At 41.3% G+C, this 57671-nt stretch carries 56 protein-coding genes and 4 pseudogenes (2 of these 60 running past the window's edge); 46 read left to right on the forward strand and 14 right to left on the reverse strand.

Annotation, left to right across the window (positions count from 1 at the left end; genetic code table 11):
* Window positions 1-316, forward strand: the 3' end of a protein-coding gene (gene secD / locus EKN16_RS28230) for a protein translocase subunit SecD (protein ID WP_125664472.1). The gene continues 1823 nt to the left of window position 1, outside the view; only the last 316 of its 2139 coding nucleotides appear in the window; its start codon lies beyond the left edge, outside the window; it ends in the stop codon at window positions 314-316.
* A gap of 212 nt (window positions 317-528) precedes the next feature.
* Here secD and EKN16_RS28235 read toward each other — a convergent pair whose 3' ends face one another.
* Window positions 529-1851: an IS4 family transposase gene (locus EKN16_RS28235; protein WP_125654374.1), complete on the reverse strand. Its 1323-nt coding sequence runs from the start codon at window positions 1849-1851 to the stop codon at window positions 529-531.
* Between the two features lie 283 nt (window positions 1852-2134).
* On the opposite strand from EKN16_RS28235, the gene EKN16_RS28240 reads away from it, so the two are divergent.
* The 4 genes and pseudogenes from EKN16_RS28240 to EKN16_RS28255 all read left to right on the forward strand — a co-directional run bounded on the left by EKN16_RS28240 (window position 2135) and on the right by EKN16_RS28255 (window position 4365).
* Window positions 2135-2503, forward strand: coding sequence for a GNAT family N-acetyltransferase (locus tag EKN16_RS28240; protein WP_232016058.1), 369 nt, complete (start codon window positions 2135-2137; stop codon window positions 2501-2503).
* Window positions 2504-2909: 406 nt separating this feature from the next.
* A pseudogene (locus EKN16_RS28245) lies at window positions 2910-3385 on the forward strand (AAA family ATPase).
* A 16-nt stretch (window positions 3386-3401) separates the two neighbouring features.
* Window positions 3402-3611 (forward strand): hypothetical protein, encoded by a 210-nt coding sequence (locus EKN16_RS28250; protein ID WP_125664474.1) that lies wholly within the window; start codon window positions 3402-3404, stop codon window positions 3609-3611.
* Window positions 3612-3648: 37 nt separating this feature from the next.
* On the forward strand, window positions 3649-4365 hold the full coding sequence (locus EKN16_RS28255) for an HAD family hydrolase (RefSeq protein ID WP_125664476.1): 717 nt from the start codon (window positions 3649-3651) through the stop codon (window positions 4363-4365).
* Window positions 4366-4473: 108 nt separating this feature from the next.
* Here EKN16_RS28255 and EKN16_RS28260 read toward each other — a convergent pair whose 3' ends face one another.
* Window positions 4474-5385, reverse strand: a complete 912-nt coding sequence (locus EKN16_RS28260; protein ID WP_164523028.1) for an amidoligase family protein — start codon at window positions 5383-5385, stop codon at window positions 4474-4476.
* 216 nt (window positions 5386-5601) lie between these two features.
* Between EKN16_RS28260 and EKN16_RS28265 the strand changes: the two genes are divergently transcribed.
* Both EKN16_RS28265 and EKN16_RS33840 read left to right on the forward strand, forming a co-directional pair.
* Window positions 5602-6009, forward strand: a complete 408-nt coding sequence (locus EKN16_RS28265) for a VOC family protein (RefSeq protein ID WP_164523029.1) — start codon at window positions 5602-5604, stop codon at window positions 6007-6009.
* 272 nt (window positions 6010-6281) lie between these two features.
* Window positions 6282-6509: a hypothetical protein gene (locus EKN16_RS33840; RefSeq protein ID WP_408636410.1), complete on the forward strand. Its 228-nt coding sequence runs from the start codon at window positions 6282-6284 to the stop codon at window positions 6507-6509.
* A gap of 150 nt (window positions 6510-6659) precedes the next feature.
* Here EKN16_RS33840 and EKN16_RS28275 read toward each other — a convergent pair whose 3' ends face one another.
* Complete coding sequence (locus EKN16_RS28275; RefSeq protein ID WP_125664482.1) at window positions 6660-8234, reverse strand: ATP-binding protein; 1575 nt, start codon at window positions 8232-8234, stop codon at window positions 6660-6662.
* A gap of 277 nt (window positions 8235-8511) precedes the next feature.
* Window positions 8512-9843 carry a serine hydrolase domain-containing protein gene (locus EKN16_RS28280; protein ID WP_125664484.1) on the reverse strand — a complete coding sequence of 444 codons (1332 nt, stop codon included), beginning with the start codon at window positions 9841-9843 and terminating at the stop codon, window positions 8512-8514.
* 170 nt (window positions 9844-10013) lie between these two features.
* On the opposite strand from EKN16_RS28280, the gene EKN16_RS28285 reads away from it, so the two are divergent.
* The 3 genes from EKN16_RS28285 (at window position 10014) to EKN16_RS28295 (ending at window position 12683) form a co-directional block, all read left to right on the forward strand.
* Entirely contained in the window at window positions 10014-11066 is a 1053-nt protein-coding gene (locus EKN16_RS28285; protein WP_125664486.1) for a hypothetical protein, read from the forward strand.
* A 53-nt stretch (window positions 11067-11119) separates the two neighbouring features.
* The gene (locus tag EKN16_RS28290; protein ID WP_125664488.1) at window positions 11120-11866 is read left to right on the forward strand and encodes a hypothetical protein; all 747 of its coding nucleotides are present in this window, start codon (window positions 11120-11122) and stop codon (window positions 11864-11866) included.
* A gap of 103 nt (window positions 11867-11969) precedes the next feature.
* A complete protein-coding gene (locus tag EKN16_RS28295; protein WP_232016060.1) occupies window positions 11970-12683 on the forward strand; it encodes a PH domain-containing protein in 714 nt (237 codons plus the stop codon).
* A 483-nt stretch (window positions 12684-13166) separates the two neighbouring features.
* Here the strand turns inward: EKN16_RS28295 and EKN16_RS28300 are convergent, their stop codons facing one another.
* The gene (locus EKN16_RS28300; protein WP_125664492.1) at window positions 13167-14390 is read right to left on the reverse strand and encodes a hypothetical protein; all 1224 of its coding nucleotides are present in this window, start codon (window positions 14388-14390) and stop codon (window positions 13167-13169) included.
* A gap of 199 nt (window positions 14391-14589) precedes the next feature.
* Between EKN16_RS28300 and EKN16_RS28305 the strand changes: the two genes are divergently transcribed.
* The 3 genes from EKN16_RS28305 (at window position 14590) to EKN16_RS28315 (ending at window position 17214) form a co-directional block, all read left to right on the forward strand.
* Complete coding sequence (locus EKN16_RS28305) at window positions 14590-15054, forward strand: HAD family hydrolase (protein WP_125664494.1); 465 nt, start codon at window positions 14590-14592, stop codon at window positions 15052-15054.
* Window positions 15055-15394: 340 nt separating this feature from the next.
* Window positions 15395-16510 (forward strand): hypothetical protein, encoded by a 1116-nt coding sequence (locus tag EKN16_RS28310; protein ID WP_125664497.1) that lies wholly within the window; start codon window positions 15395-15397, stop codon window positions 16508-16510.
* A 368-nt stretch (window positions 16511-16878) separates the two neighbouring features.
* Window positions 16879-17214: a hypothetical protein gene (locus EKN16_RS28315; protein WP_125664499.1), complete on the forward strand. Its 336-nt coding sequence runs from the start codon at window positions 16879-16881 to the stop codon at window positions 17212-17214.
* Here EKN16_RS28315 and EKN16_RS28320 read toward each other — a convergent pair.
* Window positions 17163-18137 (reverse strand): AraC family transcriptional regulator, encoded by a 975-nt coding sequence (locus EKN16_RS28320; protein ID WP_125664501.1) that lies wholly within the window; start codon window positions 18135-18137, stop codon window positions 17163-17165. The genes EKN16_RS28315 and EKN16_RS28320 overlap by 52 nt on opposite strands.
* A 129-nt stretch (window positions 18138-18266) precedes the next feature.
* Here EKN16_RS28320 and EKN16_RS28325 point away from each other — a divergent pair, with 129 nt between their 5' ends.
* The 10 genes and pseudogenes from EKN16_RS28325 to EKN16_RS28370 all read left to right on the forward strand — a co-directional run bounded on the left by EKN16_RS28325 (window position 18267) and on the right by EKN16_RS28370 (window position 29384).
* The gene (locus tag EKN16_RS28325; RefSeq protein ID WP_125664503.1) at window positions 18267-20036 is read left to right on the forward strand and encodes an ABC transporter ATP-binding protein; all 1770 of its coding nucleotides are present in this window, start codon (window positions 18267-18269) and stop codon (window positions 20034-20036) included.
* A complete protein-coding gene (locus EKN16_RS28330) occupies window positions 20033-21766 on the forward strand; it encodes an ABC transporter ATP-binding protein (protein ID WP_164523030.1) in 1734 nt (577 codons plus the stop codon). Before EKN16_RS28325 ends, EKN16_RS28330 begins: the two co-directional genes overlap by 4 nt.
* A 313-nt stretch (window positions 21767-22079) precedes the next feature.
* Window positions 22080-22726, forward strand: a pseudogene (locus tag EKN16_RS28335) (multidrug resistance efflux transporter family protein).
* 114 nt (window positions 22727-22840) lie between these two features.
* Entirely contained in the window at window positions 22841-23581 is a 741-nt protein-coding gene (locus EKN16_RS28340) for a WecB/TagA/CpsF family glycosyltransferase (protein WP_125664507.1), read from the forward strand.
* Between the two features lie 260 nt (window positions 23582-23841).
* Entirely contained in the window at window positions 23842-24705 is an 864-nt protein-coding gene (locus EKN16_RS28345; protein ID WP_164523031.1) for an aldo/keto reductase, read from the forward strand.
* 130 nt (window positions 24706-24835) lie between these two features.
* Window positions 24836-25276 carry a hypothetical protein gene (locus EKN16_RS28350; protein ID WP_125664511.1) on the forward strand — a complete coding sequence of 147 codons (441 nt, stop codon included), beginning with the start codon at window positions 24836-24838 and terminating at the stop codon, window positions 25274-25276.
* A gap of 148 nt (window positions 25277-25424) precedes the next feature.
* Window positions 25425-26228: a phosphotransferase family protein gene (locus EKN16_RS28355; protein WP_125664513.1), complete on the forward strand. Its 804-nt coding sequence runs from the start codon at window positions 25425-25427 to the stop codon at window positions 26226-26228.
* Window positions 26229-26394: 166 nt separating this feature from the next.
* Window positions 26395-27234, forward strand: coding sequence for a hypothetical protein (locus EKN16_RS28360; protein WP_125664515.1), 840 nt, complete (start codon window positions 26395-26397; stop codon window positions 27232-27234).
* Window positions 27231-27833 (forward strand): hypothetical protein, encoded by a 603-nt coding sequence (locus tag EKN16_RS28365; protein WP_125664517.1) that lies wholly within the window; start codon window positions 27231-27233, stop codon window positions 27831-27833. The genes EKN16_RS28360 and EKN16_RS28365 overlap by 4 nt, the downstream gene beginning before the upstream one ends.
* Window positions 27834-28388: 555 nt before the next feature.
* The gene (locus EKN16_RS28370) at window positions 28389-29384 is read left to right on the forward strand and encodes a phosphotransferase (RefSeq protein ID WP_125664519.1); all 996 of its coding nucleotides are present in this window, start codon (window positions 28389-28391) and stop codon (window positions 29382-29384) included.
* Between the two features lie 129 nt (window positions 29385-29513).
* On the opposite strand, the gene EKN16_RS28375 is transcribed toward EKN16_RS28370, so the two are convergent.
* Complete coding sequence (locus tag EKN16_RS28375; protein WP_125655743.1) at window positions 29514-30731, reverse strand: IS110 family RNA-guided transposase; 1218 nt, start codon at window positions 30729-30731, stop codon at window positions 29514-29516.
* Between the two features lie 437 nt (window positions 30732-31168).
* On the opposite strand from EKN16_RS28375, the gene EKN16_RS28380 reads away from it, so the two are divergent.
* From EKN16_RS28380 to EKN16_RS32530, 3 genes are all read left to right on the forward strand, one after another.
* Complete coding sequence (locus EKN16_RS28380) at window positions 31169-31738, forward strand: hypothetical protein (protein WP_125664521.1); 570 nt, start codon at window positions 31169-31171, stop codon at window positions 31736-31738.
* A gap of 379 nt (window positions 31739-32117) precedes the next feature.
* Complete coding sequence (locus EKN16_RS28385) at window positions 32118-32384, forward strand: HAD family hydrolase (protein ID WP_125664523.1); 267 nt, start codon at window positions 32118-32120, stop codon at window positions 32382-32384.
* Between the two features lie 127 nt (window positions 32385-32511).
* On the forward strand, window positions 32512-32781 hold the full coding sequence (locus tag EKN16_RS32530) for a hypothetical protein (protein WP_164522602.1): 270 nt from the start codon (window positions 32512-32514) through the stop codon (window positions 32779-32781).
* Window positions 32782-32953: 172 nt separating this feature from the next.
* Here the strand turns inward: EKN16_RS32530 and EKN16_RS28390 are convergent, their stop codons facing one another.
* Complete coding sequence (locus EKN16_RS28390; RefSeq protein ID WP_125664524.1) at window positions 32954-33541, reverse strand: MepB family protein; 588 nt, start codon at window positions 33539-33541, stop codon at window positions 32954-32956.
* 272 nt (window positions 33542-33813) lie between these two features.
* Here EKN16_RS28390 and csaA point away from each other — a divergent pair, with 272 nt between their 5' ends.
* The 6 genes and pseudogenes from csaA to EKN16_RS28420 all read left to right on the forward strand — a co-directional run bounded on the left by csaA (window position 33814) and on the right by EKN16_RS28420 (window position 39131).
* A complete protein-coding gene (gene csaA, locus EKN16_RS28395; RefSeq protein WP_125664526.1) occupies window positions 33814-34143 on the forward strand; it encodes a chaperone CsaA in 330 nt (109 codons plus the stop codon).
* 98 nt (window positions 34144-34241) lie between these two features.
* Window positions 34242-34340: pseudogene (locus tag EKN16_RS33300) on the forward strand (MarR family transcriptional regulator); the annotation flags it as partial.
* Window positions 34303-34544 (forward strand): annotated as a pseudogene (locus EKN16_RS28405) (hypothetical protein); the annotation flags it as partial. The pseudogenes EKN16_RS33300 and EKN16_RS28405, both read left to right, overlap by 38 nt.
* A gap of 402 nt (window positions 34545-34946) precedes the next feature.
* Window positions 34947-36173 carry a sensor histidine kinase gene (locus EKN16_RS28410; protein WP_125664528.1) on the forward strand — a complete coding sequence of 409 codons (1227 nt, stop codon included), beginning with the start codon at window positions 34947-34949 and terminating at the stop codon, window positions 36171-36173.
* Window positions 36170-36817, forward strand: coding sequence for a response regulator (locus EKN16_RS28415; RefSeq protein WP_125664530.1), 648 nt, complete (start codon window positions 36170-36172; stop codon window positions 36815-36817). The genes EKN16_RS28410 and EKN16_RS28415 overlap by 4 nt, the downstream gene beginning before the upstream one ends.
* A gap of 133 nt (window positions 36818-36950) precedes the next feature.
* Window positions 36951-39131, forward strand: a complete 2181-nt coding sequence (locus EKN16_RS28420) for an MMPL family transporter (protein WP_164523032.1) — start codon at window positions 36951-36953, stop codon at window positions 39129-39131.
* An 81-nt stretch (window positions 39132-39212) separates the two neighbouring features.
* Here EKN16_RS28420 and EKN16_RS28425 read toward each other — a convergent pair whose 3' ends face one another.
* Complete coding sequence (locus EKN16_RS28425) at window positions 39213-39593, reverse strand: S-Ena type endospore appendage (RefSeq protein ID WP_125664534.1); 381 nt, start codon at window positions 39591-39593, stop codon at window positions 39213-39215.
* 152 nt (window positions 39594-39745) lie between these two features.
* Here EKN16_RS28425 and EKN16_RS33845 point away from each other — a divergent pair, with 152 nt between their 5' ends.
* Window positions 39746-40198 carry an S-Ena type endospore appendage gene (locus EKN16_RS33845; protein ID WP_375782101.1) on the forward strand — a complete coding sequence of 151 codons (453 nt, stop codon included), beginning with the start codon at window positions 39746-39748 and terminating at the stop codon, window positions 40196-40198.
* A gap of 529 nt (window positions 40199-40727) precedes the next feature.
* On the opposite strand, the gene EKN16_RS28430 is transcribed toward EKN16_RS33845, so the two are convergent.
* The gene (locus EKN16_RS28430; RefSeq protein WP_408636411.1) at window positions 40728-43394 is read right to left on the reverse strand and encodes a family 78 glycoside hydrolase catalytic domain; all 2667 of its coding nucleotides are present in this window, start codon (window positions 43392-43394) and stop codon (window positions 40728-40730) included.
* Between the two features lie 122 nt (window positions 43395-43516).
* On the opposite strand from EKN16_RS28430, the gene EKN16_RS28435 reads away from it, so the two are divergent.
* The 8 genes from EKN16_RS28435 to EKN16_RS28470 all read left to right on the forward strand — a co-directional run bounded on the left by EKN16_RS28435 (window position 43517) and on the right by EKN16_RS28470 (window position 49176).
* Window positions 43517-44386: a helix-turn-helix domain-containing protein gene (locus tag EKN16_RS28435; protein ID WP_125664538.1), complete on the forward strand. Its 870-nt coding sequence runs from the start codon at window positions 43517-43519 to the stop codon at window positions 44384-44386.
* 25 nt (window positions 44387-44411) lie between these two features.
* Complete coding sequence (locus tag EKN16_RS28440; protein ID WP_125664540.1) at window positions 44412-44798, forward strand: histidine phosphatase family protein; 387 nt, start codon at window positions 44412-44414, stop codon at window positions 44796-44798.
* A gap of 416 nt (window positions 44799-45214) precedes the next feature.
* Window positions 45215-45616: a hypothetical protein gene (locus EKN16_RS28445; protein WP_125664542.1), complete on the forward strand. Its 402-nt coding sequence runs from the start codon at window positions 45215-45217 to the stop codon at window positions 45614-45616.
* Between the two features lie 122 nt (window positions 45617-45738).
* Window positions 45739-46680 carry a P-loop NTPase family protein gene (locus EKN16_RS28450; protein ID WP_125664544.1) on the forward strand — a complete coding sequence of 314 codons (942 nt, stop codon included), beginning with the start codon at window positions 45739-45741 and terminating at the stop codon, window positions 46678-46680.
* Between the two features lie 42 nt (window positions 46681-46722).
* Window positions 46723-47214: a GNAT family N-acetyltransferase gene (locus tag EKN16_RS28455; RefSeq protein ID WP_125664546.1), complete on the forward strand. Its 492-nt coding sequence runs from the start codon at window positions 46723-46725 to the stop codon at window positions 47212-47214.
* Window positions 47204-47656, forward strand: a complete 453-nt coding sequence (locus tag EKN16_RS28460) for a VOC family protein (protein WP_232016061.1) — start codon at window positions 47204-47206, stop codon at window positions 47654-47656. Before EKN16_RS28455 ends, EKN16_RS28460 begins: the two co-directional genes overlap by 11 nt.
* A gap of 20 nt (window positions 47657-47676) precedes the next feature.
* Window positions 47677-48678: a zinc-dependent alcohol dehydrogenase family protein gene (locus EKN16_RS28465; protein WP_125664548.1), complete on the forward strand. Its 1002-nt coding sequence runs from the start codon at window positions 47677-47679 to the stop codon at window positions 48676-48678.
* A 15-nt stretch (window positions 48679-48693) separates the two neighbouring features.
* On the forward strand, window positions 48694-49176 hold the full coding sequence (locus tag EKN16_RS28470) for a GyrI-like domain-containing protein (protein ID WP_125664550.1): 483 nt from the start codon (window positions 48694-48696) through the stop codon (window positions 49174-49176).
* A 168-nt stretch (window positions 49177-49344) separates the two neighbouring features.
* On the opposite strand, the gene EKN16_RS28475 is transcribed toward EKN16_RS28470, so the two are convergent.
* Together EKN16_RS28475 and EKN16_RS28480 are read right to left on the reverse strand one after the other, a co-directional pair.
* Window positions 49345-50832, reverse strand: coding sequence for a DHA2 family efflux MFS transporter permease subunit (locus EKN16_RS28475; RefSeq protein ID WP_125666757.1), 1488 nt, complete (start codon window positions 50830-50832; stop codon window positions 49345-49347).
* Between the two features lie 455 nt (window positions 50833-51287).
* On the reverse strand, window positions 51288-51629 hold the full coding sequence (locus EKN16_RS28480; RefSeq protein WP_125664552.1) for a hypothetical protein: 342 nt from the start codon (window positions 51627-51629) through the stop codon (window positions 51288-51290).
* A gap of 155 nt (window positions 51630-51784) precedes the next feature.
* On the opposite strand from EKN16_RS28480, the gene EKN16_RS28485 reads away from it, so the two are divergent.
* From EKN16_RS28485 to EKN16_RS28495, 3 genes are all read left to right on the forward strand, one after another.
* A complete protein-coding gene (locus EKN16_RS28485; RefSeq protein WP_125664554.1) occupies window positions 51785-52138 on the forward strand; it encodes a helix-turn-helix domain-containing protein in 354 nt (117 codons plus the stop codon).
* Between the two features lie 346 nt (window positions 52139-52484).
* A complete protein-coding gene (locus EKN16_RS28490) occupies window positions 52485-53315 on the forward strand; it encodes a VanW family protein (protein ID WP_375782102.1) in 831 nt (276 codons plus the stop codon).
* Window positions 53316-53362: 47 nt separating this feature from the next.
* A complete protein-coding gene (locus tag EKN16_RS28495; protein ID WP_125664558.1) occupies window positions 53363-53932 on the forward strand; it encodes a histidine phosphatase family protein in 570 nt (189 codons plus the stop codon).
* A gap of 148 nt (window positions 53933-54080) precedes the next feature.
* On the opposite strand, the gene EKN16_RS28500 is transcribed toward EKN16_RS28495, so the two are convergent.
* The gene (locus EKN16_RS28500) at window positions 54081-54671 is read right to left on the reverse strand and encodes a TetR family transcriptional regulator (protein WP_125664560.1); all 591 of its coding nucleotides are present in this window, start codon (window positions 54669-54671) and stop codon (window positions 54081-54083) included.
* Between the two features lie 18 nt (window positions 54672-54689).
* Complete coding sequence (locus EKN16_RS28505; RefSeq protein WP_125664562.1) at window positions 54690-55847, reverse strand: YhgE/Pip domain-containing protein; 1158 nt, start codon at window positions 55845-55847, stop codon at window positions 54690-54692.
* Window positions 55848-56371: 524 nt separating this feature from the next.
* Between EKN16_RS28505 and EKN16_RS28510 the strand changes: the two genes are divergently transcribed.
* Entirely contained in the window at window positions 56372-57076 is a 705-nt protein-coding gene (locus EKN16_RS28510; protein WP_125664564.1) for a hypothetical protein, read from the forward strand.
* Window positions 57077-57184: 108 nt separating this feature from the next.
* A protein-coding gene (locus tag EKN16_RS28515) for a serine hydrolase domain-containing protein (protein WP_125664566.1) crosses the window boundary here: on the forward strand, window positions 57185-57671 show its start. Its footprint extends 944 nt past the window's final position; the window shows 487 of its 1431 coding nt (coding positions 1-487); its start codon is at window positions 57185-57187; its stop codon lies beyond the right edge, outside the window.

A 57671-nucleotide genomic window follows, 5' to 3' on the forward strand; every position in this document is an offset into this window, starting at 1 on the left:
CTCGCTTAACGATACCATTGTTATATTCGACCGAATTCGCACGAATCTGAGGAAGACAACGATCAAATCGGTATCCGATTTAGAAGAGCTTGTGAACTTGAGCCTGTGGCAGACGATGAGGCGCTCTATATACACGGTGCTTACGGTCTTCATCTCAGCAGTCGGTTTGTTATGGTTAGGTGGGGAAGGTATTCATCTGTTCTCACTAGCTCTAATATTTGGATTGGTAAGCGGGGCGTATTCATCCATTTTCATCGCCGCACAAACTTGGCTGATGTTGTATAAGCGTAAATTTCAGTATGAAAAGGCTCAATAAAAACAGAATAGTTAACTACCCTAAGGAAGGGCTGCCGCATGGGCAATGTCATTAAGTTAAGCTCAAAGACAAGATAGGGAATAAAAATGGAATCCGAAACGGTATGGGAAAAAGCCCTGTGCCGTTTGTTTTTTTGTGCAAGCAAGGAAAAAAGCGTACAGCAAACAAAGCGGATGGAATATCCGCTTAAAAAAATGTTCATATGAACCGAATTATGCTACTCTGTAGACGAAGCTAACAGCTGATTTATAGCGAATTTTGCGCGTATTCTGCTGCCCTGGTCGAATGGGTCGAATCGGCAAAATGTTTTTGCGAATCAGTGCTTCAACATCGGGCAGGGATTCATCGTCCCTTGGGCGCAGGAAATGTCTACAAACATGAACGGCGACCGTGAAGTTGACTTGGTATTGGTGCCGTTTATCCATTTGGGAAATGACGACGTGTGAGGTCATCATTTCAGCGAAATTGTACATGATCATTCTTGCGAAAATCTCTTGGATGATGGACTCTTGCTTCTTTGCGTGAAAATTCGTCAGACCGACGGTGTATTTTAATGCTCTGAAAGAAGTTTCGATGCCCCATCGCATGTTATAAATGGACTTGATTTCATTGGGTGGGAAATCAGCGACTGAAAGATTCGTAAGGACGGTTTCATAAGCGCCACTCGGCAGGACGAAACGAACAACCCGAAAGGAAATCGGATAAAACAAGTTCTCATGCCGATCCAAAAAATCAAATGTAGACGTGGAAGGGACGAACTTGTAAATCTCGGGATGAGCCTTGACTTCTTTGGTATGTTTTTTGGTGAGTGTCAGATGAACGTCAATATCAAACTCTCCGCTAAAGGGCAAATGCAAGCCCGAAAGAATACCACTGGAATTCAGATCCTTTACCCGTATGACATAGTTCCACCCTTTGCGTTCAATATGCGCGAAATTGTTGTAACTTTCATACCCCCTATCGGCAGTAACAATGGTTTTGCCTTTGATGGGGGAACGGTCAACCATAGCAGCAAGCGCCCTTCCCTCGTTGCACAACCTTCGTGGCTGAACAATGGCATCCACGTAAAATCTATTGCACAAGTCATAGGCTGCGTTCAAATGCAGAAGGTTATAGCCTTTCGTGTTCGGTTGACTTTGAATATAAGTTTCCGTGTCGGCAGGGTCAGTTGCGACATGCAAATCCGAACCGTCAACGGCAAGTAATCGATACCCTCGATAGTCCTTGATATTCGTATACGATTGCGTAAATTTGTGAAACAAGAATTCCACAGCAGACGGCAGGATTTTATTCCTCTGCTGGACAAAAGCAGAAGTGGTTGCGGTGTTTACGTCATAGCCCTGCGATTCCAAGAGTTCCTTATATATGCTGTTCCCCCCCATTGAGATCAGGAGTTGCATAACCGTTTCAAAGGGTAGCTTTTTCTTTCGGGTAAAATCTTGTTCAGGTTTTTTGACATAAGGTGCTGGTGCCGCTGACATTTCTCGTATGAGGGATGTCAGCGTTTCTTTTAGCGAATTCGCGTACTCATTCATTGGCGTAACCTCCTCGTTTTTCCAAGGGGCTTCGCCACACAATTTCATCTGCTTGTCAAGTTCTATTTTCTTTTTTGTGCAAAAAAAGAGCGGGCTATCTTTTCGATAACCTGCTCTTGTTCTTGATTTTTGGCCCTGCGCCTTAACTTAATGACATTGGCCGCATGGGTAGCCCTTGCTTCGTTAAGCAGGAAATTAATGCAGTCCCAATCCCCTACATGGTAAAATTAGGATTAATAAGAGAAACGGTTGTCCTGCCGGTGCAGGAGGAATTGTCCCGTATATGAATATTGAATTATCTCTTCTCCCATATGAAGATAAGACAGTTCTTTACAATCTAATACAGTTATACCGTTATGACAGTAGTGAATTTGATGGACATGTATTAAACAAACACGGGCTCTATTTATATAAATACTTGGACCACCAATGGACGGAGGAATATCGGCGCCCCTTTATCGTCAAAGTGGATGAGGAAATAGCGGGATTTGTTTTAGTTAGTCTTGATGTTCCTAAAGAATATATGAAACTAAGTTCAGCAGAAAAGACAAACACAATAAGTGATTTCTTTATTATGAGGAAGTACAGACGCAGAGGTGTGGGTAAAGAAGTTGCATTTTCGCTATTTGATCAGTTTCGTGGTACATGGTAGATAAGACAAACATTCGCCAACAAAGACGCATATGAATTCTGGAAGCACGTGATTACGAAATATAAGGATGACGGCTCGTACCAAGAGCAGATGATACAAGATGAAAGATGGAATGGACCTGTGTTTGTGTTCTAATCTAAATGTTTACTTCACTAGCGGATAATGCGAGTCCAATATATGGAGGTAACAGATGACGTATCCATTTGATCCTATTACCAAGTTTATTTTTCTGAAAACGGAAATTATGCACGCAGATGTTATATTGGTACCTGGGGGGAGAGTGGGATTTTCTCAATAGTGTTGGGGTATCGTTAGGGATTCCGAAAAAGGCGATCGTTAATGAGATATGAAGATTTTTTTTTACGTTAGGTGAAGTGGAAAATTTATTTGAGATGAGGTGATTCCTTTGTTTTTCCTTCAAATGTCAGGGTATCCTGGTTCGGGAAAGTCTACTCTAGCTAAAGCAATATCAAAGAAAACAGGTGCAATTGTTGTTGACCATGATATTGTGAAATCTGCATTATTGGAATCTATGAAATCTTTGGAATCCAATATCGACCCCAGAGTCGCAGGCATAGCATCCTACGATATAGATTGGTCTTTGGTTGACTATTATCTCTCAGAAAGTCGCAGTGTTATTCTTGATAGTCCATGTTTGTACACAGATCTGTTGGATAAGGGGACTGAGATTGGAGATTGAAGAACCGCCAACGAATGATAAGTCAAGTTTCTGAAGTGCCAGCTGAATTAGATATCTTATTTACCATCGAAAATAGCAATATGAAAAGACCGACTGAAGATCGGTATTTGATTGTTGATACGGCAAGCCCTTTTGATAGCTACATGGACGAAGTTATGTCTTATATGAATGATGATGATTAATAAGGAGGGATCAGGATTGGACGCTGAACAATTTGGACAAACAATCGAATTGATGTTCGGGAACCTGTTCGCACAATTCGATGAGGGCGAAGAATTTGCTTTCTACGATTACGGTCCCAAGGTTATTAATCGAATTGGCTACTCGACCAATATTTCACCTAAAGTCATTATTCAAGCTGCGGACAAAAAAGTGGATTTAATCATTATAGAAGAGCATTTTGAATGATCCTCGGTATTCAGAATATTTCTTCAGGGAGAGCTGCATGTTGAAACAAATAAAGTACATCTTCTTCGATTGTATGGAGACCCTAGTTGATTTATATGAATTGCCCAGTCACAGCGATTACGCCTATTGGGCTTTTTCAAATTCAGGGGTCGAACATTATTGGAGTGACTTCGAAGGATTTTTGGAGAGATATAGTCATTCAAAAAGACAAATTGCGCAACGTATTGAACAGCATGAAGAGTACGAGTTAATGAGAAGAATTGAACATATTGTGGATGGAACAGAATCCATTCCAGTTAGCTCCAAGCAGCAAGTGGTACAAATGCTTTATGAAAATTACTGGAGAACCTATAAGTCGCAATGCTTTGTCAAGGAAGAGGTAAAGAGTACCTTATTACAGCTGTCCAAACATTATAAGCTTGCAGTGGTTTCTAATTTTATGATCAATGATGGGATTGAAGAGCTGCTTGAATTAAACAACATTAACGGCATATTTGAATTTATAGTAACTTCAATCAATATGGGATGGAGAAAGCCTAGTGCTCGAATCTACGATTACGCCATACAACGTGCTGGTTGCAATCCAGAACAGATATTATTCGTTGGGGATGATTATGAGAATGATTATTTAGCGCCGAGGCTAGCAGGAATGAAGTCGATATTGTTAGATAAAGAGAAAACGATTGTCTCCTCAGAACTTGATAAAGTAAGTGATTTTTACGAATTAAAAGCAATGCTTGTGGGTAATTCATGACGCTTGTCATAGAAAAAGATGACTTCTGAGAAATGAAGAATTCAGAAGTCATCGAGGTTAAATTCACGGCTTTCGAATCAGTGAAGAGGACAGGTACTCTTCATTGTGTCACTCCACATGTTCACGTTTGAGTTCCCAGCCTGCAGAGGGGGGAGCAAAAACATATTTGCACATCGCTCCACCAGGTTGTTCAATTGCAACCAAGATTCCGTCAGCTACAGGCAAGATGTGGTGAATCTCGCCTCCTTCTACAAGATTGGCTGCAAAAGGGGCAAGAACGGGAATTAGTGCTTCTTCAAGCCATGTTCGCTCGTTATACCATCGCGGAGTTGAAATGGGCGCTGGATAGCCTTTAGTGGGAGCACCGAGTTCAACAGCCATGGTATGAGGATCATCATCAGCAAGCTTACTCCCAGCACCTATTGCGGAGACGAAACGTAAACAAAGCTCAATGGTGTTAAGTATTTCATCGATGTTCAATGAACCGTTTCCGTAACGGATTTCCACGGTACCCACATCAAACCATGCTGCTGTATTGATTCCACAACGATGGGATTGGGGACGTCCCAGGTGGCGGACTGCGGATGGACTTGGATTGGAAGTATAACCTTGGCGCATCACAGGGGTAACAGGCGGACAGAATATTAACCGATGTTCGCTGGTTTGCAAGAGTGCTTGCAGAGCCTGTTGATACAGCAATGCTGCGTCTAATAATGGGAGTACAATGTCTTGCCCCCAAGGCTCCAGACCAATGTGAACATGAAGTCCACAGCTCCAATTTACCGTTGCACCCTGTGCTTCAAGCCGCTTCAACATGACTCGAATTTGTTCTCGATCATCCCACCGGATCGGAGGCGGTTTAAGTTCACTGCCTGACTCCGCTCCTGTTTCGTCAATCTGCCGTTCATCCAATGACATAACCCAACCAGGTAATAGCTCAACATGTTCTGGGTTACCATCAATAAACTCAATTTCAACACCAAATCTCAGGTTTTTCCAATCTACTGTTTTAGGCCACATTACTTTTTCGTCCTCTCTATACATCTGAAATGGATGCGGAATGAAGAGAGGGGAGGAGGACCACGAGATTAACGGGGTATTTTTTCTCTAAGCATGATGGCTGTCCCTCCTAATTGTTTGTTTTATAGGGTAATTATATCAATTTTATTATATTTAACAAAACTTGTTGTTTCAGTCAGTTGGATATTGGTGGAAGATCTAAGGGGAGGTGATGTCATGCAAGTTATTAATAGTTATATCTATATACCAGTAAGTAATCTTCAAGCTTCAGCGAGTTGGTACAATAAACACTTAGAATTCAAAAAGTTCAAAGAAGATAAACTATTCCTGGAATTGAGATCTGATACTGGAGTTAGAATTATTTTAATTGATAATGATGATTGTAAAGTTACGTCTCATATGAACTACTCTAATGGAACACAAGCGGCGTATGGATTTATTGTTTCCGATATTAATGAAGCTTATCAACAATTGATAGAGTCTGGGATTCAAGTTAGCCATATTACTGATTATGTAGGACTTTCGTTTAAACTGCATGATCCAGATGGAAACATTATAGAATTATGGAGTGATTACCCGAAATCGACAGGATGGACGATTTTTGAACCATTGAATAAACCATAAGTATGACACATCAATATGCCAATAAGCGATTTATTGTAAGAAGTAACAAAGAGATCATTAACTATTTTGCAAGAACATTGTGTAATTCGAAAATGAGCTATGGTCACGTTATACCCATTTAAATTGGGGTTTTATAAGAAGATGGGGTTTGGGATTTAGACGATAGAAATGAGGTTCTGAATTGCTACAATAGATTTTTTGAAAGGACAAACGGGTTAGCCGAAAAGCTGGATAAAGGACTGGGTGATCTGTTTGACTTTAGCGAGAATCGAATCGTAGGATACAGAAAAGATGGAAAGATTTTAGGATATTTGGTATTTTCGTTCCACAAGCATTATCAGTATAAAAATGATTTAGTCATCAAGAAACTTGTTTACGAAACCTCAGATGCTCTTTTCGAGCTCTGCACATTCCTGCATACACAATTTGAACAAGTAGAACGTGTAATAATGGACACTCAGGATGAATATTTTCACTTTTTACTTTCTGATCCCACATGAGGTACATATGATTCGTTTTTATCCAAATATCTTGAAACGAGCATAGTAGGTATGGGAATTATGTATCGAGTAGTTGATGTACAAACATTGAACAAAAACCAATGTGTTTTCTTCAATTCTAAAACGGATTTTTACTGTATTCTTTCCTGGTCAAATAACAGGCAGAGTAATGGTAAATAACGAACCTTCATTTACTATGCTTTTCACTGATAGTATACCGTTGTGGTCTTGAATAATCTTGTGGCAGATTGACAGGCCAAGCCCAGTTCCCTCTTCTTTTGTTGTGTAAAAAGGATCAAATATTTTTGGGAGCACATCTTCAGGTATGCCTTTTCCGGTATCTTGGATTTCAATCACTGTGTGTTTGGTATCCATTCGTTTCACTTGGATATGAATGTGACCCGGTTCAACCATTGCTTCTAGAGCATTTCGCACAAGATTAATAAGTACCTGAACGATTTTGTCTCGATCCATGACAACAAGGATGGATTCATCAATGTTATAAAGATTTATGCAATGTCCTTTCGAAACGGCTTGCGATTCGGTTAAGTATTTGACTCTGTCCAAGCAGCCGGATATGGGCTCCGGTTTCATATTACTCATATGGGGCTTGGAGAATTGCAAGAATTCAGCTGTTAGTTCGTTCATCCTTGTAATTTCATTGGTGATGATATCCACCCATGGCCCAATGTTATACGACTGGGATTTTGATAAATCGATGAATCCCTTAAGTGTTGTCAGTGGGTTTCGAATTTCATGCGCCATGCCCGCAGCAAGTTCACCGACCATTTTCAATTTTTCGCTTCTAAACAGTTCCTCTTCACGTTTCAGCCACAGTACTCTTTTATTCTGAAATAGACGATCTTCCGCTAATGTGATGATTTGTTGTGAAGAAGAGCCCTCTTCGGGGAACATAGCCATGCTATATGTGACTTCATAACCCAAGCTTCGCGACTCCAATATCTCTTGAACATCGCTAACGGCGTTTTCTGTTGTAGGAATCGCCAATGCGAAACGATCTCCGGCATAACGGGAAATAGCCACAGCATTCGAAAAGTAGGTTTGTATGATGATGGATATCTTCGTCAATATCTCGTTACCACAACTTATACTTTCTTTGTTGATACTTTTAAAGTCCTGAAAGTCCAATAATAGTAATACAAAGTTAGATTTCTTGTTATCGACCAAATCGTTTACCGCGTTAATGTAACCGTCATAATTGAGCAGATTCGTGAGTGGGTCATGAAAGGTTAAAAATTTATTCCGCTTTTGAAGACGCTTTCTTTCTAATTCAGCTGTGAGGATATACTGTATAACAAAGACTACCAACATGAAACTGAACAAGTCATATATGGAAACCAAGAGGTTATACTCATCCCACGGATGGTAAGTCAGCCTTACGGATGTATAAAGGAGTGAATATCCAGCGGAGATCGATAGTGTATACCTAAAATGTCTTCGATTTCTTATTTCCATAACAATTAATATAAAATACAGTAACTGGCACCAATTGAGATGACTAGACCAATGAAAAAATGCAAGCGCTATCGCTTGAAGATAAAGAGTTACTTTTGATTTATTATCAAACATCATGATAGAGGAAAAAAATACAGCGGAAATAAATAACAAGGGAGGGCTAGTTACTTTTCCCAATATAAATGAGGACATCACAATAAAGGCTGTTAATGAAGGAATTAATCCATATCTTACTAGTCTACTGAGCATATAACACTCCTGAAATAATGAATTCGATTATAGTTCGACCAATTCCAATACAATTATATCTGATTCTAGTTAAAATTAATGTCGAAATTAAGATGTTTAAAAGTTTTATTGCAATAATACGGCATGCTGAGGAAAAAGCAATATATTTACCACCGGCACCAGGCAACCTCCATCGTGAACCGACCACTAGAAAAGGCCAAGCAGTAATCTCTGGTTGACCTTATAATACGAATGGCTGCCTCGCGGCAGCCCCTTTGCTCTGCTAGCGGTAGCTAGTTTATTTTTTGACAAGCAGTTCATTCAGACACTTATGTAAATCGGAGGATTCGGGGAACATTTGAACGGATAGCTTCATTATTGCTATTGCCTCCGTAGAATACCCATTCTCTGCTAACGTATTAGCGATAAAGATAAACTCACTTTCCCATAAATAGTAGTGATCAAGCTCATCGTTCTTTATTCTATTGTACTCCTCTAGCGCGGACTCAATCCCACTTGTGGTAGAAAATTTCGACAAATGGTGAGCCATGGACCGTTTAATATGCTGCAGGTCTGTGCCCAGCACTATATCTATTACGGACATGCAAATACTATAGAGCCAAACATAATCAGAGTTTGTCATAACTGACACAGCGATGCCTTTATCGGGCAGCAAAATAAGGTTGCTTTGGAAGCCTGTGTCCATGCCCGAATGTGATACCATCCGGCTCCCTTTATACTCCCCAAGGAACCAAGACAGCCCTATGTTTGCCTGTTCTGCTCCATAACCAGTAGAAGCATGTTGTTTCCATAGTTCGTCATAACTTTGAGTTCTCAGAATGGTTTGACCATCGGAGGCAGAACCTCTATTTAAGTGAGCAATAGCATATCTGCACATATCTTCGGCGTTAGCGTATAACGTGGAGCTAGGGCTATGAGCACGATTATAGGGGAAAACATCGCTAATAACACCACCGTAACCGTTTTGTACTCCAAGAATATGGGGCGTGGCTAAATGAATATCCGCCTCATGTTTTAAATAAGTGCTGCCTTGCATTCGTGTTGATTCAATAATATGGTCATTCATATATTGCTCAAAACTTACACCTGATACTTTAGCGATTATATCCCCCAGTATCTCATAACCAATATTACTATAAGAGAATTGTTTTCCAGGATCGGTTAAAAGCTCACGATTATTAATGCTTTTCACGTATCTCTCCAAGCTTTGATCATCGTATTGCGGCCGATCCCATTCATAATCGTCTTCATCTGGCATCCCTGAAGTATGATTCAGAAGCTGTCTAATTGTGATAAGTCGGTACCTCTCGTCCGCCATGCTAAAGTAGGGGAGGTAGTTCGTAATCGATGAGTCCAGATCGATCATTCCACGCTCAACCAGTTGTAAAATACCAGTAGCTACTAGCGTCTTTGATATGGATGCGTGGTGGAATAGCGTGTTTTTATCGACAGGCTCTTTGGTTGTTATATCCTTCACACCGAACCCTTTAGCATAAATCATTTGGTAGTCTTTGACGATGCCAATGGCTAATCCTGGCATCGGTTCAAGTTGAACAAATTCGTTCAGAATGCGGTCCAAATGCTCAACAATATTTTTGATATCGTTCATAGTGACCTCCAGAAAATTTAATCTTCTATTCTAGTACCGACAAAAAAATGCATTCCTATTATTTCCATTCAAGTATATACTACTTTAACGGGAAACAAGAGTCGAATAAATAACAGGAGCAGTTGGCTTGAAATATGTGAAAATTTAATTATTCTAAGGGGCGAAAGTCGATGAAAGAAAGTTTTAGTGACACTCCTACTACTAGAATACAACTAGATAATTACGGTTTCGCTGGTATGGACGCATCCCAACTCGGAGCAATTAAATCGGCTGCTGATTATTATCAAATTCCTGTAACAGCAACGCAGATTTATGGTATGACAGGGCTTGCTTTCCTATTTGTTATTGACGAGAATTTAGTTCAGCCTAATGCTGGCCCGCCAGAACCAGAAATCTTTCGACTTGCGCGGAATATTGGCCTAGAAATTGAAGGATTTCACCAATATGCCGAAGGTGTGACTTTTTCCAAACTTCAATCCGAGGCGTGGGAGAAAGCAAGGATGGCAATCAACTCTAATAAACCTGTGTTTGCGAAAAATTTAGGTCAAGACAATCAAACCTCTGTTATCATCGCTTATGATAGCATCGGTTACTACATTGATTCATGGCATACAGGGTATGAACACAGTCAAGAGGTTATCCCGTGGAACTTACTAGGTTTAGTTCATTGTCCGTGCATGAATTGTGCAAATGAACGGAAGATTGCCGAACCTCGAGACTCAACGAGTGGTTTAATTTCATTACATTGGGCTGACACCGCGCCTAGTCTAGATGAAATGACTGCTTTTAAGGAAGCACTACAATTCGCAATTCGTCTAAATGATGATGGGAGCTATAAGTGGTCAGGAAAAATGTACTTTGTTGGTTCTCGAGCGTTTGAAGAATGGATAAATGGCTTTGAGCGCAATAACGTTTACAAATTTGATTTCGCCCTTATTATCGAGGTTGTTAATGAAGCTAGGTACCAGGCAATACTCTTCTTGGCAGATATAAAGGATAAATTAAATGGCAAGTTGAAACAGTCGGTTGATGAGGCAATTATGACTTACACCGAAATCTCTTCCAGATGTAATACTTTGAAAAGCAGGTTTCCGTACGAACAACCACGCGAGCTGTTTAATGATACTGAAACAGAAGACATTATTGCAATTTTAAGAGAAATATCCATGTTAGAGAGGAAAGCTTTAACTTATCTGAAAGAAATGTATGTTGCTTTGAGTTAAGCGATTCGTCTTGATAGGAGAAGGCAAGGAGCAGGCTAAGAGAGGGGATAAAGATGGAAAAAGGAAATTCAGTTGCTAGAATCAATACATTAGTACGCGAGATTATTTTAAAGCATATAGGAAATTCATTCATTGGTTTAATTGTACAGGGCTCAGCTATTAAGGGCGGATTCATCCAAGGGAGCAGCGATATTGATTACATACTATATATGGATGACTCCGCTTTAAACGAAGCTATGAGATTACCTTCGGAGCTTTGTATAGCCATTCATAAAGATCTATCCTTAATCGAAGTATGGCCATTTCGATACATACAATTTAGTGTTTTGTCACCAAAAACCAATAAATATCTTGGCCCAATTCGAGGAACTTATCAGCTTCTAGCAGGTCATTTACTTGTGTCTGAGGCGACGAATGATCAAATATACCAAGATGCCGTAGAGTCATTGGATAAATTGATTCCTGCTGCTGCATTTGATACGCATCAATTACTTGATCATGGAGAAGATCGAATAGAAAGATGCACAAGACTTATGTGTACGATAGTTTGGCCAATTGCATTTCAATTACTGACAGTCATTCATAAGGACGGTACTAGAATATGGGGGCTGAAAAAACAAGATTCAGTAACTTTGTTGTCATCAATACCTTCAGTCGCAGATGAAATAACTTCCTTTTATCATTCAATACAATCGTACTATCCTCTAGAACAATCTTCAGAAAAGGCTTTAAAGGTCATTAAAGACGGTATTTCATTTATTTATGCTGCTAAACAGCATTGGATATCTCTCCAATCATAGAATAGAGTGGAATGATTCTTAATGTTAGGTAATTTTATGCGATTAACTATTATATTAATTTGGATGAGGTGCAGCAACAATGGGGGCTTGGGGTACAGCTATAATGTCGGACGATATTGCATGTGATGTCAGAGACATTTATAAAGAATTGCTAGGTGATAATTATACGGGAGAAGAAGCGACTCGACTCATTATTGAGAACTACATAGAAGAGTTGGATGATCCCGATGACACCCTCGCATTCTGGCTCTCACTGGCATTAACGCAGTGGAAGTTAGGACGCCTGCAGGAAGACGTAAAGGATAAGGCGCTTCAAATCATAGATAACGGAGAAGATTTGGACCGTTGGGATGACCCAACCGAACTGAAGAAACGACAAATTGTATTAAAGAAACTTAGGATACAATTAATGGAACCGCAACCAGCACCAAAAAAACTAAAAAAAGTATTTCGAGAGCAAACCCATCTCCGCCAAGGTGATGTTATTTCTTATCGATTGCTTTCAGGGCGTTATGTCTTGCTTCGTGTTTATCGTATCTCGGAATCAAATGGACGATCAGTTCCTGAGTTTGAGCTCTACGACTGGATTGGTACCGAAGTTCCGTCTAGAGAAGAGTTGGAATTATTAGCGATGAGAAAAACACCTAGTGGAGTCGATGGAATCGTTATAGTTCGAAATGGAGTTCGTGATGATCCGAAGGATCGTATTAACTTAATCGCTGCAGGTCTTGAAATTAAACACAAAATTCATTCTTCACCTTGGATAGCTTGGAAGGAGCTTGATGACTACATGAATAGATACTACAAATATGATTGATCTTTTCTGAGGTTTTGTATGAGGACAAGAATATATATCCTTTGCCATAATGCTACCGAATAATTAGGGAGGGAAAATGTGATGTGGATGTCTGTCCTCTTATCTCTAATGGTAACGGCATTTTGTTTTATCATTATGTACAAGCTTATTGGAATAATTCCAAAGGTCAATAAGATTACTGCAAATATTTTAGCCTTGTTACTTACGGGAGTTTTCACTTATGAATGGGTAAATAACATAGTAAGCAATCTGTTTACTCCTATGCCCTAAGTCAACTGCAACTTTAACCCAAATACAAATAAGCATCTTAGAGGAAAAAGTATGGATACCTGCACCTGAAGATATTCTTGAATATTGGTGGCAGCCGATCGTAGTAGACCGGCTGTCTTTTCTCAACTAACGTGGCAGTCGAGCGAAACGTACAAATTCTACATTCCTAATTCGAGCATGTGTTGTAATCAGATATTGACAGAAAGTATGGGGTTATTTAACACCTTTAGAGGAAACCTTGGTGTACTGAATAATCGCATTGTCTTTGATAACTTTGTCTGATTTTTTATCCTGACGGAAATCCTGCCTCACCTGGATTTCCCATTCTTTGCGCAGCGTGAAGCTTCTTTGATCTTCATATTTGGGCTGCGGAGTAGGAATATTCTTCGACTTACCTGTCCGGATATCGTACTTTACGTAGGAGGAATTAATGATAACCGGATCTTCATTCTCAACGGGTTTAAGTTTAAAATAATGCAAAACTACAGTTTCGGGTGAGAGCCAGCTATGTAACTCCACATAGCGATTCGATCCAGGCTTGATTTGAATTCGGCGAACGAGTTCTCCAGATACTCTCTCAATATCAATGGCTTGGGTGGCGAAACTATAATCAAACATGGCGGTTTGAGGATCAAGTATGTGCTTGTCGCTATCATCAAATGTATAGGAACGCGCGACGTAATTGTCATCTAAACCGAATTCAGTTCGTTTGAAAATGTTTTGGGATGCCTTGACGTTCGGGTTTTTGTTGTGAGTTTTGTTGAGGACGGTACCATTCAAATCGTAGATATCCTCGGCTTCGAAGTAATTACCGGTAGAAGAAATGGAAATTGCATCATAGGGCCATTCGGCGGGAAATTTCTTCTTGAGGACGAATAAATTACGCTTCTTCAAATTATAATGAACGATTTCGCCTGTGTTGGATGCCATCATTAGAACATCCTTCTTCTTGTTCAACCATATGGGCCCGCGGTAGAAATCAATGTTTTTAAGCACATTATCGAACAGCAGCGTCTCCTTGCCGCTCGAAATATGAAAGCTCCTGATACTGTAAATCACTTTTTTATTAACCACTCGGGCCGAAGTGTAAATAAAGTCACTCTCCGAGAGAAAACCGATAGGCCTTACAAAATCGATGCTGTGATCGTATTGACCATCATTCACTCGGCTGAACCCAATTCTCTTTGCTTGCTTAGTTATGGCATTTACGAAAAACAAATCACTCTCAGAGCTATCATAATATAGCCAGTAAGCGACCCAATTCCCCTTGCCGGGAGGCAAATAGGTACCCTGTACTCTGGTCCCGATATTCTTCACTTCAATCGTAAAACCATTTGACGTGTCCGTCAGTTGATAGTTGCCTGAAGTGCTGAAAGCAAGAGAGAACAAAGAGGAGATCAGTATGATAACAAGTGTCGTAAATTTTCGTAGCCCCATTTTTACACCCCAATAAATGTATAATGTTTAATTACATTCTACATGGCAGAGGATATCCCTCTTTACAGTTTCAAGGCCGCCATTGCAAATGGTTACCTTTCTGCATTAACGGGCAGAAGAGCAGAAAGCATACATTCTGTATTCCGTGGATACGTTTGTGTTAAAATGAAAAAAATGTGAGAGCGAAAGGTGAGACGCAATGCAGGTACTTATTCCTGGACAAGATAAACTTCTAATTAATCATCTCGTTTTAGATTTTAATGGAACGATCGCTCTAGACGGACGGATTTTACCAAATGTCAGGGAAAAGCTAATAGAATTAGACAAATTACTTAAAATCCATGTATTAACCGCTGATAGCAACGGTAGTGCCGCTAGAGAATGTGAGGGATTGCCAGTTGAGCTGCACGTTATCGGTAAGGATGACCAACGGGAGGAGAAAAGTAGTTTTGTTCGTAAAATTGCACCAGGTGTTGCTGTTTTGGGCAACGGGGTAAATGATGAGCTAATGTTTCGTGAAGCTGATCTTTCAATCGCTGTAATAGGGAAAGAAGGCTGTGCAACGGCGACGTTAATGGCTAGTAAAATAGTCGTCACAGACATAATTGATGGATTGGATTTGTTACTCATGCATCATCGACTCATTCCAACGCTTAGAAAATAAGCGGTGATCTTTACTTAAATCGGCTAAGCTAGGGATGCTGCGGCAGACCTAGCTTAGCCGATTTATTTATTCCACTAACAGAAAAAGATAGTTTTATAACAAACAAGCCACTATTATGGCGGTTTTGTTGAGCTAACGAGCAAGATAACGGAATAAGCAACAGGAGAGGGTAGTTAGCAAATCCGTTGATTTTCTCCAAAATTAGCACAATTATGTAGTAAGAAAGTGGAATTTCATGGTACTTTAATAACGAGGTGGAAAGACAGAGTAGCTATGTAGCTATCACATAATGAAAATACGAAGAAACTGTCAATAATCCAGCCACCAAAAAGGACAACACATGAAAAAGAAAGCGATTAAGTTGATCGGTACGCTCTTATGTACTTCTATCTTAACCATCGGATGCCAAAATGAAGTTGAATCGAACTCGAATGTCGCAAATAGTGGCGAGTTGATCAAAAAGCAATTAATTGAACCCATTGTTAACGATAATTCAGAAATAAGTCCACAATCTAGCTTATCCGAGGACTCCGAGGACTCGTCACTATCTTCCGATACTGTATCAAGTGAAAAAGATTTTAAAACAATTACTGACATCGCTTCTTGGGAACATCCGATTAAAGCTTATTTTGAAAATATGGGACTGACTCGCGTTGAATTTATAACTAAGGAATATCCTGTTTTTCACGTGGATGGTTTCATGGATCGAACGTATACCATTGACGATTATCTCTCTGGTAAGCTAGAGAAGATGTTGAAAGCAAATGGAAATTGGGATTTCGCCATTCAGACGCCCGAACATCAGATTCGCGTAGTTTCAAAAGGTAATGTTCTCTCAGCCGTTTATTGTGATGAGCAACCATTGGATTTGAAACGGTTACGAACGGAATATGACCTGATAGATGAGGTGTTTAGGGCGCGCATCATTAAAAAGGATGATAAAACGGGTTTTTTTTATTTTCGAGATTCGGCTTCAAACAACAAAGTACCTAAATCCCGTGAGGAACTTTATTTAAATTATCATCTTTTCTATGTAAAGCATTCTGATTCTAATGAATATGAGATAGAAATGCCTCGAAGTACGGATACAGTGATATCGAGATTCTATGCTAGAATTCAAGATGGAGAACCTGTATTTTATGGTGATCAATCAGGAATGGAGCTGACGGAAGATTACAATCAAGTAACCAGTCTGTTTACTAGCAGGTTTATGATTGCACAGTCCAAATCGACCGGGGGGCTATATGCTTTTAAGAACGATCAAAAGCAATTTATTTATGATATCACATCAAACAAATTTTTGTTATCCGAGCGAATGTACGTGATTCAGGTGACGAGGACTACGGATCATCAGAAATACCTGATCTACTATGACGCAGACAAAAATAAATTCTATATGGATGGAAGTCCTCGTGTACCTATAAAAGAGAACGACATTAAACTTCAACTAAAGTAACGGGGAACGAGAAAGTTGAAACACGATGAGGCAACAGTTCCTGTTAAAATGATTACGCTAGCAGAGAACGAGAGCTCATTAAATAGGAGAAGGCAGCCGATCTAAATAAATGACCGGCTGCCTTTGCTCAATTAACGGGCTAGGAAGGTGGATGGAACAAATGATCAATCGAAATTCTGTGATCTTTATCTGGATAGTCCGTTGCAGTTACGCTTGTCGTTGGTTTCACAGTTATTAATATTCTCAGCAAAGAAAAATAACAATGAAGGTATCGGCTGACCTGCTATTGTTTGCTAGATTACTACGACAGAACCACTTGGCAGCCCTTCGTTAAGCTAAAGGTCGGTTAACTGAGAAAGGATAAAATCATGAGGGTTATAACTTTATGCGGTTCTACAAAATTCAAGAATCAATTCGAACAAGCAAATGCATTTCTTACACTTCAAGGAAACATAGTTATTGGATTAGCCTTCTTTGAACAGAGTGAAGGGTTTGAAATAACACAAGAGCAAGCTGAATTACTGGGAAACTTACATTTTAGAAAAATTGATATTTCCGATGAAATATTCGTTATTAATGTTGATGGTTACATAGGTAACAGCACTAGAAAAGAAATTGAGTATGCTGAAAAGAAGGGGAAAGCAATCCGTTACTACTCTGATGGAGAGATTCCTTCTTCGTATTCGGCTAACGGAGAATTATAGTGGAGGGACTCGGTTCGCGGCGGCTCCGCACCATTCACATTCTGTCTAATTGGGATGTATATGTCCATTTCACCGTAATCCTCACGGGCCAAGCTGCTATCAATCGATTCAAAATAGTACGCTTCTGCCTTCGAATAACCTGAATGATGCTGCCAATAATCGTCGATAAAAGTCCAAATCTGATCCAAATGATCGATGGTAATCCGGCTCGGATGAAAGTCGCCTACATAACGAAATACGGCGTATTGATTGGCAGGCAGTTCATCCCAATCCAAGCCTTCGGAACCTTGTTCAAGAGAGCGTACTTCTGCAGATGGCAGATAAGTACTGTAGGAAGGGTCAATTTCTCTTGTTAAACCGATATACACATTGGGGCATATACGGTTGTTAATTTTGTGCCATTCATTTTCAAAAAAATCATTCCCCTTCGTATTTGCTTCATGGAATAATTCATTATCGATATAGCGAATAACACTCCTTCTGCCAACAAGCTTCATCGAAGACCTTCTAACATAGAAGGGTTGAAAAATATAACCTTCCTGGAGCCTAGTAATCATACTAGTGCTCATTTTTTCTGTTATTTTCACATTACCGACACCATGTTTTCTATATTGCAGCGGAGTGATGTCAAAAGCTTTTTTAAAGGCCCGAATATAGGTATGCTCGTGCTCAAAAGCATAATGCTCGCTAATTTCGATGATTTTCCAAGACGAATGTATTAACTGCTCAAAGCTCCTGGCTAGTTTTCGAGCACGTACATACTCTCCTAGCGGCTGACCACTGACAGATTTGATCAGACGGTGCAGATGATATTTTGAGATATTAACGGAGTCGGCGAGTACCTCCAAGGTAAGTTTTTCGGTAATATGATCTTCGATATAATCGAATAGGGCGTCAAAGGCTTGTATTAAATCAGATCGCATGCAGGTATCTCCAATTTCTTATGTATGTATGTAAGTAGAATCTAGCAAGATAAGTCCATTAATTCTATTCCTTATATTGTATAGTAATATTTAGCTAATCCTATTACAAGAACGGAGCAGAGATTTCCCATGGAACGCAAAAATGAATCATATGCTACAGGAAAAACATTAATTCGTCTGTTTCAGATGTCAGGTCGGTACTGGCATTGGATGGTTTTACTCTTAGCTGCATCTATTATTACCTCGTTTATTGAGGTTGGATATATGGAAGCCATTCGCAGAATTATTAAAGGAGCAACTGAAACCAATGTAGGTTTGGTCTATGGTGGGGCTGTTCTAGGCATATGCATCATTGTCTCCCGTGTACTCATCACTACGCTGACAACTTGGTTAAGTACGGCATTAAATAATATCTCGGTTATGAGTCTCCAGTCGGCCATGTTAACCAAACTCGCCGATGCCTCCTTTGGGGAAACCCAGCGTTATCATACAGGTGATCTGACAAGCCGAGTCTGGGACTCTGCTAGGGAAGCGCAGCTAGGATTAAATGATAAGCTAATTTCTTTGCTGCGCAATATAATTCAAATCGTAATTGCTTTTCTCTATTTCAGTTGGATCAATATGACTCTATCACTAGGTGTGATTGGATATACATTGCTGTTCTCCGCAGTCGCAATTCCGTTAAGCAAATGGCTTCGGAAAAGCCATGATGAGCACAATATCCAAGTCGCGGAAAGAGATTCCTTTCTCACAGATGTGGTCCAAGCGCCTGAGGAAATAAGAACTTATGCTCTAGGCTCTTATATGAAAGGATTATTCGAGAATAAATTAAACCGCGTTTTCAAGCTATCCATGAAAGTATCGATAATGGAGCGGATATTGGATGCTAGTGGACGGTTCTCTACGTTCGGTGGGATGATATTTATCTTATTGGTCGGTGGACTCCAAATCTATGAGGGGCACATGGATATCGCTGGATTAGTCGCATTTCTCGTGGCAAGCAGCCAATTAACGCGGCCGCTTGTTTCCATTTCAGGACTATGGGCGGAGCTCATGGGGGCGATCTCTCACGCCAATCGAGTGTTTACCGTCTTTGATATGCAAAGCGAGAATGTATCCTCCGATGTAGATAACAGCGTCAGCTCGGCAAAAGGCCAAGGGATTACGCTTCATAACATCAGTTTTGCGTATTCCGATGAGCAAGAAAACACGCTATCCAATCTATCTTTCTCAGCCCACAAAGGGCATCTGACTGCTATTACAGGCTCAAGCGGTTGCGGCAAAACAACACTTTTACATGTTATTGCTGGCTTATACGAAGTTGGAATAGGAAACATTCATTATGATGGACTTCCTATCCAAGCTCTGTCCCCAAAACAATTACGCCATACGATTGCCTATGTACCGCAGGAATCTTTTATCGTTGCAGGGACATTTCGCGATAATATTACGTTTGGCAGCGAAGATGCAGCGCAAGAAAGGATCGTTTTGGCGGCACAACGTGCTTGCATCCATGAGACGATCATGCTTCACCCCACAGGGTATGACACGGTTATAGGAGATCAGGGAGTTCCTTTGTCTGGCGGTGAGAAACAGCGGCTCGCTCTAGCTAGAGCATTTCTTAAAAATGCTTCGGTTCTATTGTTAGATGAGCCAACATCAGCACAAGATCCGATTAATGAGCAGCGAATCAACAACGCTTTGATGGAATCCGCCAAGAATATGACGGTTATCATTGTGACTCATAAGCTATCCTCGATCAGACAAGCCGATCATATTGTCTATATGAATAAGGGCCAGGTTATCGATACCGGAACTCATGATGAACTAGTCGCAAAGAGAAGCGGATATGACCAGTTTATTAAACAACAAGAAGCAGTCGTGGAGGAATGGGTATGAACAGCGGAGAGACAACAAGCGTATGGAAGCATTGGCCGATCATACTCCGATTCATGAAGCCCTATTGGATAGCGGCCACTTTCGTTTTCATTCTTCTTTTTGGTGATGCTCTATTTGATTGGAGTGTTGCTTATTCACAGGGTTTCTTCATCGATTCCATAAAAGGAAGCAATCAAAAGGAAATAATCGGATTAACTTTAATCATGACAGCTGCTCTATTTGGATTCGTCTTACTACTTACAGTTCATCGATATCTTCTGGTTTGGCTGAATAATGCTGTCTATAAAGAGATGTCGTTACATTTATTTGGGTTAATTAACCGGATGCCCTTTTCTTTTGTGCAAAAACAATTGTCGGGCGATATCGTTCTCAGAGTGAAGGAAGATACCAAGCACGGCACGGATCTGATCGAAGCAGCGGTTGAATTCATAACCGTTATCTTCATTATTGCGCTATCTTTCGGGTACTTGTTGAAAGTAGATCGTTTGCTGGCTGTCGTTGCCATCCTCAGTGTTATTGCGATTTTTTTCTGCAGCCGCTTCTTTGATGGGCGGCTTCGAACCGAGTCCGCGAATGTGGAAGCTGGGGAGGCCGTCGCACAGCATAAAATTCAAGAATATATGAATGGAATTAGTGTCATTAAGCATTACGAAGCTGCAAAATGGTTCTTAGGCAGATTTACGAAGCATCAAATGGTTCTGAATCGAGGCCGTTCCAAACTTGCTATGACAGAAAGTATGGCGGATAACACGGCTATGGCAGTCTTTTATATGACTCAGCTAGTCGCATTGTCCATCATTGCCCTATCTGCTGCAAGAGAATCGCTCACTCCTGGAATGGTCGTTGCCTGCAGTTTACTGTTCGAACTGGTCGTTTGGCCAGTCTTGGGGCTCTCCCGTCAATGGAGCAGAATGCAAGAAGGGGCCGGAGCTTTCGGGCGCATTTATGACTGGATGAGAATGGAGCCAGAGATTAGTCGTTACCAGAAACAGCCTGACATTTTGAAAGAGCAGGAGCCCGTTCTGAAGCTGAGTGATGTACAATTTATGCCGGCCGAATCAGAAACGCCTGTCTTAAATGGGATTACGATGGAGGTCAACCGGGGCGAGATTATTGCTGTTGTAGGGCCTAGCGGTGCGGGTAAGTCAACACTTTGTAAGTTATGTGCTGGCTTATATGAGCCAACAATTGGTGAAGTGCTCTTATCAAGCCGATCGGCGTCAGATCAGCTGATGGAGGAGAATGATGTCGTTACCTATGTATCGCAGACACCTGCTTTCTTCGCTGGTAAAGTTAGAGATAACATTGTCTTAAACAAGCAGCAAGTTTCGGAAAATGAACTAATTCAAGCAGCAGAATCGGCCGCACTGCATAGCGTTGTTGATGGTTTAGACGGGAAATATGACGCGCCTATTAAGGAGAGAGGCTTAAATCTCTCAGGAGGACAACGGCAGCGGCTATCCTTGTCTAGAGTGTTTTTGCGAGAGTCAGAGCTCTACATTTTCGACGAGCCTACCTCTTCTTTGGATATTCAGACTGAGCAGGAGGTCATGCACAATCTGCTTTCCTTTTTGGAAGGGAAGACGGCTGTTATTGTAACTCATAAGATGGAGCTAGCGAAACTGGCTAGTCGCATTCTGGTAATGGATCGTGGAAGAATAGTCGAAGCAGGTACACATGAAGAGTTAATGCAGCAGCGGAAGCTATACTACAAGCTGAATACAGCCTAGTTGGATGAATAAAGGGGGCTCCCGAATGAGCTTGGAAAAGGGCTGCCGATTGGCAGCTCTTTTCTACGCTAAAGGGAAGATTTGTTAAAGAAAAAGTCTTGAAAATAAAAATGAAAAGCGATTTAATAAAGGAACAATCTAAACAGACAGATAGGTGAGTCATTTGCGAGCTATATTATTAGGTGTCTTCGCCGCTTTCTTTTTTGCTTTTACATTTGTTCTTAATCGATCTATGGAATTGTCAGGTGGGAGTTGGATTTGGAGTGCTTCGTTGCGTTATATCTTCATGGTTCCACTTCTTTTAATCATTGTAATGGCTAAAAATAACCTTGTACCTCTTTTGAAAGTAATGAGAGAACAATTAGGAACTTGGATGTTATGGAGCTTTGTGGGGTTTGGATTATTCTATGCTCCCTTATGTTTTGCTTCAGCATATTCACCGGGTTGGCTTATCGCTGGAACTCAAAAGACATTTCTTTAACAGATTTGTTATACGGAATCATACCTGTCATTATAGCTTCATTTGCTTATCCATTAGGCAATCATAAAATGATGGAGATATGTGCGGGGCGGTTAGATGCATATCAACGTGTACTAGGGATGACTTTAGCTAGTTTGCCGCTCTGGTTTGTGCTATCGTTGTACGGTTTTTTTAACGTGGGTACACCAAGTAAAGTGCAAACTGTTCAAGCCGTTTTGGTTGCCGTTTTTTCAGGGGTAATCGCTACTGTCCTATTCTTTAAAGCAACAGATATGGTAAGAGGGAACATGCAGAAGCTGGCTTCCATTGAAGCAACGCAATCCATGGAAGTGCTATTTGCATTAATAGGAGAACTAATATTTTTATCGATACAGGTTCCTTCTCCTTTATCTTGGAGCGGTATGTTTGTAGTGATCCTTGGGATGATATTACACAGTTATGTTACACACAATAAAAAAGAGATTCGTAGGGAACGATAGTCCAATACCGAAGGGTTGCCGAGTGGCAGCCCTTCACTCCGTTCACGGGCAGGTTAGTGACATCAAAACTTTTGTGCTAAGATATGGGTATATTAACCAAAGGTGGATATCCAAATGGAAAACTACTCAAAGATAATGGGAATACCGGTTCCAAAAATAACAATGGATTATTCTGTCGAATTACTTAATAACGTAATTCAACAGAATAAACCTGAACTTTTCCATGTGGTTACGTTGAATCCGGAAATCACAATGTCTTGTCAGCATGATAAGCAGTTACGATCGATTATTGATGAGGCTGGTCTTCTTACAGCCGATGGTATTGGAATTGTCATGGTATCTCGCCTAAAAGGAAATCCTCTTCCTGAGCGGGTTACTGGTTGCGACCTCTTAATCAAATTGCTTGAGACTGGGAACCAGAATCATTGGTCATTTTACTTACTTGGTGCGGATGAAGCAACAAGCAAAAAAACGTCGGAAGTTATCAATAGGACATACCAGAATGTATCTATATTGGGTAGACATCATGGTTTTTTTAATGAGTTGGAAGAAGCTAAGATTGTTGAAGATATCAGCTCCCTAAGACCTGATATCTTAGTAGTTGCACTTGGGGCTCCATATGCTGAACGTTGGATTCATAAGAACAAAAATAAACTCAACGCTAAAATCGCTATTGGTGTTGGGGGAAGTCTCGATATAATTGCTGGGAAAGTTAAAAGAGCGCCGGCAATCTATCGGAAGCTAAATATAGAATGGTTGTTTAGATTGATGAATCAACCATCGAGATGGAGAAGACAATTGATTCTCCCTCGGTTTGCTGTAAGAGCATTATTATTTAAAGAAAACAAAACTTAATTGTTGAACTAAAGGCCAGTTAAATGGAATGATAAAGTGTTTACATATTCTAGTACTGACGCATGCTAATTGGGTGAAAATGGTGTGTTAAATCAACGACGAGGCTGCCGACAATATGTATCCGGCAGCCTTTGTTGTGCTAACGGGGAGTAATCTTCAATAATGCATGTTAGAATATGGGTGTACTTAACAGCCGTAATACAAAACTTAATTCATGCTGCAATTTGTTTGGTATCAACCAGCTATTTGGGGGGTTAGTTATGTTATATCGTAGACTAGGCAACACAGGAGTAAGCATTCCTGCTATAGGACAAGGGACTTGGAAGTTTGGAGAAAAAAAGAATAGTGAGAAACAAGAAATAGAGGCATTACGTTTCGGTATAGAAAACGGGCTCACTCTGATTGATACTGCAGAAGAATATGGTAATGGTGGAGCCGAAAAAATTGTCGGTCAAGCAATTCAAGACATAAGAAATAATGTATTCCTTGTAACTAAGGTTTCTGAAAAAAATTGTTCTTACAAAGGTGTCTTAATGGCGGCCGAGGCAAGCTTAGAACACTTAAAAACAAGTCACATAGATTTATATTTACAGCACTGGCCAAGCCAACAATATGATGTCTCAGAAACGATGGAAGCGATGGCTGAATTAGTAAATAAGGGCTTGGTCAAGTATGTTGGAGTAAGTAACTTTACCACTCAATTAATGCTAGAAGCTCAACACTGTTTAGGCAGTATCCCGTTAGTTTGCAATCAAGTAGCATATCATTTAAACGATAGACGTATCGAGAATGAAGTTTTTCCTTTTTGTAAGGAAAATGGAATCACCGTTATGGGGTACTCCCCGTTCGGTTATGCTCCTCATGTGTTTGGCATGAATGGTTTTCCTGAGGTTGGAACAAAAGAACGAAATGTATTGGATTCAATAGGAGTTAAATATGGCAAGACAGCGTATCAAGTGGCGTTAAACTGGGTGTTAAGGCAGCGAGGAATTGTTACTATCCCTAAAGCGGTGAACAAGGAACACATCTTAGATAATCTGCATGCTTTAGGATGGGATTTACAGAAAGATGATTTTGATCAGATTGAGAATAACTTTCCGGTCGACATAAATGGATTACGCTAACGGGACACGATAGCGCAATAAACTACACCACGAGGCTGCCGTTGATTGAACGGCAGCCTCGTTACGCTAACGGGCAGGATAATTGAATAACCTTTCGGGAAAAATGCCTTGAAAAGGAGGGAGTTTTCCTATGTTTTGGAAGGGATTAAAAAATACAATCAGACTAGAGCTTTGCGTATTTCTGATTGTATTTATTGCTTTTATGTCAGTATTTGAAAATTCGGTGATAGCAGCTCCTAGCGAAGGTGAATTGAAGAAAATAAGCCCATATGATCCGTATGTTGCCCCCCATGAAAACATAGCTTTGATGAAAGAGGCGATGTTGTTTGAATTTTACTCAAGAATAGAAAAGGCTGTCATTTTGAAGTTCGGGAACATTAGAGCTTCATCCTATGAAATAGCTGGTGTAAGAAAGGACGGCCATGGTGGTTTTAATGTAAAGGTTACGGGGTATGTGGAGCATGGAGCTGTCGTTGATTATGTTGAAATAATTTTAGGCTCGCCGCATTTCGGCAGTGAATTAGTAGTGGAGAATATAATAATTACTGGAACTAAGAAAAAAGTGAATTAAACAGGGAGCTGACTGTCGCGGGCAGTTGCTCCCTTTTTTTTCATTGAAGTAACGGGCAGGATAACGCAGCAAAATGTTGAATCTGGAAGGAGTAAATCACCAGAGGTGAGATATGAAACAATTTGAAGGTAAGGTAGCGTGAAATCCCATGAATGACTTATTGGCGGGTATTGAATGGCATGAAACAAACCCAATTTTGAACACCCTGATTACTTCAGGGGCTGAACTGACGCTTAGCCCGCTTTCGCCGGGGCTTGAGGCGGATGTGATTAAGATCACGCAGGGGGAGAAGCATTTTGTGCTGAAGGTGTGGAACAATCGCTCGAAACCTGACATCCTGCGCCAATATCGCCTTTTGGAAGCTCTTCATCGGCAGGGAATCCGCGTATCCGAGCCGATCGGCTATGGGCGAACCGAAACTGGGGACGGTGTGCTGCTGACCCGCTATCACGGCACTTCAATAACGAAGGTGAGTCCAAGCATTTTTAAGAAAATTGCCGCTGTTTTAGCCGACATTCACCGGCTGCCTCCGGATGGATTGGAGGGTAGGGCGCTAGCTAGGTATGATTTTGTTGGGTATTTTTTCTCGGGGATCGAGGCGTTTCCGGCGATGAAAGAGGAACTGATCCGTCTCGTCGCTTCCGCGGATATGAAAATGGACCGGGTTATTCACGGCGATTTCAATTTAGGCAATATTCTAGAAGAGAATGGACAATACACGGTGATCGACTGGACGAACGGGCAACTGGGGGATCCTAGGTATGATCTGTCATGGGCTTGTCTGCTTCTGCGTATCTATTTGAGCGAGAGCAAAAGCCTTACGTTTTTGTACAAATATCAAGAGGAAATGCCCGTAGCGACGGGGGAGTTGGAGATCTTTGAAGCGCTTGCCTGTCTGAGGTGGCTACTTCTCGACCGAATCGCTGGAGTACCCAAACACGCGGATCGATGAAGAAGGTAAGAAAAATCGTAAGGGACAATCGATTATTAAATGAGAGTGTGCTGCTATAAGTTACGATTTCGAACAAGCGACAAAGCACCGCTTTTCTCCGACATCCTTATCTTAACCTGTATCCAGAATAGTGGTAAACTGGATGAATGAGGAAGGGGCGAGGGCTTTGCATACGAACCCAAAGCTGCGGCCGGGCAGTAAGTTCTTATGGCCGATTGTTGTGCTGTTGATTGCGGCAAGCTGGATCGGTAATGTTCGGTATTACCAATCCATGCAGCTGGAGAAACCGATCTTTTTGAAGCATTATATGATAGTAAACGGGAATCAGAGCGATCGGATCGAATTGACCTATTTAGAGAACAAAAAGAAAGGCAGGAAGGTAACGGGGATTCAGCTGGAGGAGCTCCCGATGCTTCGATTTCAAATCGATCCGCATCCGAATTCTTACAGGCATCAAGTGCTCGGGAAGGCTTATGGCGAATGGAGAACCGAGGAAGCCGGGCAAATGGAGAAGGTACCAGTCACGATCAAAGAAGCCACGGTATATTATAGCGAAGGCCAGCCCGAAAAGGTGCCGATCGGGGAAATCAATGTGGTGTGGGATCAGAAGGAGAGCTTGCTGGAAATGTCGTCAAGCAGAGGCTCCACAGACGGTACTGGCCAATACAGCGTAACCGTCAAGCAGCCTCTTACCTTGGAACAAGTCGATTACAGTTTCAGTGACAGGCTAAGTTCTATGTTCGAGCTGACAATGGCAGGCCGGGATAAACCGATTCCACAGCTGCCTATACGGCTAGCCGCCGGGGCCCCGTTGACGTTTAACTACAAATGGATCATACCGGAGAATACACCGGCAGCCTTCGAGGTGTATAAAACGTACATTTTGCTTACCTTCAAGACAGAGGACGGAAGAACGATATACGATCGCATTCCTACCAATTTCAATCTTTACCTGAACGAGAAGCAAATCAAGCGGCTGGTTCGCTCCGGAGGTGAGCTTTCTTGAACCCTTCCATGCGAAGCGCATTAAGGAGGCTCGGCTGGGGACTTGTATTTCCGCTCGTTGATCTTCATTTGGGATCCTTCGATGTTCTCCCGGATTTGATCGGATATATTATGATCCTTATAGCTTTAGGCCAGCTCGGAACCGTGGATATTAGCTTCAAAAAGGCAAGCTGGCTGGCGGCTGTCCTCATCTTCTTATCGTTGCCGCAGCTCATGGTCAAAACGAGCATTGACATCAACCAGTTAACCACCGCACCGCTTGGCATGCATGCTTACATTCAAGGAACAGCCATTCTGCATGCTCTGCTCGCCTATTTGATCTTTCAAGGACTGTATGCGGTCGCGAGACCGATAGCTCCACCGGAGCTGCTGGATACCATTATCATCAGGCGGAAGCTCTACATGGTCGTGTTTGTTGCGCAGCTTATCTTTTATCCGTTTCTGTTGAATATAGAAGAAAGCTGGTCGATCATGCTCCTTTTCATCGGGATATTCCTTTTTATCGCGGAGCTGCTGTTGGTCCGGCTACCGTTTCGTTTATCACATATAAGAAACATGCCTATAGATTATGGCGATAATCCAGGAACGGCACCGCTATAATGCAAAAACGAACCCTCTAGAGCAGGATCCCGGCGGTTCTTTTCAATTGCCCAAAATTAATGAGTGGGTAGTACACGGCTGTTGATTTAAATTGTTGAACTAATGGGTAACTATAGTGGAGGAGCTTGCTACGTGGCGGCTTCTCTTTTCTATTGAAGTAACGGGCAGGATAGTTACAAATAAAGGAATTATCTGCATCCTGAAGAATATCTAATTAGTTATATTGTTTGACTGCATAGAATACCTAAGAACAAGAGTGGATGGTGGTAATTGGATGAAAGTAATAATTGGTGCAGGTCGGACAGAGTATGATGGTTGGCTCAGTACGCAGGAAGATGAGTTGAATTTATAATAAAGAGTAATGCCTAAGCATTTATCGCTTCATAAAGTTATCGGGCAGTATAGCGTTGTAGTATAAGTCAAAAAATATTAAAGATAAACTTTCTCATTTATAAGCAAAATGAAATGGTATTATTGGTAATTGGTAAGCATAATATTCGCCCGTAGTTTGGAAGGGCGAGACGAAGAAATATTATATTAGGCGGTGTACCTAAATTGGAAAATAGTGTTACGTTCCATAAAATATTGACCGATTTAAATTTAGGCTCTTTCAAACTACAACCACAAAGGGTTTCTGGTGGTTATATGCATAAAATGTATTGTTTAGAGACCACTACAGGAAAATATGCAATAAAGCTATTAAACCCCGCTATTATGAAAAGGCCGGATGTATTCCGGAATTATCAAAGGGCAGAGCGTTTAGAACGGGTATTGCAAGAAAACAAAATGCCCATTGTTCCGGCAATGGAGATAAATGGCCGCAAAATGCAGTGTATCGAAAATCAATATTACTACGTCTTTCCGTGGGTTGAAGGGAGAGCGCTTCATTGGGATGAAATAAAAAAGGAGCATTGTAAAATAGCGGGTGAACTCTTGGCTAAAATTCACAAAATCGAGCAGTTTGAGAAACCATTTGTCAGAGATGAAATTTGTATTGATTGGGGCGCATATATTGCCACGGCAAATACAGAGTGTCCAGAAATCGCAGACAAGTTAAATAGTTGTAGAGAAATCTTGTACGCTTGCCAAAAAGAATTTAATATGGCACTAAAAAAGATACCGGCTGTCACCTGTATCAACAACGGCGATATGGACAGCAAAAATATTTTGTGGGTGGATGGAAATCCTTTTATTATTGATTTAGAATGTCTTGATTATGGAAATCCATTTTGGGATATGTATCAACTGGCTTTAAGTTGGTCGGGCTATGTGCTTTGCAGCATAGACTTTGAGTTATTAAAGGCGTTTATCGTATCCTATCATGAAGAGTACGGGAATGTTCAGGTTGATTGGGAAACGCTGTACGGCAGCGGCTTTGGTTGGCTTGAGTGGCTTGAATATAATATAAAAAGGGCTTTGATGATTGAATGTACAGATGAGGAAGAAAGACAAATGGGTATCAGCGAAGTCCACGAAACAATTCATCGTATCGTTTATTATCATTCTATAAAAGAAAAACTATTACAAAATTTGACAACAATCTTTTGCTAAAAATTATGAAAGCTTCAACTACCATGAAAATTAAAAGCTGGGAGTCGAAGAAAAGAGCAGCACTAAAGAAGACGCGTCTCTTTGATTTTTTAAAAATATGAAGCGCCTAGGATATTGGTGATCCGTGGATCAGGAGACTTCCGAAATGGTAACGTTGTAGCCTAAAGTTTCGAGTCTTCGAACCGAATTCCGTACAATAGCTCCAAGTTTTTGTTTATCAAAATAATCTTCACCTAAGTCTACATACATTTCTTTTCTTGTCAGCAGATAATAAGCGATTCTCAGCATGGCATGGGCCACAACAACAGCTGCTCTTTTTCTGCCTTTTCGTGCTAATGTTCGTCTGTACATAGCGCCAAGATAGTTTTTTGAAGCACCTACGGAGTGTGCGGCTTCTGTTAAGGCAGATTTTAAATATTTGTTTCCTTTCTTTCCTTTAGAGGATTTCCGTTTGCCTGCACTCTCATTATGTCCAGGTACGAGTGCTGCCCAAGAACATAAGTGAGCCGCACTTGGAAACTGTTCTTTAATGTTTGTTCCTATTTCAGCTAAGATTTGTTCAGCCATTCGAGTGGCAATTCCAGGGATAGAGTCTAATCGCTCGATGTCTTCTTGATCTGAAATAACTCTCTGGGCAACCTCTTGATCTAACCTCTCAATTTGTTCGGTGAGGAAGTCAATGTGACCTAAAATGGTTTTAAGCATCATGCGTTGATGAGGATTAACGTAACCTCGAAGAGCGAGCTCAAGTTCATCTTTCTTCTTTTTCAGCGTTCGCCGAGCGAAGCTTGCTAATTTCTCCGGATCTTCTTCACCGTCTGCGATGGCGTGAAGCATGTCCTTAGATGAGACACCCATAATATCTGAAACCACAGACCCAAGCTTGATATTTGCTCCTTCTAACACTTTTTGAATCCGATTATGTTGTCTAGCTCGTTCTTCAATGATGCTTCGGCGATAACGAACTAGTTCTCGCAGTTCCCTTTGGTAACGGTTCGGAATGAAGCTTGCCTTTAGCAGCCCATGACGAAGAAGTTGGGCTATCCATTCCGCATCTTTCACATCCGTTTTACGTCCGGGGAGAGCTTTCATATGCTGAGCATTTACAACTAAAAATTCAATATCTTCAGCTTCTAATAGGTTAACTATTGGCTTCCAGAATACGCCTGTACTCTCCATCGCTACGTGGGTACAACCATGCTTTTTAATCCAGTCAATTAATTGGAGTAGAAATACGGTTTTAGTAGAGAACGTTTGAATCTCCTTTCCTTCGGGTGTCATTGTACATGCAGTAATGGAATCCTTATGAACATCCATGCCACATGCGCGCTCAATGAGTATATCCATTGAAATTGTCCTTTCTACGGCTTTGAATATTGGGGGCTGGTGCAACAACCAAAATAGGATTAATCTACCATGAGTGCTTCCCGAAGGAGCGACATTCTGTGATGCACCGTGGTCGGTGGAGTCAGACTAACGGATGGGCTCTAAGGCACCATAGTTGATCGACCTTCCTCACCCAGCCGTAGTAGAAGTATTGACGGATTTCATCCATTTTCATCCTCTGTGGTGCAGCGCTGGTCTTGCGCTGCATGAATGGCTAACGGGAAACGATAGTTGAATGATATACATTGATGAGCAGGCGCTTCGGTAGCCTGCTCATTTTATTAAGCTAACGGGCAGAATTACGCAATAACTTCGAGAATACTACCATTAAGGTAGTCGCGAATTTTCGAAATTCGTTAAATAAGACGTTATACGCAATTCTCGAAAGGCGGAAAGACATGAAGAAAGACGAATTAACTTTGAAATCGATAGTTCAACAGAAATTTGTTGGAGAATACTATCCTTACAATCTTGAACAGAAAAATGATGAAGAGATCGATTCATATATTAATAATTTAGTTGGCGGTTTAAGTTCGATAAAAAATTTGAAAGTCGAAGCAGATTTTAATAACTATGGAAGTGGATATGCTTCATTTGTAAATATCTTCTGCTATAAGAAAGATGGATCGTCAACAGAAATCATTAAAGGGCATACAACCATCAATGGTATTTTGCTGTATGTGTGCAGACACGCACCCGTCGCTGCGTATGGGCGAAGTCAAGTTAGACGACATTCACATGGAGGAAGTCATGAATTTTTAACTACAAAATTAATAGCAACAGTACCTACTGGAGAATGGATGGAAATAGAGAATAGGATAAAGGAACAATTGGAAAATTATCATTTTGGAATTCTAAGTAAAGATTATCTTGAAGAACCAATAGATTTTAATATATCTATTCCAACAATTATTAATGAAGACGAAAGTTATAAGATTTTTGACTGTTTCTTTTTCTGGGAAGATTAATTATTTGAATGCTCAACAAGAAGTCGAGAACTGTGTATAACATCATATTCACGCTTCGGGCCATTCAGCTAAAGGGTAACGCTAGTGCAGAAAAGAGATTAAACCTCTCAATAAACTAGATTTATTAGGATTATTGGGAGGGTTTTACTATGAAGTTGAGTGAATTACGGAAGCAGTATGAAGCGGCAGTGCGTAGACGAGATCTGTATCGTAGATTCTTTTAAAGTGCCTCAGTTGAAGGTAGTTGGTATGTGTTAAAGACGGACGGATTTTACCAAATGTCAGGGAAAAGCAAATAGAATTAGAGAAATTACTTAAAATCCATGTATTAACCGCTGATAGTAACGGTAGTGCCGCTAGAGAATGTGAGGGACTGCCCGTGGAGCTGCACGTTATCGGTCAGGATGACCAACGGGAGGAGAAAAGAAGTTTTGTTCGTAAGATTGCACCAGGTGTTGCTGTTATGGGTAACGGGGTAAATGATGAGTTAATGTTTCGTCAAGCCGATCTTTCAATCGCTGTAATAGGGAAAGAAGGCTGTGCAACGGCGACGTTAATGGCTAGTAAAATAGTCGTCACAGACGTAATTGATGGATTGGATTTGTTATTCATGCATCATCGGCTCATTCCAACGCTCAGAAAATAAGCGGTGATCTTTATTTAAATAGGCTAAGCTAGAGATACTCCCGCAGAGCTAGCTTAGCCTATTTGTTTATTCCGAGGGACGGATAACGAGAGTTTAAAAGTATTAGAAAAAAAGGTGAGCGAAAAAAATGAATACTCAGACTGATTACGAAATTTCAAAAGTTAGGCTATTGATGAATAGCACGAACCAGGTAATTGGAGAATTGATATTGTTCGAAGAATCTCCGAATGATCAAGAAATGGTCCTTCTGAAATTGACTTTTGACGGTAACAAAATGATCAGTCAAAGCGAAAATTACTTTACTGCTTTGCAGAGTCTAAGAAGGGATCTCGAGGAGAGAAATACTCAAATCTTATGCAATGGGGCAGCTATTAACGTTTATCCATCCACCATGTAATTATCAATGGGGGTTGCTAGGACGGCTTATAAATTACATCTAGGGGTTTCAGCTAAAATAGCAGATATAGTTGATATTTTCGAATGCAATGAAGAGTTGATTTTCGTATCGGTTTCCGAGCAATCGAATTATTATCAACGATGGATCAAAAGTATTCTAAGTCGATAGTTCATTAACGGGTAACAATAGATTGGGGATCGTAAAGCATTTGAGCACGAACAGAGTCTATTGGTATATTCAAAGGTATCTCTAGGAAATATTCTAACTGCCATATCTGAGTTTTTTGAGCCTGACGGCTCGTAGGATTGTCCCAAGGTGGGTAAACACGTATTGCTCTTTTACCACCTTTACCTTTATTGGATACTATATCCTGATCACATAGAACAGCTTTTGGAAATACAAAATGACCAAAGTTACTACCTTTTCGTGTACTAATAACGAAGAAATCGACTGGATCTGATATATCATATGGTTGGATCGGTCCATTCCCAACTCTCTCCCATAAAGTCACAAATTGACCGACCTTTGTAGGAGTGATTCTTGCGACACGAAATCTAATGGAGAGAGCATTCAAGTTAAATACATATGCCCCATATTCAGCATTTTGTGCTTCTGCGAGTGGTCGAGAGTAATCAAATCTGCACGGGTTATAAACAAGATCCTTGGTGGCAAGTAGGTCACTATGAATGGTGTCAGAGGAAGTCCAAGAATTTTGATCGCTAGGGCATACTTCTGAAAAGTCTCGATTTCTTTCATCCATCTGTTCAAATCCTCCATTTGAGTCCCTATGTTGCAAGCCATTGTTGCTCTTAATGTTCACTATCATAATGTAATCATTGCTAGTTCACAAGCTCACTTCAGCAAATGGAACACAACTAATTCAACATCATGTAGGCTGCCCGGCGGGAAGCTCTAGCAGGAGGCGTTACGGATGATTCAGAACGATACGATCACAAAATAAATGAATAACCTTTAATTAATAATAGTGATACCGTAAAATTAGCGTAACTGTAAAAAATGGAGGTAGCAATCGTGGTTACAATTGAGGATTTTATGAAATTAGATATCCGTGTCGGTACTGTAATTAAAGCAGAGCCGTTTCCAGAAGCTCGAAAACCTGCAATAAAATTAGAAATTGATTTTGGTGAGATTGGTATTAAATGCTCTTCGGCTCAGATTACACAAAGATATGAATCAGAACAACTTATTGGACGACAAGTAATCGCAGTAATGAATTTTCCTGTTAGACGTATCGCGGGTTTTAAATCTGAGGTGTTGGTAATCGGTGGTGTTCCAGAAGAAGGTGATGTGGTTCTCTTAAAACCAGATGAACCTGTTAAAAACGGTACACCAATTGCTTGAGGCATTAGCGGAGCATCCTGGACAAGTCCGCATAAATTGCGGGCTTATTTAGTTATCGGATCAAGCTCATGTCATTTGGCGATGAGTGCACCCTCAAACTAGACATAGACGCACAGGCTATACTCGTCGCGTCTAGGCTAATGGCAGCGCGAGCCAAGCTTGGACATGCCTCAGAGATTCATTTCTCCAGATTCGGTTGAGCGAGATGGCCAATCGAGCATGGACAAATGCCTCCTTGGATCGCGAACCATGTCGTGGAAATTCAAGCCATGGCTGCGGTTGTGCCGGAAAGGCCTACTGACACTGTGAAGCGCTTGCTCGGCAGAGAGCCCCGCACGCTAGACGCCTTTCTGCATGAGTGTGTAGAAAGTTTCGGTAGAAGCGGTGTCCATCTGTTTTGAAATTTGTGCCGTTGGACAGCAGGGTAGAATGGAGAAGTACCATAACCCTAACGGGGAACTAAAGTGTAGGAGCTTGCTAAACGGCAGCTCCTTTTCTTTGTTGAAGTAACGGGCAGGATATTTCAATGAAGGCATCCCATTTTTGCCCGATCGTGCAGTAGGGGGTGCCCTTTTGTACGATTTTTTTTAGTTGCCTCCGCTTTATGATGGAGATGTAACATGGTTAAACGCCCCCAAAAGCGATTATATCGCAATGATAGCGATTGCGAACGCGGCTAGACGCATATCGCGAAATGGCAGGTCTTTGAAACGCGATTGGGATGGAAAAATTGATTATGTCATAAAGTACGTCTTCTGATAAACTAATGAGTTATAATATGTACACTATAGAGGTGACCCTACGTGAGCGACAAAAAATATTCGAAAAACCAACCATATGATGATTTCCAATATGATACCTCAAATGTTCTGCTCGACTCTCGTCTACCGACTTTAATTTGGGTCATTTTGATTTATTTTTCTGTATTGATCTCCCACATACCTATTTCCCCTAAATTAGTCGAATTTATTTTTTTTACAGGTCTTATTCTGATCCACATGTTGTTGCATTGGTATGCCAGTTCCATTGTCGATAAACGGCCTTTGCTCTATTTTATGACGCAAGGAATTATCGTTTGGGGCTGTGCGTTACTCATGTCAGACGATTATTCTGCCATATTTACAACTTTGACCACAGGATTGCTCGGGCAAAGTATTGGCGTATTTTTTCAACGTCGCAAGATGCTTTTGGTCGGTATAATTTATTACACTCTGTTTTCCGTTTCATTTGTATGGTTCGGGCCGTCCGAGGTTTTGGCATCATTTTTGCCATCGCTCATTGTAGTGATGGTTATCGTTATCTCCTATGCGAGCTTGTTCTATAAACAGGTTCGCGTTAAATTGCGGACCCAGTTGTTTTTGCGTGAATTGGAACGGGCGCACAGGAAAGTGGAGGAGCTAACTATCGCCAACGAACGTCAAAGGATGGCCCGTGATTTACATGATACTCTAGCACAAGGACTGGCAGGTCTCATCATGCAGCTTGATGCTGTGGATGCGCATTTAGAGAACGGCAATATGCATCGCGCTCATGAGATTGTTCAGCTGTCAAAGGCCCAAGCAAAGCGCACGCTTTCCGAGGCGAGAAGTGCCATTGACGACTTGCGCGCGAATTCCGCAGAGGTATTAGACCTTTCTAAAGCCGTGCAGGATGAAGCTGAACGTTTTTCACATGCTACAGGAGTTCATATTTCCACACAATTATCGAATCCCCATTCGGTGTCGAAGTTAATCATCGAACATAGCTTACACATCATCCGAGAATGTTTAGCCAATACAGCAAAATATGCCATGGCGTCGAACGTAGAAATCTTAGTTGCAACACGAGAAGACGCAATTGAGCTTAAAATTACCGATGATGGCATAGGGTTCGCTACAAAGCTAATCGGGAAACAATCCGGTCGCTATGGTTTAATTGGTTTATATGAACGAGCCAGAATTATTGGAGGAGATATCAAAATCGAAAGCGGAAAGAAGGGAACTCAAGTTTCCGTTCGGATTCCATTACAACAGGAGGACACCATCTTATGACAATTAAGATTCTTATAGTAGATGACCACCTTGTCGTTCGTGAGGGATTAAAACTGATCCTAGAAACCAATCAAAGGTACGAGGTTGTTGCAGAAGCATCCAACGGTGTCGAAGCGCTCCGACTGGTGGAGGCATGCAAACCAGACATTATCCTATTGGATTTGAACATGCCTGAGATGGGTGGCTTAGATACCATGACAGCGCTCAAAGCTAGAGGACTTGATATCCCGGTTATTATTTTGACTACCTATAACGAGGATGAAATGATGATCCGAGGACTCGCGTTAGGTGCCAAAGGGTATTTGCTCAAGGATACGGGAAGGGAAATGATATTTCGCTCAATTGATGCAGCGATGAGGGGCGAGACGTTGCTTCTTCCGGAGATCACCGAGAAAGTATTCGGTAACAAGATGCCAGTACAGGTCAAAGAGTCTTCCTCGGAGAAGATAGCTCTTACAGACAAAGAATTGATGGTGGTTCAAGCGATTGCCCGCGGATCTCGAAGCAAAGAGATTGGCTTCGATATGGGAATCTCCGAACGGACAGTAAAGGCCCATTTAACCAATATTTACAATAAATTAGGAGTTGATTCGAGATCGCAGGCGGTCGCCGTCGCGGTGGAGCGTGGGATACTGCAATTGTAATTGAAACCTTCACATCATTTGCCCGATCGTACATTAGGGGATTGCCCTTATGTACGATTTTTTATTTTTCGCCTTCGTTTATGATGAATGCAAGATATCGAGAGTTTCACATTTAAAAAGGAGTGAGTATTTGATGGCAGAGAAGCTTTACAAACTTGGGAAATGGTGCGCAAACAATCGCTGGAAGGCCATTTTATCCTGGGTACTTATCTTGGGTTTAATCGTCACATTAGGATTGACATTTAACGGTGAGAAATCGGATAAGATTTCCATACCTGGTACGGAGTCTCAACGAGCTATTGATTTGTTATCAAAAGAATTTCCGTCGGGAAATGGCGAAGTAGAGACTGGAAGCGTTCAAGTCGTTTTAAAAGCACCTGAAGGAAAAACACTTGAAGATGTAAAAATGAAAGAGGCTGTGAAATCGTTCTTCGATGCCTCCTTGAAAGATCAAGAAATCGCAGCAGCCATGGATCCCTATACGATGGGAACCTTGAGTCCGGATAAACGAATCGGATATGGCAGCTTAATCTACAAAGTTGCTGCAAAAGATGTTACTCAGGTTTCAAAAGACACTGTGTTGACTAATATGGATATCACCCAGAATGCAGGCATTCAGACGGAGTTAAGCGGAACCGTTCAAGTAACTGCAGCAAGCGGCGGCTCTAGCGCTGAATTAATCGGGATGGGGGTAGCGTTTTTAATCCTGGGCATCACATTCATGTCCATGCTTATGGCAGGGATTCCGATCCTATCGTCTATTATTGGTATCGTGGCAGGAATGATGCTCGTCAATTTTGGATCAGGCTTTATTAGCATAACGGGGACAGCAACTGCACTTTCGATGATGTTAGGACTTGCTGTAGGGATTGACTATGCACTGCTCATTCTTTCCAGAGCACGTCAGGAAGCAAGCAAACGATATGACACAACTGAAGCCATAGCTATTGCTACAGCTACTGCAGGAAGCGCGGTTATCTTTGCCGGTCTCACCGTTATCATTGCTCTTGTAGGCTTGACTGTAGTTAACATGCCGTTCCTTACCCAAATGGGGATCGCCGCTGCAGTAACAGTCATTATGGCTATGAGTATCGCAGTTACCCTTGTCCCTGCACTTCTCTCCCTGATGGGTAAGCGAATCATTCCGAAAAGAAGAAAAGAAGTGGCAAAGCCACAACGTTCGAACGTATTTGGCTTTTGGGGAAGATTTGTTTCGCGATTCCCCGTGCCCGTAGCTTTGGTCTCTCTTATTTTGATCGCCGCTATGTGTTATCCAGTTCTGCACATGAAAACAGGACTTCCCGATAACGGAACGAGATCGACGGAAACAACCGAGAGAAGAGCTTATGATCTAATGGCTGAAGGATTTGGGGCAGGTATTAACGGCCCCATTACAGTCGTAGTGAAGACTTCCGATAGCGAAACAACAAAGAAGGTTGCTTCGATCGTTGGGGATGACGTCAAAAAAATGGAGCGCGTTGTGAGCGTAACACCGCCCATCTCCAATCCTTCGGGTACGGTATCCATTCTGACTGTAATGCCAAGCGAAGGGCCATCGTCAGATCAAACCATTGAACTCGTGAAATCGATAAGAGAATACAATGCGGATATCGAAGAAACCCACAATGCGGAAATCATGCTTACAGGAGCTACCGTTATGAATATTGATATAACGGATAGTCTAAATGACGCATTGCCTATATTCATCGCAACCATTGTAGGATTAGGTTTGATTATCCTTGCTATTGTGTTCCGTTCCATACTGGTTCCCATCAAGGCAATCGTTGGTTTCCTGTTTACGATTTTCTCTTCGCTTGGTGCCGTTGTGCTTGTGTTCCAAGACGGGTATCTGAACGACTTGTTCGGTGTAACGAACGTAGGACCGATCTTGAATTTCCTGCCGATTCTACTCGTAGGGATCGTCTTTGGACTCGCTATGGATTACCAAGTTTTCTTGGTAACTCGGATGCGAGAGGACTATACGCATAGCGGTGATGCTAAGAAATCGGTTATTACCGGTATGGAACATAATGGGCTCGTCGTTTCGGTTGCGGCGCTTATCATGATTGCTGTATTTTGCAGCTTCATATTTACAGATGATTCCACAACTAAATCCTTAGGGCTCGCACTTACGGCCGGGGTACTAATTGATGCGTTTCTTGTTCGAATGACATTCGTCCCTGCAGTCATGTCTCTGATGGGAAAATCAGCGTGGTACATTCCAAAGTGGTTGGACCGCGTATTGCCGAAAGTGGATATTGAGGGTGAAAGCATAGCCCCGAAAAGCAATCAGAGAGACGAGTTAGCTTCGTAAATCAAGGTAAAAGCACAGCTAGGGTTAGGAAAATTGCTCGCAGGCCGATCGAAATACCCTAGAGAGAGGTATTCGTCTTAACTAAGTGCATTTTACGCAATAATGTAAATCTAATACTAAACTTCCTGTGGCATTTGCTTCAGGTGTTACTCCTGTAAGACTTTCGATTGTAATGCTTCTCAAATCTTCAACGAAGATTGTTTCCGAACGACCAGCTGTAACAACGAAGGTTAATGTCGTGACACCCGTGGTATAGTCAACATTAAAGACGGAAGAAGTACTGGTATTAACGACGGTAAATGAACCATTTACTACTAACCCCGTTTGATTAGTAAAGTAATTAAGAGCAGTAACACTCGGAGTAGGTTGGGAAATGGGATTACATTGTTGAATATTGGTAAATTGCTTTGGCACATTATTACAAAAATTAAACACGGCAGAACTTGATGAATTTCCACACATAGTATCACTACCTCTCTTCCTTATTCATGTATAGTATGTTGAGCTTGTATATTTTTAACTGGTGTAAGTCCCATTCTTCAAAAATTGGATGTTTGTTGGGGGTGCATTCAGCTCAATTCCTCATACAAAGTAATATGGGGGGAGATGGGTCTATGAAAAAGAAGTGCAAACGAAAAAAAAACATAGAATGTAATCGTATCTGTCACTCCAAAAAGAGAAAACGGATTAAGAAATGCCCCCGGGATTCAAGGACAAGAAAAACATTAATAAAAAAGCTTATCTGCATACACAGATGTGTTCCCATTAACCAAAAATGTGATGCCGCTACGACTCAAACGTATTTCTATGTTGCTTCGGATTCCAGTGAAAAAAATCCTTCGGGAACCGTCACAATAATAAACACTAGTAAATCCTGTACAATGCAAATTACAATAACCAAATCTTCCAGTGATCATGAAAGTGTTGATGTTGGTCCGAATTCATCGTTTACCGCAATTGTTGCTAATCTACAATCCGTAAAGATCTTATGTAAGGGTCAATCCAATAATGATTTTGATTGTACTGGTTCTATGGAGTTGGATCTCCATTACATTTTAATGTTCTAGTTTTCTGCAGTTGGTGGTAGCTTCGGTCACATCAGCCTAAAACAAAGAGCAGGAGATGAATACAAGGAAAACTAAGGTCATAGCAATATGTGGGTCGTCCTCTGAGTCAACATGGACATAAGATATCCTTACGTCCTTTCATGGGGGTTATGGGAATGCCTCCTGCAGAACAAGGACTTCGGATATCGATAGTACAATACCATTAAGGGCTGCCGCATGGCAGCCCTTTGCTCTGCTGTGCACATTTATGCGTAACAAAGTAGTAAAGAAAACCGGAATATGATTTCCTAATTATGGTAGTATAAAAAAGGAATATCACGGTAAGGAAAGGTCCGGTACGAGGAGAAACTGAACTAATTCTCAAACGCACGCTGAGAAAAGGTGATCCGCATGAAACCGTCTCTCATCAAGAACAGTGTTGTTTACTTCAAAAAAGGCTGCCTCTAGAAGACGAGGCAGCACTAGAGCTGGAGAAACATTCTACTGTGACCAGGAAATGATCCTCCTGAACAAATAGTGATCTTATCTGTTACCCGTGAATAAGTGTAAAGTCATAGGAACCGGAGGCCAGCCCGATTTCGAATCCGGCATTTGTACGCTCGCAGCTTTGTACTCCGCTGACGCCAAGCTGGAACTTATTGTCCTCCCAGATGACTTTGTTCGTCTCCATGATTTGTACGCTTTCTACCGAACCTGGCATATCCACGATGAACTGAGCGTTCATAGAAACGGGAATGCAGATTGTGAAATGGAAACCGAGAGTATCTATTGTACGCTCCCAACGCACACGGACATGGCCGCGTACGGTTGGCACCGATGCTTCTGCGAATGCGAGATCCTCCGGCATGTAGGGCTTGATTCGCACATCTGCGAAGCCGGGGGTAAGCGGCTGAATGCCGACAACATATTCTTGCAGCAGCCGCGCCGGATAGCCATTCCAAGCGTGGCAATGAGATTCGATATCATCCCATCCTTCCCACAAGGTTTTGGCTCCCTGATTAATTATATGCCCCCACCCCGGATACTCTTCGCGGTTAATAAGCCGATAGGCTGCTTCCTGTTGTCCATTCTCGAAAAGCATGCGCAGGAGCGGGAGCGACAACACCGTGTTACACTCCCATTGTTTGGCTGCCACATAAGCGATAGCTTCCTCGCGGTCGCCTTGAGGAACAAGGTCGACGAACAAAGCGATGGCGTTCACGCCCTGATGCGTCTGCTCGGAACCAAGGCAATCCCGGAAAAGCTTCAGCTCGGGATCGTACAACCTTTGGACGATGCTTGTTTGCAGGTTGTCTGCGATCTGCGTGTAGTCCAATGACTCCTGACTAAGTCCGATAAGTGAGGCGATATCGGCGATGATTCGGATGGCCTGAAGCAGCTTGATATTTTGCACAGTTAGAAAGTTGGAACTATGATCAACCGAAGGATAAGGCCAGTCGCTAATATGCCATCCTTTATCGATGGGAACAAGGCCTACCTCAAGGTCGATAATGCTGATGTAATAGTCCACCATCCGTTTGGCGGACTCATAATGACGCGTAAGCAGCCGTTGATCGCCATAAATAAAATAGAGTTTCCTCAAAACCGTACAGTAGTGGAGATCCCATTCGGGTATTTGCAGATTAAACTCCGGGTTCTCATAATTGGATGGGAAAACGAACGGAAATGTCCCGTCTTCCAGCTGTGCGCTCGTGAAATCGCTGAGCAACTTCTCGAGCATATGGCGTGCATCGAAATTAAATAAAAGGAGTTCAGCCTGCAGGTCGGAATCCGCTAAATACTGAGCTTGTTCACGATGCGGGCAATCTACCAATTGACCGAGAGTATTGTTTTTTTGGGTTTGGATGCTAGCAGCATACAATTTGTTCAATAGCTCGCTTGAGCAAGAGAAAGTTCCTTCGCATGCGATATCGGTATGAGCAGAAGCAATAACCAAGTTGGTGCCTGGCACTATCTTTTCTGGATACCCGGTTATCTCTATATAGCGGAATGCCTTATAGGATAAATCAGGCTGCCAAGTCTCCGTCTCAGCACCCCGCATTGTATATTGATCGTAATAATGCTCCGACGTCTCATTGCAGACATTATGCTTCACATGCCCATCCGCATCCAGATCTTCGGAATAACGCATCCGTATGGTTACGCCAGGTATACCTTTAAACGTCAACCGAGGCCAACCTGAAACAATTTTGCCCGCATCGAATACTTGAGCGTAGCTGTCTCCACCTACTTCAAGAGGGATGATGAGCTCCTCAATCGCACCTTCAGGTATCTCTTGCCACTTCATCGGCCACTCTTCTTTAGCAATTTGCGCAACAGACGCTTTAGCTAGTTTCGTCCTATCGAACTCGACATGCATCCAGTCAGGGTCATATTTACGCGCGTCAAAATCCTCGATTGCGGATATACAACGATTTTGTTGGTAAGGTGTTCCTACGCGATGCGGAATATCGATAAGGGAGTCCCACGTCGAATCAGTGCTAAAGGTATCCCTTGAACCATCGGAGTAAAGCACCTCCAGCTGCGCACGGAACCCAGGCAATCCGTCCACATAGTTCTGTCCATTGCCACCGAGGTAGTGCGCAACAGCTGCAAGGCAGTTCATACCTGGTTGCAGAGCTGTAGTTATGTCGTAGGCGAGATAGTATTTTTGCTTCCAGGGATGGGTAGGGGCAGGAGAGCCGTATCCGCCTATTCGCTCACCGTTCAAGTACACCTGTGCCACATTATGAGCGGAAATGAATAGTTTAGCGTAAGTCACCGATAGCTTAATTGGGAATGATTTACGTAAATAAGCAAAGTCGTTTACCAGCACTTGCGGTGAGCTCCAAACCCACTCTGCCTGCCAGTCTTCCGGAAACAAGCCCGTATCCCAGTAGGCCGGTTCCGATGCTGCATAGTGACCGTCTGTACCCAATGCTGCGACTTGCCACCAGTAACGCGTATGTCCATCCAACGCTCGACCCGTATAATCAACAAATAAAGTACCACCTTCGACAAGCTCGCTTTCCCAAACGTCGGAGATACCTTCATGTAGCTGTTGTAAAGAGGTAGCCACCCGAATGAGGCAAGCCGGCAGATGAGCCGCCCTAGCTTCACTAGATAGCTGCCATGAGAAACGCAGAGAATAGTCATCTATGCCGAGCGGCTTAGTAAGACCGTTAACTTTCAGCGTATGGATTTGCAAGTGGAGCACTTCCTTTTCCCAAATAAAATAGGTCTTCAAAAGAAGCTTAATACGTTCTGACCATGTAAAAAAGTGGTGGATGAGCTATATTTATAGGTAGATCGCATCCTTTTTGAAGGTGGGAATAGGCAATGACGAACGCAACGGGCTATACATTGAAAGGAGATTTCTTTTGGAAATCTGGGTTTCCGATTAGTGTGACGCGAGAACGCGAGTCCTTTGGACTTCCGATGCATACGCATGATTTTATCGAAATTAGCTATGTGGCCGAGGGAAAAGGGTTTCATTATATAGGGGATGAAAGGCTTCTGGTAGAGAAAGGAGATGTCTTTCTTATTCCGATTGGAACATCGCATGTGTATCGTCCTATATCAACCAAGCCGGTGCATGAGATGATCGTTTATAACTGTTTATTTAGTCCCGATGTAGTGGCTCGGTTTCAATATGCGCACTCGCTTCCCTTTTCAATAGAACGTATGTTATCTGCTGAATCCAGCCCGTATCGGCGATTTACGGACTCGCATCATGAAATCAAATATGTCATGGAGAAATTGTTTAAAGAGCACACGCTTCACCTTACTGGCTACGAAGGGATTATTAGTGGTTATTTGTTGCAATTAATTTTATTCCTGAATCGTTTAGATAAGCAAGAAGATGAAGCTCATACATCGTATAATCAGCTGGAACCGATTCTTCATTTCATTTCGGACCATTTCTGTGAAGCGATTACGTTGGAACAGCTGGCAAACATGATTCCGATCAGTGTCAGCTATTTACAACGCTTATTCAAAATTGCAACAGGACAGACCTTTACCGAGTACATCCAAAATTTGCGTATTCAAAAAAGCTGCGAGCTGCTCGGTTACAGCGGGCTGAGTGTTATGGATATTTCGAGCGAAGTGGGATATAAGGATGTGAAGTTTTTTCATGCCTTGTTTAAGAAAAAAACGGGTACATCCCCACATCAATATAGGAAGAAGATGACGCTGGAAGCTCGGTAAGGATTTCTGGGGTCTTGTCAGGGCAATCCAGTCTATTCTTCCATTAGCCAATAAACGGAGAATTAATGTTATTACAGATGAACGGTTATCGGAAAGGGAATTATGCGGTGAGAATCATCCGAACTGGCGTGAAATGCTTCGCCATACTTTTAATGATCTTGAGTTGTGTTATGAGGGCGGGGAATCAAGCAGCGCAGCTATGAAGCGTGCATTATCAGTGATTACGGATGTGGTAAATAGTGGACTTAACCATGTGGTCTTAGCAACTCATGGAAACTTGATGTCCTTGCTGCTTAAGTATTACGACAATAAGCAATTCGGATTTGAGGAATGGGAAGCCTTATTCAATCCTGATGTGTACCATTTATGTTTAGATGGTAGATCACCAACTATTCGGAGAATAACGTTTTGAGTAAAAAGGTGTTGTATTCTCTTTTATTTATTGTAGTAGCCTGTGTTGGTTATTCCTTATCTTATTCTAATCAGTGCTTGCCATCACGAAGTACCTAGCGAAGCGGACGGAATCGTTCTGAAGAAGCGATAGCGTTCGCCTTTGTCTCCTTATTTCTACCCCTAAGGGATAGAATCAAGAAATAGGGAGACAACAGCGATCGTAAGAATGATCCGTCCGCGCAGCGGGCTTCTACGCACCAAACTTCGAATTTATCAAGTACTACGAGTGCAACAGGCAGTTTTCGAATAGTGAATAATTGTAAGTTTTAGCTCCTCATTAGCAGGATTTTCCATGCCCTGAATCGAATAATAAAAGTTAAGTTTATGAGTCTCCAGTGTTGAACAAGAATATGTGCTTGGGGGTGACGATGCCGTTTGAATAAAGCTAGTTATTTAATACAAGACACAGATGAATATATGATTTTGTTAAATGCAGCTGAAGCAGAGGAACCGTTTTCTCAGCTTATCTACGATCTTTCTAACCGCTATCCAGCTTATAAAATACATCAAGTATACGAAGTGGCAACAGATAAATTGGAAAAGCTGCTACACAGTGAAGTGTTGGAGATCGTCAAAATACATTATCATCGCTGGGATGATATCGTTCGTACCGAACATTTGACAGTAGAACAATCCTTGAGTTTGTTACACAAACCAGAAATATGGGATCGTGCAAGTGAATGTAATGATGGGGTATACCGGATGTGGACAACCGAATTAGGCCACAGCTTAATAGAAAAATACGAAGTTGATCATCAAATCGAACCGAAAAAATAACTCAAATTGAGGATGGAGGTTAAGCGGTCAAAAGGGTTGCCATACGGCAGCCCTTTACTTTGTTAAACAGGCATTAATTTTGAAAAGGAACCCGAATTAAGAGATCAGAGGGAGGAAGTATTGTGAATCTTATACTTATAGAAGGTATTCCAGGCTCTGGAAAGTCCACAACTGCAAGGTTTATTGCCTTACAAGCTGAAAGGAATGGATTAAAGACAGAACTTTTTCATGAATCTACTTTTCAACATCCGATTTTCATTCAAGAGCCTATTACTAATTACAAGGATTGGATGGAACGGTATATTACGAATTGGGATAAATTCTTGAGTGAGCAATCAGATACTGAAACGACTATTGTAATGGAATCTGCTTTATTTCAAAGCCCCATTCTTCACTTGTTGCATATGGATATTGATAGAGAAGTAATTGTACAATTTATTGAGAAGATATACGCACGATTAACCAATATGAATTGTAGTCTGATCTATCTATATCAGGATGACCCAAACATAGGAATCAATAGAATGATGGATACTAGAGGAGGCAGGAATTGGCTGAATAAAACGTATGAGCAATATAAACACGAGCCCTACTATGCGAATCAAGGGGATTGTGGTCCAGATGTACATCTTAACTTTTTGTATGAATACGCACAGGTTGCCATTTCTGCTTATTCTAAGTGCAGTCTAAATACGCTGGCAATCGAAAACACGAATTGGGATTGGACAACCTACCACAGTAAAATATTGAATTATTACGGATGGTCATATGATCCAGATCCGGTTGTTCCTCTCTCTGAACTACAACAATATACTGGAATTTATCGAAATGAAGAGATGAATGTTGATATCCATATTGAGATAAAAGAGGGCCACTTGATTATTTTTGGTGATCGGCAATTAAAGCCTAAGGGGATTAACTCATTCTATCTTGATAATATCAGCATCGTGGTGAATTTCGTGAGAATTCATACAGAGCCGTTTAATCAATTCATTATTGAAGAGAAAGACTTAGTAGGGAACCAGAAAGATGAAGGAACCCGTTTTGTAAGAACTCAGAGGTAGATTGGGCAATCATTCCTGATTAGTCGAGGAAGGAGCATAGATATGATAACGATTAATAGTGTGGAGTATGATCAGAAATCGACGTTAAGGAATCTTTTGGAGCTCTATAATTATGATTTTAGCGAATTCGAACCTGAAGATGTTAATGAAAATGGCTTATATGGATATAGGTATCTGGATCAATATTGGACGGAAGAGGGCAGACATCCATTTTTCATTCGAGTAGATGGAAAACTGGCTGGGTTTGCATTAGTAAGAGAGGTTGGTACAAATGAACATAACCAAACCATTTATTCGGTGGCTGAGTTCTTTGTCATGAAGAAATATAGAAAACTAGGAGTAGGTCAGCATGTGTCTACCGAATTATTCAATACATTCAGCGGCATATGGAAAGTTGGTCAAATCGAAACAAACAAACCAGCTCAAGCTTTTTGGAGAAAGATAATTGGAAAATATACAAATAACAACTATCGGGAAATTAGAGAGGACGACTGGGAAGGGCCAATTCAAACATTTTCTACAGATGCAGGGTAAAATCAACAACAAAATGAAGGAGCTGGAAGCGGTGGCTGTTAAAGTGAGCAATTGTGCAGTGGTTCAATTACCGGTAAAGGATTTGGAGATCTCCGTGAAGTGGTATCGGGAGAACCTCGGAATTCCGTTCACGTTCGATTTTCAACCAGGGGATAATGAGGCTTGGCTGAATGTAGGCGGTGTGGGGCTTGGTTTGATTCGTTGTCCGAAGGTTCCAAATCTGGATTTCACCAACAGCGCTGGGCAGCTTCAGCCTATTATTTCTCTGCAGGTAGAGAACATTCATAGCGTATATGAAGAACTCAAGGAGAAGGGCATTCAAACGGGTGAGATGATCTATAAAAAAGGCGGAGGCTACAGCTTTACGCTTCGCGATCCAGACGGCCATCTATCCAATCTGTGGGGTGGCTGGCCATCTCCTGAGGATGAAGGGGACGCATAATAGAAGGAGAGACTGTTATTTTGAAAGTTAAATGCATTAAATTCTATCATTTTGGAGATCCCGGGCATGTATTAAAAGTTGAAAATAAAAGAATTGAACTGCCTATTGCTGGAGAAGTCCTTGTGCGTATGACCGCTTGCCCTATCAATCCATCTGATCTCATCCCAATTAGAGGAGCCTATTCTCATCGGATTTCTTTACCTGCTATTCCTGGTTATGAAGGGGTCGGTATTATAGAAGAGGTAGGCCCCTCTGTTTCTCAAGAGCTTATTGGTAAACGTGTGCTGCCTCTAAGAGGGGAAGGTACATGGCAAGAATATGTTAAAACAACCGCCGAATTAGCGGTTCCCATCCCTCATTCTATTGATGATTACATAGCCGCCCAATTATATATAAACCCGCTAACGGCGTGGCTTACTTGTACAGAAGTATTAAAATTAAGACCAGACGATGTTTTAATTATAAATGCTGGCGGCTCTTCTATTGGTCGCCTCTTTGCTCAACTATCTAAGATTATTGGCTTTCGGCTTATTGCTGTTACGAGGAATAATAATTATACGGAGGAGTTACTTCAGCTGGGTGCTTCATGTGTCATTAATTCAACGGAAACACCTTTATATCAGACTGTTATGGAGCTGACGAATGGATTAGGTGTTCATGCTGCTATTGATTCTGTCGGAGGGTCCTCTGGTACAGATTTAGCCATGTGTATACGCCCTAGCGGTACTTTTTTAACCATAGGTCTATTATCAGGCATTCCTATTGTTTGGTCGGAAATAACAAATAGAGACAAAATAAAGATGAAGATATTTCATTTGCGACATTGGAATCAACAGGTAACTATTCAAGCTTGGCAAGAAACATTTAGCCACTTGATATCCATGATAATGGAGAAGAAATTGACACTTATGAGACCAGCTTCTAGTTACGATCTACTGGAAGTACAGGAGGCTGTTCGTGCTGCCGAATCATTGGGGAGGAATAAGGGGAAAGTTTTTCTGACAAGTAATCTACCCTTTTAAAGGGACTGGGAGGCGATGCATGTGGAACAGAGAAATGAATTAACAATAGTCACAATTGAATCTTTTCATGCGGTAGGGTTGAAGTGGGAAGGCACTTTTGCTGAAGCAGGGGCTGGTGGAATTCGAGTCATCCAAACGGAATTAAAGAATCGCCTACAAGAAATACAGAATGTTGTGCATCCGGATACTCTCTTAGGATTATCCTATCATGTCCAAGAGGGGCGCTTTACTCACTATGCAGTCGTTGAAGTCAAAAGGATAGAACATATGCCAGAAGGTATGACAAGTATTGTGGTTCCTACATTGACCTATGCAAAATGCGAGCACAAAAGAGGACAAAATGTTGATGCCTCTTATCAAAATATATATGCATGGATTGAAAATCAGGGCTATCAGCTGCATAAGGGAGATGTTACTCATTTTGAGGAATATCCTATGAATCACGACCCTTATATAAAAGATCCAGAATTTACAATCATGATGCCTATTGAAGCCTGATATACAAACTAAAGGGGCGGCTCCATGATGCCATTGCATGCTCCCGCTTCACACAGAAGAGCTTCTCCAGCTTAACGAAGCGGAGAAGCTCTTTCGCATGTTCTTCTAACGAAAAGGAACCTGATCATCCGTATACGCTGGGTCCTTGTGTTGCATCCTATCCTCTTCTTATGCTTCCCTAACTCTTGTTCGGTCCAGGTTTCCGATTTCCTCTTCCTCGACCTGCCCGGTACGTTTAATGAAGAAAGAAAGCAGCAGACCGACAATTCCGATTCCAACAATGACAAGATACGCATCATTAATACCCTGAATCGTCGACTCCATTAACATATGCCCTTTTGTCCCTGTACCACCAGCGGCCATCATATCCTTAAAATGAGTCTTCGTACTGGTTGTCATAACTGTGACAAGCAGCGCGGTACCAATCCCGCCGGCAACCTGTTTAATGGTGTTGGAAATAGCCGTACCATGCGCATTCAGTCTTGCAGGCAGTTGATTAAGGCCTGCTGTTGTGATCGGCATCAGGAACATAGCCATTCCGAAGCGTCGTCCTGTGGACATCAGAACTAAATACGTATAACTTGTGGAATCGGTCAGATTAACGAAACCGATTGTTGTTGCGATCGTAATAATCATACCGATTATTGACAGCCACTTTGCTCCAAACCGATCGAACAGCTTTCCTGTCACCGGCATCATAAAGCCCATTAGAAGCGCACCAGGGAGCATCAGAAGTCCAGACTCCATAGGAGTGTATCCGCGAGCATTCTGCAAATATAACGGAAGCAGCATCATATCTGCATACATGACCATCGTTACCACAATATTAATAACGGTCGTCAGTGAGAACATACTGTATTTGAATGCCCTGAGATCAAGAAGAGGGCTCTTAGTGGTCAGCTGCCGCAAAACGAACAGAACCAATAAAACCACGCCTATAGCTATAGATACAAGCACTTCCGCACTTGACCAGCCTTTGCTCGCAGCGCTGCTAAACCCATAAAGAAGAGCACCAAATCCGATTGTTGAGAGAATGGCACCCCAAACATCAATCTTGGGATAACTTCGCTCTGACACATTTTTCAAATAAATAAAGGCAATAACGATAACAATAGCGACAAACGGAATGATTCCATAAAACATCGTACGCCATGAATAATGCTCAATGACATAACCGGCGAGTGTAGGCCCGATAGCAGGAGCGAAGATAATAGCGAAACCGACCATTCCCATCGCTGCTCCACGCTTTTCGGGAGGGAAAATGGTCAGAACGACAGTCATTAGCAGCGGCATAATAATACCTGCTCCAGCTGCTTGAATCAGACGGCCAACCAGCAATACGTCGAAGCTATGCGCCAATGCTGAAACAATGGTTCCACCGAGAAAAACAATCATGGAAGTCTGAAAAAGCTCACGGGTCGTAAACCTTTGCATTAGAAATGCGGTGATCGGAATAAGAACACCGTTAACCAGCATATAGCCGGTTGTCAGCCATTGAGCCGTAGATGCTGCGATGTCAAAATCGATCATCAGCTCCGGCGTCGCGACGCTCATAATGGTCTGATTCAAAACGGCGATGAACGTCCCCAGAATCATAACAAACAATAGGGGGCCTTTCTTAATGGAACTGCTATCAAAGGCTAAATCTTTACTCATCATGCTCAATCCCTTCAAATTCATCATGAAACTAATAAACACTTTGTTGTATAATTAACTTACTGTAAAGAATTATAATCATCTCTCTTCTATTTCACAAGCAACAGCTTTTTAAAAAATGTTTATTAGTTTACAGTTGAATGGGATCTGTCGTCTATGTGAAAAATAATCTACAAAGCAGGATACAATTGTCGTCTAGAGCTTCAGGAGATTGAGTTTGAGAAAATGATGGAGAGGATGGCGGATGACATGACTAATGAAATTCATGCTATTTTTAAGGATGTTCCGGATCAGTCCGGTTTAGTCATTGATTGGTCCGTATTGGTCAAAATGCTTGAGCATATCGCGGAAAAAGGGCTCAGATAAAGTGGTTAAGATTTAACACGCGGCAAGTCAGCGGCAGTGATGGCGACCAAGGGGAAGGGGGGACTTTGCTCCTGGCGGATGGCATGGCACTAATTATGTTGAAAGTAATTATATGCTTTACTATCTTTGTTCTGGAAATCAGAAATCCAAACCAGTAATTTTCTGCAAGAGGGGAATTGGTAATAAATAAAGCCATCAATTGCTCCGGACGATAAAATATCTAGTTGAAATAAATACAGATTTATATGGGCGGTATGAGCTGTTTCGCCCATTATGCTTTGCATTTTTAAAAATGAAGTTAAGTACATATGTTTTCTTTCATTAAAGAGATAATCATCGAATAAATAATAATCTGGTGTAATGGGATCACCTTGAATATAAATTGGTCGACTTTTGTTTTTTGGACCTAAAACAACATTAACATAATACATTTTAATACCATTCTCCTCTCTAAAGTTTAATCTTAGGGAATTTTGAGTTTAATTTAATTTTAGTGCATATAAGCAAGATTATCAATGAATTAGTGAATAATATGCTCTGTTTTTGGTTACACTGCTTCTCTAATCTGGTAGAGAGGTGGTAGTTCTTGTTACTAAAACTAATCGGAGAAAGATTACGGTATTTGAGAAAAATTAATAACTTAACGCAAGAGGAATTAGCTGAAAAAGCGGGGATTAATGCCTCTTATATCGGCTCCGTAGAACGAGGGGATCGGAATATTTCGATCGAGACATTGGAAAAAATTATAAATGGTCTGAATGTGACTCCTACTGAAATGTTCCAATTCCATGAAATTGATTCCAAATATTCAAGTTTTGAGAATGCACAATTATTGGAGACGATAAATTCGTTACTTTATCATCGAAGCTTAGAGGAGAAAAAACTAATTTACCGTATTATTAAGGATATCTTGGAAACCATGGATTCAAAAATTGATTAATGTTAGGTCAATAACACCCGATAAGTGAACAGCAATAATAGAGCGTGTTAAGCGGCGATCGCTTCTCGGTATTCTACCGGGAGGAGGTCGCTTAGCATTCTCTTTAAGCCTATGTTCGTCTAGTAGAAAGGCTTTTAATTGCTTATTTTCTTATTACATACTCTTACTTAAACGACCTCAAAAAGTTCTCAAACGCCTCTGCCTGAAGCTTTTCTACACACTCCCTCCTCATAACATAATCGTACAAACAATCTAGGAATAGTAGCCAAACTGAGCTAAAATGAATAATAGGATTTTTTGGAAGTTATAGGCAGGGGAGGAAGTGCTGTATATTCTCGTATTCTTCATTAAAAAGGAGAGGAATGTGCAAAAACCAATAAATAGAAGCTCACTCAGAATCTATGTCGGGAAAAAGTATTTTCGGTTCAAACGCTACTGGCATTGGTATGCGCGTAGAAATAAATTCGCTACTACAAGAAATGAGAACGCTCTACTTCCACATATCATATCTGAACATAAGACCCCATTAATCAGGCAGCTGAAAGAAGTAGATATGTGGCTGCAGCACAATAAAGTAAAGAACCTGCATATTGCTTCGAAACGTTTAAACAGAATCATAATTAAACCAGGTGAAACCTTCTCTTATTGGCGCTTTATTGGCAATACCACCAAAAGAAAAGGGTATGTGGACGGCATGATTTTGTTTTATGGGAAGGTGATAACGGGTATCGGAGGTGGCTTGTGTCAGCTATCAAATTTAATCTATTGGATGACGCTTCATTCTCCATTAACGGTTACAGAGAGATATCGACACAGCTATGATGTATTTCCTGATTCGCAGCGCAGTCAACCCTTTGGAAGCGGGGCAACATGCGCTTATAACTATTTGGATTTGCAGATCGAGAATCAAACCAATCAAACGTACCAATTGGTTATTTATTTGACTGACACCCATTTAGTTGGGGAATGGAGAGCGGATCTTCCAGAAACAAGAGCTTATGAAGTCTATGAAAAGGAACACTGGATCACGCAAGAGTATTGGGGTGGTTATAGTAGGCATAATACGATATTCAGAAAAGTGTTCAATATGGATAATGAACTGATCTGCGACGAGTTCATCACTGAGAATCACGCGATCATGATGTATGAACCATTATTAACTTCGGGGAATTCCTGAATTCGTATGAATATATATCTTATGGGAGCACGGAATGGAGGATATAAATGAAAACAATCATCTATATGGTAAGGCATGCAGAGTCACCTTTTGAATTTGGTCAAGAAAGAACTCGGGGGCTTTCGGAAGAAGGTATTGCAGCCGCGAAGCGAGTCGCCAGATTGTTCACGGATATTGATGTCCATTATATGGCATCGAGTCCCTATACTAGAGCGAAGCAAACGATTCAATACATAGCGGAGCATAAGTGCTTACCTATTGTAGAGTACGAGGAGCTCGTCGAGCGACCGATCAAAGGCTTGGATTATAAAGCGCCATGGGATGAACTTTATGAAGCAATACGTAAATCCTTTGTTGATAAGGATTTCGCTTTAGAGGGTGGAGAAACGACAAGGAGCGTACAACAAAGATCTATACCCATTATTGAGAGAATTCTAGAGGAACAACGGGGGAACAATATCGTCATAGGTACACATGGCAATATAATGACCATCATAATGAATCACTATGACGATAAGTACGGATTTGAGTTTTGGAACTCCACCTCGAAACCTGATATATACCGAATGACATTTAATCAGAATCAATTGGAGTGTGTAGAGAGGATATGGAAATAGACAATTTCGGTATGCACATGCAAATAGAGCCGAAGAAGACCCAAAACCTAATCAAAAAGGACGACTTTCAATTCAAAAATCGAATTGATGGTCGTCCTTTTTTTGAAAGCTTCTAAAAACCGTAAGTTTTTCATTGGCCTCGAATCATTTATCCCTTAACCTGCAATCCACCTAATATAAAAGCAGTGATATCCTCAATCATCTCATCAATTGAGACCTGATCATCAACTTTCATTACTTTCCAGTAGTCTGAATCTTGGTGAAATAACAGCGTTCCGACGGTCGACATTAACGCCGTATCGAGCGAACGATAGTGGAATACGCCATGTTTGCGTCCTTCTACAAGCCAATGCTGCAGTAAATTCCATATCGGTACTACATGCTCCCGGATTTTATGAACGCGGGGTGTATTCATTATGACTTCCTGCTGAATGATGCTTATTAGCTCTGGATCTTTTCCACGAAACCGTGTAACTTCACTTATGATAAATTTAAGCCCTTCTAATGGATCCATCTCTCGGTCCATAGCCGCAATCATTTCATTAGGGAAAAAAAATGAATCAAATAATGCAGGAAACATATTTTCCTTACCGCCAAAATGATAGGACACGAGTGCAACATTCACACCTGCTTCTTCGCATATCTGCCTCACTGTCGTTCCATCGAATCCCTTAGTCGCGAACAATTTCCTTGCAGCCAGCAATATTCGCATTTTACTATCATTATCAGGTATAGTCATTCTATTCCTCCTTCTAAATTAGCTCTGTTTCGCAACAACCCCGGATGGCTGTAAAACTGGCTGACGTTTTAGTGCAACAGCAAGGGCGCTAATTATGATCGCCACTGTGGTAATCAGAAGAAGTGCACCCACTTCGCTTCCTACCCCTGGCCCACCAAATAGTGTATTCATCGCGCCTTCAACCGCATAAGTAGCTGGAAGTACGTTGCCAAGTCCAACAAAGAAGCCCGACAGCAATTCACGCGGCACAATAGCACCGGATGTAACAAGCTGCGCCGACAATAAAATAATATTAAACAGCATGCCGGTCAGACCGAATAGATACAGGAACATCTGGGATACAAACATGAAAGTAACCACGAATAGAAATTGGAACAACCACAGTTGCAGGAATCCTTGTTCAGTCTGCCCGCCGAACGCTACAATTAGCGACGAACCAACCAGAGATACAATGATTGCAGCCAATACATTAATTACACTCCTTGCACCGAATCGGTTCCAACGTCCAACATGCGCTCGAATAGCCATTGCTGACTGCTCGATATTCATTCCCATGATCATTGCACCGACAAAAGAAGCCAGCACCAACATCATCGGTGCCATTTGATTATTCATTCCCTTTACTGCATTTACTGTTTGAATATCACTCGTTACACGCGACGACAATCCCTGTGCTGCTGCTGCTGCCTGTTCAGACGGCATATTAGCAGCTCCTAGAGCGGACTCTACCCCTGCGGCTACTGCATTTTGATTCACCTGAGAGGTAACTGTCGTTGCAACTCCACTCATAATGCTCTTAATTAATGCCGGATTCGAACCATTAATAAAATATTTCACTGCTGCTTGACTATCTGCTGCAGATGCTTTCGATGTGAAATCCGCTGGAATATAGATAATCATTTGCAAATCGCGTTCATCTAACTGACGTTTCGCGTCTTCCAGATTATCAATCTGTGACATTTGAAAAGGGAGTTCTTTCTCCAGCTTGCCCGCGACTTGTTGTCCCAATTGTTGATCCTCATTCACAATCGCAATGCTTAATTGATCAGTACGATCCGTTATACCATTATATCCTGTCATCCAAATAACTGAAAATATAACTTGGAACATAATTGCCGTAATAATGCCTACCATTGTCGTAGGGCGCTTCATAAGTGCTTGTAATGCCTGTTTCATTTTGTCATCACTCCTAGTTATCTTTTTTAAACGTTTGTTTTAAACAATTGTTTAAATTCTCTGTTTGTATTATATTCGACAAACAATTTGATTGTCAATTTTATTTTCTTCACAACAAATTATGTCTGTCTTAGTCAATCACAAAAGGCCGCCCTGATTTCTGAGGCCACTGAAAAAGTCCAGAATCAAAGGAGGTTAGTTATTTATAAAGGGTTTTGTGAAGAGCTGAAGAATACGTATACTTTAAACAAACTACTTTTAAAAAAGGGTGAATCCCGATGATAGGTAGATTAGCTTCGAAAAGCTCAACATTTCGTTATTGAAGAAGAGCAAGAGATTGCCGCTTGTGCGGGTGCATTTATTAAAGACGACCCATTCAGCTTCATCACAGCAATTCCAGTCGATGAAATACTTATGTATATGGCTTTGATTTTGACTATATATTCGGCCTATAACTACATTAAGAATAACTATCACATGCTCAGACTTGATTCTTGATTTAAGAATGGAAGGAGGGATGATAGTTGGGTTTAATTCTTTGGGTTAGTTTCCTTGTTTTATTATTAGTGTCGTATGTTGACCAAAGAAAAACCATGGATGCAAAAAACTGGCTAATGGTTATTGGGGTGTATTTCGTTTGTGAATTTTCTGTCAATCTCTTTGGTTTGGTGATTCCTGTTGGTTTTATAATTGCATTATTGTATGTGAAAAAGAAGATAAACTTCCCTTTATCAAAAGCTCTTATTTTTGGATTGATTTCCGTCTATGCCATTTCCTACGCCCCTAAGATTACTTTTAACCAAATTAAAGAAATTTCTCAAACTAGTCGTTATTCAAATGAATTTAATCAAATTAAATCCGTATCTAATTTTTCCTCAGAGTCAGATATTAATGCTGTGCTTAAAACGGCTGCAGAAGGTTTAAAAGATAAAAATCCCGCGTCCGAAATACGAATAGAAGATCCTCATGTTACATTCAGTATATGGGCTCTCAATCATAAAAATATTGCAATTAAAGACTTAGATTGGTTATGGTATGAGGCCCCAAGGGAATTACATTATTATTGGCAATCCAATCGTCCTGAACCATTGATTGATATGGAATATGTTATTTTTCATGATGTTGGGTACATGGGTGTTTTTCAAAGGGATGATACAAACAGTCCATTTTATCTTCGAACGATCTATGAGTTTGATAGACTTAAAATGAATAATGTGTCAATACCTTAACCTGATGATGCTCCTGAAAGTCGATATCTTGCTTCCCATATAAGTGAAAGTAGATATAAGGAGAAAGCAACAACGAGGGATAGGATCCGAAAAGAGGATGTGATCTTGATGAAAGAGATACAAACGGATTATCCAGAGAATCATGGTCTTTCTTCTAGGTCATTACTTATGTTTTTCTCACGTATGGAACAATTAAATCTCCATGTAAATAGTTTTGTTCTCTTGCAAAATGGCAAAGCTACGGCTCAGTTCTATAGAAAGCCTTATCGTAAAGAACGTCCCCAACTCTTATTTTCACTCAGCAAGAGCTTTACATCCATTGCAATCGGAATTGCTCGAGATGAAGGATACCTGGACTTAAGTGAATCCGTTATATCATTTTTTCCAGACAAATTGCCAGATTCGATATCGGAGAACTTGTCGCAAATGACGATACATCATCTTTTATCCATGAATGCTGGTCATCATGATAATATTTATGGCTATGTGGCACAAGAAACCGATTGGGTTAAGGCATTTTTATCGGCTGAAGTAGAGCATAGGCCAGGAACCTATTACCGCTATAGTACACATTCAACCTACATGTTATCGGCTA

The sequence above is a fragment of the Paenibacillus baekrokdamisoli genome (genome assembly GCF_003945345.1).
GTDB classification, from domain to species: Bacteria; Bacillota; Bacilli; order Paenibacillales; family Paenibacillaceae; genus Paenibacillus_Z; species Paenibacillus_Z baekrokdamisoli.

Coding starts and splice junctions, on each gene's coding strand:
- EKN16_RS28240 (WP_232016058.1), top strand. CDS start 2,135: ATGAATATTGAATTATCTCTTCTCCCATATGAAGATAAGACAGTTCTT.
- EKN16_RS28420 (WP_164523032.1), top strand. CDS start 36,951: ATGGCAGAGAAGCTTTACAAACTTGGGAAATGGTGCGCAAACAATCGC.
- EKN16_RS28455 (WP_125664546.1), top strand. CDS start 46,723: ATGATAACGATTAATAGTGTGGAGTATGATCAGAAATCGACGTTAAGG.
- EKN16_RS28375 (WP_125655743.1), bottom strand. CDS start 30,731: ATGGATATACTCATTGAGCGCGCATGTGGCATGGATGTTCATAAGGAT.
- EKN16_RS28435 (WP_125664538.1), top strand. CDS start 43,517: ATGACGAACGCAACGGGCTATACATTGAAAGGAGATTTCTTTTGGAAA.
- EKN16_RS28470 (WP_125664550.1), top strand. CDS start 48,694: ATGCATGTGGAACAGAGAAATGAATTAACAATAGTCACAATTGAATCT.
- EKN16_RS28460 (WP_232016061.1), top strand. CDS start 47,204: ATGCAGGGTAAAATCAACAACAAAATGAAGGAGCTGGAAGCGGTGGCT.
- EKN16_RS28330 (WP_164523030.1), top strand. CDS start 20,033: ATGAACAGCGGAGAGACAACAAGCGTATGGAAGCATTGGCCGATCATA.
- EKN16_RS33845 (WP_375782101.1), top strand. CDS start 39,746: ATGAAAAAGAAGTGCAAACGAAAAAAAAACATAGAATGTAATCGTATC.
- EKN16_RS28350 (WP_125664511.1), top strand. CDS start 24,836: ATGTTTTGGAAGGGATTAAAAAATACAATCAGACTAGAGCTTTGCGTA.
- EKN16_RS28305 (WP_125664494.1), top strand. CDS start 14,590: ATGCAGGTACTTATTCCTGGACAAGATAAACTTCTAATTAATCATCTC.
- EKN16_RS28480 (WP_125664552.1), bottom strand. CDS start 51,629: ATGTATTATGTTAATGTTGTTTTAGGTCCAAAAAACAAAAGTCGACCA.
- EKN16_RS28380 (WP_125664521.1), top strand. CDS start 31,169: ATGAAGAAAGACGAATTAACTTTGAAATCGATAGTTCAACAGAAATTT.
- EKN16_RS28415 (WP_125664530.1), top strand. CDS start 36,170: ATGACAATTAAGATTCTTATAGTAGATGACCACCTTGTCGTTCGTGAG.
- EKN16_RS28345 (WP_164523031.1), top strand. CDS start 23,842: ATGTTATATCGTAGACTAGGCAACACAGGAGTAAGCATTCCTGCTATA.
- EKN16_RS28285 (WP_125664486.1), top strand. CDS start 10,014: ATGAAAGAAAGTTTTAGTGACACTCCTACTACTAGAATACAACTAGAT.
- EKN16_RS28325 (WP_125664503.1), top strand. CDS start 18,267: ATGGAACGCAAAAATGAATCATATGCTACAGGAAAAACATTAATTCGT.
- EKN16_RS28295 (WP_232016060.1), top strand. CDS start 11,970: ATGTCGGACGATATTGCATGTGATGTCAGAGACATTTATAAAGAATTG.
- EKN16_RS28290 (WP_125664488.1), top strand. CDS start 11,120: ATGGAAAAAGGAAATTCAGTTGCTAGAATCAATACATTAGTACGCGAG.
- EKN16_RS28280 (WP_125664484.1), bottom strand. CDS start 9,843: ATGAACGATATCAAAAATATTGTTGAGCATTTGGACCGCATTCTGAAC.
- EKN16_RS28300 (WP_125664492.1), bottom strand. CDS start 14,390: ATGGGGCTACGAAAATTTACGACACTTGTTATCATACTGATCTCCTCT.
- EKN16_RS28475 (WP_125666757.1), bottom strand. CDS start 50,832: ATGAGTAAAGATTTAGCCTTTGATAGCAGTTCCATTAAGAAAGGCCCC.
- EKN16_RS28310 (WP_125664497.1), top strand. CDS start 15,395: ATGAAAAAGAAAGCGATTAAGTTGATCGGTACGCTCTTATGTACTTCT.
- EKN16_RS28495 (WP_125664558.1), top strand. CDS start 53,363: ATGAAAACAATCATCTATATGGTAAGGCATGCAGAGTCACCTTTTGAA.
- EKN16_RS32530 (WP_164522602.1), top strand. CDS start 32,512: ATGAATACTCAGACTGATTACGAAATTTCAAAAGTTAGGCTATTGATG.
- EKN16_RS28355 (WP_125664513.1), top strand. CDS start 25,425: ATGAATGACTTATTGGCGGGTATTGAATGGCATGAAACAAACCCAATT.
- EKN16_RS28425 (WP_125664534.1), bottom strand. CDS start 39,593: ATGTGTGGAAATTCATCAAGTTCTGCCGTGTTTAATTTTTGTAATAAT.
- EKN16_RS28390 (WP_125664524.1), bottom strand. CDS start 33,541: ATGGATGAAAGAAATCGAGACTTTTCAGAAGTATGCCCTAGCGATCAA.
- EKN16_RS28260 (WP_164523028.1), bottom strand. CDS start 5,385: ATGTGGCCTAAAACAGTAGATTGGAAAAACCTGAGATTTGGTGTTGAA.
- EKN16_RS28265 (WP_164523029.1), top strand. CDS start 5,602: ATGCAAGTTATTAATAGTTATATCTATATACCAGTAAGTAATCTTCAA.
- EKN16_RS28500 (WP_125664560.1), bottom strand. CDS start 54,671: ATGACTATACCTGATAATGATAGTAAAATGCGAATATTGCTGGCTGCA.
- EKN16_RS28505 (WP_125664562.1), bottom strand. CDS start 55,847: ATGAAACAGGCATTACAAGCACTTATGAAGCGCCCTACGACAATGGTA.
- EKN16_RS28315 (WP_125664499.1), top strand. CDS start 16,879: ATGAGGGTTATAACTTTATGCGGTTCTACAAAATTCAAGAATCAATTC.
- EKN16_RS28275 (WP_125664482.1), bottom strand. CDS start 8,234: ATGCTCAGTAGACTAGTAAGATATGGATTAATTCCTTCATTAACAGCC.
- EKN16_RS28320 (WP_125664501.1), bottom strand. CDS start 18,137: ATGCGATCTGATTTAATACAAGCCTTTGACGCCCTATTCGATTATATC.
- EKN16_RS28255 (WP_125664476.1), top strand. CDS start 3,649: ATGTTGAAACAAATAAAGTACATCTTCTTCGATTGTATGGAGACCCTA.
- EKN16_RS28235 (WP_125654374.1), bottom strand. CDS start 1,851: ATGAATGAGTACGCGAATTCGCTAAAAGAAACGCTGACATCCCTCATA.
- EKN16_RS28340 (WP_125664507.1), top strand. CDS start 22,841: ATGGAAAACTACTCAAAGATAATGGGAATACCGGTTCCAAAAATAACA.